Origin of the sequence: Acinetobacter rudis (genome assembly GCF_000829675.1) — a bacterium.
Classification (GTDB): domain Bacteria; phylum Pseudomonadota; class Gammaproteobacteria; order Pseudomonadales; family Moraxellaceae; genus Acinetobacter; species Acinetobacter rudis.
This window is the reverse complement of sequence record NZ_BBRX01000022.1, coordinates 57672-115342: the sequence shown is the minus strand read 5'-3', so window position 1 is coordinate 115342 and position 57671 is coordinate 57672. Positions and strand designations below refer to the sequence as shown.

The window sequence follows — 57671 nt, the reverse complement described above, 5'->3', positions numbered from 1 at the left end:
AAGGCCAATTCATTTGACTCTTGTACAGACATACCGTTAATGACGAAGTTAGAGCCGAGGACGTCTTTAATCGTTGCAGCACTAATCACTACAGATTCTGTATATGGTGTGCGGACTTCAACCATTTCACCTGTTTCAGGATCGGCAATAGAAGAAATCTTTTGCTTGCTCTCAATGAACAATACAGCCATACGTTTACCAATCGCAGTACGTGTAGCATCTGCCATTAGCTTACCGCCAGCACTGTCTAGATTGACAGAGACTTGTGGTTGACCGCTTTGTTGGTCGTAAGTCGTTGAAGCACCTTGAACACGTTCACCAGTAAGGATACGAGTACGGTTCAGTAAAATTTGTCTACCGCTATCTAAAGAATCTAAGGCAAATGCTTCAGTTCCAGCAGGGATAGTCCCAGAAGGTTGTCCTGTATACGGATCAATCACTTGATCGTTAAGATCCGAAACCATACGGAACTCAAGGTTAGCTGTACGCCCCAAGACACGTTTTGCTGCTGCTGTATCTTGTACACCAGGAAGTTCAACCACGATACGGTTGCTACCTTGTGTTTGTACCACAGCCTCAGAAACGCCGAGTTCATTAATACGGTTACGTAGGGTCATCAAGTTTTGGCTTAATGCGCCAGACTGGATTTCCTGAGTTTTTGTATCGCTATAGGTCAGTTTTAGGATAGGGCCATTTTCAGTTGCTAAGGCTTGCTGATTAAACTGGTTACCACCGTTACCGCGTAAAAAGTCTGCAGCCGCACTACGGTCTTCATTGTTGGCAAACTGTAGAGTAATAACATTGTTGCTAAGAATTAAGTTATTAAATTTTAGTTTGTTCTCACGCAATTGACGACGTAAATCAGTAGCTGAAGTTTCCATACGTTGTGAAACGGCTTTGTTCATATCAACTTCGAGGAGGAAATGTACCCCACCACGTAAGTCCAAGCCGAGTTTCATTGGTTTGGCACCAATTTTTTGCAACCACTCAGGTGTAGTTGGAGCCAAGTTGAGTGCAACAACGTAGGTGTCACCTAGTCCAACACGTAACGCTTCTTGTGCTTTAAGCTGATCAGTCGTAGAACTTAAGCGGAGTAAAGCGGCGTTATTGTTAAAACTATTGTCGTGAGTTACTATTTTCTCACTATTTAATATTTGCTCTGCCTTTTGTATCACGCTTTGGTCAATGGTAGTACCAGCTTTGGCACCAGAGATTTGAACCGCAGGCTCATCAGGATACAAACTAGGCAGTGCATATATTGTACTGATCACGAGAACAACCAAGATCAGTAAATATTTCCATGCCGGATAACGCATTTGCTTTCTTCTTAAAATTAAAAAAAAGCCGTGCTCTCACACGACTGATTTATGATTAGAGATTGTTGAGTGTACCTTCAGGTAAGACTGAAATTACACTAGCACGTTGGATTTTTACTTCATTACCGCGACTTAGTTCAATCACAGCAAAATCACCTTCAAGTTTAATGATGCGGCCCATTAATCCACCCGCAAAAACTACTTCACTGCCTTCACCTAAACTTTCGATCAGCGAACGATGCTCTTTGGCACGTTTAGATTGTGGACGCCAGATTAAAAAGTAGAAAATTGCAACAAAAACAGCAATCATCAACAAGTTGGCCATCATACCTGGACCTTGTGCTGTTGCATCTGCAGCATGGGCAGTTGAAATAAATAAACTCATGGTTATATCCTAAAGTTAAAAAGTGGTTGTCATTTCAGCTGACATTTAAATCAATTTGTTTTGCAATTTACCTTGTCTTGAGAGTCAGCGCAAATGCTGTCTCAGTCATCTTCTGGACAAGGTGGAACTTCTAATCCACGACGTTGATAAAAATCAGTTACGAAGTCATCAAAAGTCCCATTGTCTAAGGCATCACGAATTTGTTGAGTAAAACGTTGGTAATAACGTAAATTATGAATTGTCCCTAGCATCGAGCCTAACATTTCTCCACACTTCTCTAAATGAAATAAATAAGCGCGGGTAAAGTTTTTACAAGTATAGCAATCACAGTGTGGATCAAGCGGTTGTTGATCATGACGATACTGACTATTACGAATACGTACTAAGCCATCCGTAACAAAGTAATGACCGTTGCGCGCATTACGTGTAGGCATGACACAGTCAAACATATCGACACCACGACGAATCGCTTCAACGATATCTTCAGGTTTACCTACACCCATCAGATAACGTGGTTTGTCTGCTGGCATTTTAGCAGGTAAATAGTCTAAGACTTTGAGCATTTCTTCTTTAGGTTCACCTACGGATAATCCGCCAATGGCATAACCATCGAAGCCGACTTCAAGTAAACCCGTCAATGATTCATCACGTAAGTCTTCATACATCCCACCCTGAATGATACCGAATAGAGCATTCGGGTTACCATTTTCTTCATGAGCTGTTTTACAACGTTTAGCCCAACGTAAAGAAAGCTGGAGAGACTTCTGTGCTTCTTCATGTGTTGCAGGGTATGGGGTGCACTCATCAAAGATCATCACAATGTCTGAATTCAGTACACGTTGAATTTCCATTGAAATTTCAGGCGACAAAAATACTTTTGAACCATCAATAGGTGAACGGAAAGTTACACCTTCTTCTTTGATTTTACGCATAGCCCCTAAGCTAAATACTTGGAAGCCACCTGAGTCAGTGAGGATGGGTTTATCCCACTTGATGAACTCGTGTAAGCCACCATGTTCTTTAATCACTTCTAAGCCAGGGCGTAAGTAGAGGTGAAAGGTATTACCTAAAATGATTTGTGCTTGAATTTCTTCAATATCACGAGGCAGCATGCCCTTAACTGTACCGTAAGTACCGACAGGCATAAACACAGGCGTTTCAACCACACCATGTTCTAGGGTGAGGCGACCACGACGGGCACGACCTGACTGCGCTAATTTCTCAAACTTCATAAATGATCCGAATCAAGGCGAAAAAACAGTTCGCTGATAAATTGTTGCAAAAGGGGATTATTTTCACTGATTTTCTTTACGAAAGCCAGCAATGTTACTTATTTTAAACCACTAAAATTTGGATCGTTTTTTAGAATCGCGCAAATACGAAGCGTGTTGTCATGTTGCTTAAACTCAATTGTGTTTTGAGCATTAATTTGGTGTTATTGCCTCACATTTGGCTCAAAAACACGCTCTTCAATGAGGTACATGGGGGCAGCCAAAATACTTGAACCAAGCATCAAGGCCAACTTATTGGACTCTTCTATTGATATACTATTGATGCTGAAACTAGAACCCAATACCTCATTGATTTTTGCAGCGCTAATCACTACAGATTCAGTATATGGGATATATGTTGCGATCATTTCACCTGTTTTGGGGTCGGCAATAGACGTAATTCGTAGTTTATTTTCAATGAGTAATATGGCCATACGTTTACCAATGGCGCTACGTGTTGCATCAGCCATGAGTTTAGTGCCTGTACTGTCTAGGTTCACAGACACCAGTGCTAGTCCACTTAGTTGGTCATGGTTTGTTGAAATACTTTGAATATGTTCATTCGTTAAAAGACGAGTATGGTCGAGTAAAATTTGTTTTCCGCTATCTAATGAGTCGAGGGCAAATACTTCAGTTCCTGCAGCTAAAGTCCCTATCGCTTGGCCTGTGGATCGGTCGATTATCTGATCATTGAGATCTGAAACCATACGAAACTCAAGTGTTAGGGGGCGAGCTAAGATATATTTTATTAGCATCGGGTCTTGTACACCAAGAAGTTTAACCTCGATGCGGTTGTTTGCTTGGGGGCGTACCGTCGATTCAGAGATGCCAAGTGCTTTAATCCGGTTATGTAGGGACATCAGGTTTTGGCTGAGTATGCCAGATTGGATTTCCTGAATTTTTGTATCACTGTAAGTGAGTTTTAAAATCGGGCGATTTTCAGTGACTAAGGCCTGCTGGTTAAATTGCTTAGCTGTATTCGTAGCTAAAAAACTGGCTGCAATACTGCGATCTTGTTGATTGGCAAACTGTAGAGTAATCGCATCATTACTATAAGATAACTTATTAAATTTTAGTTTGTTTCCACGTAATTGACGGTCTAAATCAGTGACTACGGTTGCCATGCGTTGTGCAATGGCTTTATTCATATCAACTTCAAGGAGGAAGTATATTCCACCACGTAAAGCTGCTTGTGCTTGAAATTGATCCGTTGTTGATCCTATACGGAGTGGAGCCGTGTTATTGTTTAAATGCTTCGTATGCGTTACTGTTTTTTCACTTGTTAATATTGACTCTGCCTTAGGCGTCAAGCCTTGGTCAATGCTCGTCACTGCTTTGGTCGCAGGGATCTGTACTGCAGGTTGATCAGGATACAAACCTGGCCGTGCATCTACTTTATTGATGCTAAGGATTACCAAGAACGGTAAATATTTCCATGCTGAATGAGGCATTTGCTTTCTTCTTAAAATTTAAAAAAGTTGTGCTCTTACACGACTGATTTATGATTAGAAAATGTTGAGTTTACTTGCAGCTAAGACTTGAACATACACAAGCGTATTGGATTATTTACTTCAATACCACGACTAAGTCTAGGATTTACTGTTATGAATCAGCAACTTTATCTATAGGGGAAGGATTTAGTCTGCTCGATCTAATGGCTTTTGCTGAGTCGTCTCTGCCTGATAATAAGGCTTTTTCACTCTCACTTTTTTCAAAAAACGCAAAGGATTGAGTTTGCTGACAAGACTTTGTGGCATTGGGCAAGCTTCGCCCAAGACTAAGGCTGCTAGCACTTCACTACACAGTGGTGCAAATAAAAAGCCTTTGGAGCCTAAGCCAGCAAAGGTATAGATTGCTGGATTTGTTGCAGTGGCCTCAACCATTGTACCGAGTAATGGGAAATAATCTGGGCTTTGAGCGCGAACAGAGGCACGTCCTGACCATTCTTCAACAGGACTGAGCTGTTTAGCAAAATCTGCCGCCACACTGTTGATAAGTTCTAAGTTATGCACATGATCTTCGACAAGCACCTGATCATCTTCACGTCCAGGGTAAAATGAAGCCCCTAAAATCAATCGTTGTTCATCGAGCTGCATACAGTAGCCACCATAACTAAAAGCTTGGTTTTGTGGCAGGGTATGCGCAACATTGTTGAGCCAACTGACTTGACCTCGAATCGGTTTTAGCTCGGGATAGTGCTGAGATGTACTGGTATTAAAGAGTTCTGCACTGGCTTTTGCACAGCATATAATCACCTGATCATAGCCAGACCAAGTATCTAGTTGATTATGTAGTTGCCATGTTTGGGGTTGAGTGGGATCGGCTTGAATAGAGGTGATTTTTGCTTGGTGGAACTGAATATTTGGCTGTCCTAATATTTGTTCAGCCAGTTGCTTAGGCACAACTGCACCTGCTTCATTTAAACATAGGCTCGCATGCTGCTGTCCCAGTGGTGTTTGGCTCGCAGTATAAGCAGTTGCAACATTTTCAGGATATTGAGTTGCAAGTTCTAGCAAGCTTTCAGGATTTTTTTGTGCGAGCTGATAAATGCTTAAGCGGCGAAACCCTAAAAACTGTGGATAATGGCGCTGTGCATATTGCCAAGACAAAGTCATAAGATGTTCGCTACTTTGCTCAATAGGGCAAAGTTTGGGATTAAGCAAGGCAAGAGGATTACCTGAGGCACCTGCTATTGGAGCAGTTTGATCAAATAGTTCGACTTGGTGATGGCGCTGTGCAAATGCCCAAGCAACACTTAAACCTGCAATACCAGCACCAATCACCGCGATACGTTGCTGTTGTACAGCTTGACCTAAGCGTGGTGGCGTGATCTGTGCATCAGGGTTCGGATAAATGGCTTTGAGCATTTCACGTTTATGGCCGAAACCACGTGGTCGACTGATCTGAATACCATGTTTTTGAAGACCACGTTTAAGCACACCTGCCACACTAAATGAGGCAAAGGTTGTACCAACTGTGGAGAGCCTGACTATGTTATCCAGTACGTTCTCTTCCCATAGCTCAGGATTACAAGAGGGCGCAAAGCCATCTAAGAACCAAGCATCGACATAGTGTGTTGCTGCTAAATTGGGAAAGACTTGCTGTGCATCACCTAACCATAGATCTAGGCTAAAGCGTTGTTCTGGAAAGTGTAAGCGATGGCAACCTGCGATGGCCAAAGGGTACTGTGCGATAAGCTGGGTTGAAAACTCAGCAAGCTCAGGCCAAGCTGCAAGTGCACGACGCAGATCAGTTTGAGTAAGCGGATATTTTTCTACACTGATTGCATGTAAATGACTGTGATTATCTGGGCGAACCTGCTGCCATAATTGCATTAAGGCTAAAATATTGAGTCCAGTACCGAATCCTGTTTCTGCAACACAGAAATAGTCATGGTTGGTCAGGGCAGCAAGACGTGTTTCAAGTTCATTTCCTGCGAGAAAAACATGCCGAGTTTCAAGTAGGCCATTGTCTTTAGAAAAGTAAACATCACCAAACTGGGTGGAAATTGGAATATCAATCCCATCAATACGCTGCCAATCTAAAACTGCGGTTTGTATGCGATCTGACACCACACTGTCCTTCCAATGAATGATAAGAAATGAATGACTGGAGAAAATATCTGATCAAATCATAATTTGATCAGATTAATTGCTGTTTAACCCAAAATATGCGAATACTCAAATGTGATCAGGCTGATTACCATTGACGACGACGTTTGGTATAGATATATCCAGCAATGAAAAATCCAAGGATGACTCCACCAGCTAGGGTCGCAGCACCATATAGAAACATCTGTGCGCTACTTTCACTTTGCAAGACTTGAACTTGAACGGCCAAATTATCATTTTTGAGTTGTAACTCTTGATTTTGCGTTAACGCATCTAAATTGGCTTTTTCAAGTTGCTGTAAGCGAGATGCTTGGTCTTTGACTAAAGATTTTACTTTAGCTTCTTGCTGAGCTTTATCTTTTGCGATTTCTTCAGCTGTAGTCGGTTTTTTTGCCGCAGTTGTGGCTGCTGTGGTATCAGTAGCTGATGCAGGGTTTGCAGCCGGTGCTGCAGCGGCTGCAACAGCTGGTGTAGGCGTCTGAGCTGTAGCAGGATCTACTGCCCAAGCCGTGCTCTGTAAAGCAACAAATAAAGCTAAAGTTGAAATAAAAGCACGCATAAAATTATCCTTTAGGCAGCGCTTTATTGAATGGTTTGACTTCAACTGATGCATAAACACCTTCGATCAGGAAGGGTTCTTGTTTTAGCCATTCATCGAGTTCAGCACGACTATCGAAATCCACAATCATGGTACTGCCGTAAAATCCAGCTTGAGGATTGTCATGTTGCTTGGGCATTGCGCCTGCAACAATCAATCGACCTTGAGCAGCAAGTTGCTCAAGGCGTTCAAGATGGCGAGGACGCACTGCTAGGCGTTTTTCGGTTGAATTTTCACTGTCCGTGCATGTGATGAGAAATTGCGGCATGAGGCTACTCTTAATCTGTATTTTTAAAATTGCGACGCAAGAAAAATAGTATAGCAGCTAGATAGCTGAGCGATACGATAATATCACCGAAGGCTGTAAATTCGCCCCAATATTGACCATTTAAATAGAGGAAACCGAAGAAGTAGTGTAAAGCTGCAAGTAGAAAGAACTGACCACACCAAGCATAGTTCAATTTTCTCCAACCCGCTGGCGTGAGCTCTAACACAGAACCTAATAATTTTTGAATAATTGGTAGACGCTCTTTATTAAATAAAGGCGTAATTAAGAAACCAAAGCCGATGCCTAGATTGATGATAATGGCTTTGAGTTTAATATAGGTAATATCACTAAAGGCGAGCGTGATTCCACCAAAAACCACCGTCATAAAGACGATAAACCATTGCATTTTTTCAAGTTTGAATTTTTGTGCAAAAAATAAAACCCCATAGACAACCAAAGTTGAAATGAGTAAGGCACAAGTTGCAACTAAAATATGATTTTGATCAGTGTTGCCAGCACTGCCCACTAATTCTAATAAAGGGTGATGACTATCTTTAGGGTCAGTAGTTTTATAGAAATAAAAGAAAATAATAATCGGTAGATAATCAAACAGCGCTTTCATGCTAAAGTACAGTCATTGAATTGGTGAGATAGCATAATACAAACCATGATTGGTGTCGATTTACATACGCATAGTAATATTTCAGATGGCCGATTAAGCCCTGAAATGCTGGTAGATGCAGCCTTAGCAAAAGGCATTCATACACTGGCACTCACTGATCATGACAGTATGGATGGTGTTGCTCGCGCACAACTTGCAGCACAAAACCAAGCGATAGAAATCGTGCCTGGTGTTGAAATTTCGAGCCAATGGTCTAGGCCATCCACTAAAAAAAGTTATGCAGTACATATTGTTGCACTAAATATGCAAGCACCTGAACCACTAGAACAACTCCTCCTTGAACAAAAGCGTGTACGTGCAGCACGAGCTGAAGAAATCTGTCAACGCTTAACGACATGTATACAAAAAGATATCTATGCTGATGTGCTTGCTAAAGTAGAGCAGATGCCTGAGCGTATTACACGTTCGCATATTGCACAAACACTGTTGGAGCAGGGAGTCGTAAAGCGTTTACAGCAAGCATTTGATCTGTATTTGAAACAGGGCAAAAAGGCTTATGTGCCATTTGTTGGTCCAAGCATGGCTGAAACGATTGAGATTATTCATCAAAGTCAGGGATATGCAGTATTGGCCCATCCTACACGTTATGATTTGTCTGCAACCAATATTCGTTTTATGCTCGAACTCTTTGCACAATGCGGTGGAGATGCAGCTGAACTTCCACAACGTAGCGAGCCAGCAGGAACACGACAAATGATGGATTGTTTGATTGCCCAAAATCAGCTAAAGGTTTCTATTGGTAGTGATTTTCATGGTGAGCACATGCCTTGGCTACCCTTAGGTAATGTACCAGCAGTTAAAGACGACCAAGTCGGTATTTGGCAAAATTTTTAACTCTTAATCATCTTTTAACGCTGGTGTGTTTTATAACAGATTATTATCGTTGTCATTGGCCACGATCGGTGGTGGCGTAGGTTTCCCTAAAGTACTAAGTAATTCAATTTCGATTGTTCGAACCATAGAGTCTAAAGGTAAGTCATTACTTTGCGTACCAAAAGGCTCTTCAATTTCAGAACTTAAAGCATCTAAACCTAAAAAAGTATAAGCCAAAATTCCAACCAATAAGGGCGTCGCCAAACCTAGAAGTGAGCCCAAACTAAAAGGCAATAAAAAACAAAAGAAGTAAACAGTACGATTGAGTAATACCGAATAAGCATAAGGTAAAGGTGTTGTTGCAATACGGTCACAACCAGTTTGTACCAAGCTTAAGTCAGTGACATGTTGACTCATTTGCGTGTAGATAATATCTGAGATTTCACCTTCTTTGAGGGCTTGCATGAGTTCCCATTGGATTAGGCCAAGGGTGTATTGCGGCGCATTAATTTGTTGATAGAGCTGGGTAATCGCCTGTTGACTCATACCACTGGTTTCCATCAGTGCATCAGGATTTTTAGTTTGATGACGTAAACGGTCACGTAGTAAATTCGCAAAAACAATGACATGTTGAATAATACGTTCTCTACGGCCTTGTGGGAAAATACGACAGTTCCGATCAAAATGCCGTGCAGTAGCGATTAAACTTCCCCAAAGCTTGCGAGCTTCCCACCAACGGTCATAACAGGCGGTATTTTTAAATCCGAGAAAAATTGAGAGTACTACACCAATGAGGGTAAAGCCGACCAAAGGTAATTCTGGAAAACGGTAAATATTTGCATACTCAATACCACCAACGATGGCAGAAATTAGCATAACAATGCCTAATGGTGGCAAAACCTTGGGTAAAATCGTTCCACGCCATGAAAATAATAATTTTAGTGTGTCGTTTCGATTTTCTCTGACAATCATGTGATACGCATCATCAATTTTTTTGTTGATCTTGCGTACTTCATGACAGCTTGTCAATACGTTAAGTGGATGAATGTAAGTTTTTTGACTGATTGTCACATTGCGACAATCGACAGCTTAAATTCACCTTGATTTTAGGCAATTTCAAAGGTGATATCCGCAATAAATGATCAAGCTCAGTTGAGTGGTTTTAAATGTATTTTTCTCTAATCAATGGCTTGGGATGAAGATTATTTAATGCTATTGTGAGCGCCATTGTAATGGAAAAGTGAGCGGCTTGTGAGCTTCGATCTGAGTGTGATTTCAAGTAAAAATATTCTTCTTGCAGTAACTGGTGGTATTGCCGCGTATAAAAGTGCAATCCTTGTTCGTCGGTTAAAAGATTATGGCTTTAATGTTCGTGTTGTTATGACTCATGGCGCACAAGCTTTTATTCAACCTCTTACTTTTCAAGCACTCTCAGGTAATCCTGTCCATACAGAACTTTTAAATCCTGAAGCGGAAGCTGGCATGGGACATATTGAATTGGCTCGTTGGGCCGATTTATTGTTGGTCGCGCCAGCAAGCTGCGATAGTCTGGCTAAGTTTGCAGCTGGATTGGCCGATGATCTTTTAAGTACTTTATATTTAGCAACCAAAGCACCTGTTTGGGTTGCACCCGCGATGAATCAGCAAATGTGGGCAGCAAAAGCAACTCAACGTAACTTAAATACGCTGATTGAGGATGGTGTGCATGTCATTATGCCAGATGCTGGATCACAAGCCTGTGGTGATGTTGGGCTAGGGCGTATGCCAGAACCAGAAGAAATTGCTCAACAAGTCAAGTTGTATTTCCATCAGGCAGAGCGAGCTATTGCAGAAAAGTTTGGTTTACTAGCAGGGCAGCGTGTTGTGATTACCGCAGGACCAACGCGTGAAGCAATTGATCCAGTTCGCTATATTTCCAACCATAGTACAGGAAAAATGGGCTTTTCGATTGCAGCTGCTTGTTATGCCGCAGGTGCAACAGTGACTTTGATTGCAGGGCCTGTCAGTTTAGATACACCTAATGGTGTTTCAAGAATTAATGTTTCCTCAGCCAAGCACATGCTCGATGAAAGTTTGCAGAGTTTAGAGCGTGGCTGTGATGTATTTATTGCTACCGCCGCAGTAGCTGACTATCGTGTTGCTGAAGTTGCTGAACATAAAATTAAGAAAGCAGGTGATGAGCTTGCTGTTGCTTTAGTCAAAAACCCGGACATTGTTGCGACCATCGCAGGGCAAAGTAAGCGCCCATTTATGGTTGGCTTTGCCGCAGAAACACGCAATGTTGAAGCCTATGCCAGTGAAAAACTCGTGGTGAAAAAGTTAGATATGATTGCTTGTAACGATGTTTCGCGTGCTGATATTGGTTTTGCCTCAGATCAAAACGCGATGACGGTCTTTTTTGCTGAACGATATAAAATGGATAAACGTGAGTTAGAAAAAGCGTCTAAACAAGAAATTGCACAGCAATTGGTTGAAGCGATTCATGATGCACGTGTGAAATAAAGTCGTTGTAGCACATCCTTGTTGTTCATCAAGTCATTGAGGATGAGGTCAAATATATGGATTTATTTTCAGATGCATATGGGCCTGAACATAACTATTTACCTTGTGATGGAGAGGTAAATTATTTTGGTCCAGTGATGTCACTACAGCATGCTGAACAGTATTTTCAGCAGCTCTGGCAGGAAATTAACTGGCAAGCTGATCAGGCTATAATTTTTGGCCGTGCGATTCAAACAAAACGTAAAGTCGCTTGGTATGCGGATCATCCTTTTCAATATACCTATTCTAATGTCACCAAAACAGCAGGGCCTTGGACTGAAACCTTACTGGTTTTAAAAACCTTGGTTGAGCAGCTCAGTGGTGAGCAATTTAACTCTTGTTTACTCAACTTATATCATAGTGGTGAAGAGGGCATGGCTTGGCATAGTGATGCCGAACGTGATTTAAAACAGAATGCTTGTATTGCTTCACTGAGTTTAGGGGCACAGCGTAAGTTTGCGTTTAAGCATAAACGTAGCCAAGAAAAAGTTGAATTTGATTTGGTTTCAGGCAGTTTATTGCTAATGAAAGCTGAGACTCAGACACATTGGTTACATCGGTTGCCCCCAACTAAAAAAGTTACTGAGCCTCGGATTAATTTAACATTTCGAGTCATTGTCTCAAATTGAGATAAAACTGAGCATTCATCTTAATCGTTATACTTCTGACTAAGTCAGTATTATGCTGTTTAAAGTTTATTCAGCTGCGAACAGGGATATTATGCAACAGCTCCGTATCGATCGAGGCACCGATCATTTTAATCTGAGTTATTTCGAAGCGAAAGATAGCGATAAATTACTTCTCATTTCTCCTGCAACTGGGGTTAAAAAACGACTTTACACTCAATTTGCTGAATATATGCAGCAGAATGGTTATTCAGTGTTGACTTGGGATTGGACGGGTATTGGTGACAATCTACACGGTGATGTAAAAGACAGCCCTGTCAAGATGCGTGATTGGGCAGAAAAAGATCTTAATTCTGTGATTGAATATTGTCAGCAAAACTTTAGTGGTCAGCGTTTATATTTGCTTGGGCATAGTTTTGGTGGACAGGCCTTGGGTTTGGTCAAACAGATTGCTGCTATCCATGCAATTTGTACGGTTGCGACTCAACATGGTTACTGGAAAAACTGGCCGAAACTTAAGCAAGCAAAATTAGCAACCTTATGGTTTGGTTTGATTCCTGCTCTTACCCCCTTGTTTGGTTATTTTCCCTCTAAAAAAGTTGGTCTAGGGGAGAATTTACCTAAAGGTGTGGCTCTACAATGGGCAAGTTGGGGGCGTCACCCACACTACATTAATGACTATGATGGTCATCGAAAAATGACACAGCCTATTATGGCTTATTCAATCGAAGATGATTTTTTTGCACCACAAACAGCAGTGCGTGCACTACATCACGAATATAAAAATTGCACCGTGAAATATCGACATATTGTTCCAGCTGAACTGGATATGCGGGCAATTGGTCACTTTGGTTTTTTCCAGAAAATACAGTGCAAACCGTTATGGCAAGAGATTGTAGAGTTCTTTGATGTACAGGATGCTGCTTAAGATATGCTTTTTTAGCATTTAAGCTATAAAAAAAGGACTGAGAAATCAGTCCTTTTTAAAGCTAAGAGACTTAACTTATGCTTGACCTTCAACCGCAGTTTCTTGAGCGCGCTGTAGGTTTGCTTCAAACTCTGCATCAAAGTTAATTGGTGTGAGTAGTAATTGTGGGAAGCTGCCCTTAGTAACAAGGTCATTAACGGCTTCACGTAAGAATGGGAACAGGATATTCGGGCAGTAAGCACCGAAGATGTACGGTAGGCGATCTTCTTCAACGCCATCAACCAAGAAAATACCTGATTGAGTTACATCTACGATAAATGCAGTTTCGCCAGCATTTTTCGCTTCAACCACAACTTTTAGGGAAATTTCGTAGTGTGTTGGATCGATTTTTTCAGCTGCAGAACTTAAATTAATATTCAATTCTGGCTGCCATTCTTTAGTAAATACTGCAGCCCCCGGAACCTCAAAAGAAATATCTTTTGTATAAAGACGTTCTAAAGCTAATTGTGCTTGTTGTTCTTCACTCATTGTTTACATTCCTAAAAATTAAGATTGGATCGTGGTTGTGGTTTATATGAGTTGATCAAGCTTACCTTCACGATCAAGCTGATATAGCTGATCAAAACCGCCAATAAATTCATCATTGATGAAAATCTGTGGCACTGTACGGTGACGTGTCTTTTCCATCAGCTCAACACGCACTTCTGGTGCTTCATTGGATAAGTTGATTTCGGTATAGGCAATGCCTTTACGCTCTAATAGTTGTTTCGCTCGCACGCAGTAAGGGCATACAGAGGTAGAATATACTTTTACATTAGCTGACATCTTGCTTCCTTTAAGCTTTTTTGGCTTTAACCAATGGGAGACCTTGGGCTTTCCAGTTGCTGATTCCGCCATCTAAGCGGTAGCTGTCGGTATGTGAAACTTGTTGTAAGGCACTGCCTGCAACTTGGCCAAGATTACAAATAAAAACCAATGGACGATCTGCTGTTTTAAGCTCTTCTACATGGCTGTTGATTTGACTGTAAGGAATATTGCGGCTACCGCTAATATGGCCTTCACGGAAGTCTTTTGCATCACGTAAGTCAATCAACATTGCATTTTTAGCTTTAACTAAAATACCCAATGATTGCGGTGAAATCTTACGGCCATTACGTTGACCTTCAAATACGAAGAACAGCACAATGAGTACCGCCAACAGACCAAATAGGAATGGGTGATTACCCATAAATTCGAACCAACGTTCCACAATTCACCTAACTACAATTCAAAATTGTCCAAAGTATAGCGCATATATATGGTGATCAAAATCACTGCTTCAAGTGCATAGGCGCATAAAATTAATTTTTTTGTTGCTCAGCAATCTCTTCGAGCAATTTTAAATAGCTCTCCAAGCGTCGCGATAAAATTTTACCATCACTGACGGCTTGTTTTAACGCGCATTGTTTTTCATGTGTGTGAGTACAATTGCGATATTGGCAATAGCCCAAGTGAGCTGAAATTTCAGGAAAACCTTTCTCAATTTTATCGAGGGTTAAGTGCCAGAGCCCAAATTCACGAATACCAGGAGAATCAATCAAGGCACCATTTTCTCCAAAGGCAATTAAGCGTGTTGAAGTCGTGGTATGTTGACCAAGTGCAGAGTTTTCTGAGATCACATTGGTCTTTTGCAGTGCATTGGGTACGATATGATTGATGATCGAACTTTTACCAACACCAGACTGTCCAACAAAGGCAACAGTTTCTCCATCGAGTCGTTGTGATAATGCCGTTAAATCACCTGTCGATTGACACTGCATGATCTCATAGCCTAACTCTTGGTACTGCGCGATCAGTTGATAGATCGGATCAGCTTCTTTAAGTAAATCGACTTTGTTGAGCAATAGTAAGACTGGTATCTCTGCGTCTGCACAGGCCACTAAGTATCGATCAATCAAAGTCGGTGCTGGCTCTGGTAATGGTGCAAACACAATGACGATCAGGCTGATGTTTGCAGCTACAGGCTTAACCTTATGATAACGGTCTGGACGTGTCAGTAAGGACTGACGAGGATGGATCGCAGTAATAATTCCAAGCCCTGTATTGGGATCGGCCTGCCATTTTACACGATCACCCGTGATCAGCATTTCTAGATTGGTACGGGTATGACAGCGCCAAACACTACCTAACTCAATTTCCTTCCAAAAAGCCTCAGGTTCGCCAGCGGCAGTACTTGGGCGTATAGGAAGTTGTTCGGGGAGGGAAAGTGCTTGGATCTCGAGTTGGCGTCCGTAGTGTTGCACCACTAAACCTTCTAAGTCATGTGATGTATCAATATCTTCTTGACGTGCTTTTTGCTGTTTTTGAATACGGCGTTGCTGTTGTTCAGTCAGACGTCTTTTACGAATTAAAGCCATTCATATCCTAATCATACCAATGTATTGATACTGGCAAAATATCATGTAAGCGTGACTATTTACAGCGAATGACTAAGAAATTTGCTAGTATATTGGTTTTTTACTCTGATGAAGATTATAAGTTTATGAGTAGCACGCCTGATTCACGTTTGATTTGGATTGATCTGGAAATGACAGGTCTAGATACAGATAATGATTATATTATTGAAGTTGCTACAATTGTAACGGATGACCATCTCAATATTTTAGCTGAAGGCCCAGTATTGGCAATACATCAATCTGATGTTGTACTTAATGCAATGGATGAGTGGAATACGCGTCAACATGGCCAGTCTGGCTTGATTGAACGTGTACGTCGCAGTAAATTGACTGCTCAAGATGCAGAACAGCAAACGATTGAATTCCTTAAAAAATGGGTAAATCCAAAAGTTTCGCCTATGTGCGGTAACTCAATTTGCCAAGATCGCCGCTTTATGCACCGTTTAATGCCTGGGCTAGAACAGTATTTTCACTACCGTAACCTTGATGTTTCTTCTGTGAAAGAGTTAGCAAAGCGCTGGCGCCCAGAAATCATGAGTGGTTTAAAGAAAAATGCATCGCATTTAGCGATGGATGACATTCGTGATTCGATTGCTGAACTCAAATATTATCGCCAGTATTTTTTTATTACCAATAACGACAATTAAACACATAGCCTTTAATCTCAATACCGAACACATGATCAAATTATGGTCATGTGTTATATTGAGTAAAGTTTGACCTAGTTGCTGGTTGGTCACTGCTTATATTCTTCATATTCGTTTTTATAAAAATGGTCAGGGATTTATTCAGCATCATCTGCTGTCAGAATACCCAATTTATATGTTATAAAATTCAAAATATTTAACGAGTTAGATATGCAAAGTCAAAACCCTATTCTTAATCGTGTTGAAACTTATGCTGATATGAGTCAGCCCATGAGTGTTCAAGGCGCTATTCAAAAATCTGTCCTGTTGACGCTCATTGCGGCGGGCGTTGGGCTTGCTTTATTTGTTTATAGTTTCCTTACCCTCAATATTCAATTGGCATATGCAGGGGCAATTGTTGGTGCGATTGGTGGTTTCATCCTCGCGTTAATTGCTACATTTAAGCCGAATACTGCACGTACCTTAGCCATTCCTTATGCATTATTTGAGGGTGCATTTTTAGGTGGTATCTCTGTTATTTTCCAAGTGAAATTTCCAGGAATTCCACTACAAGCACTCTTAGCAACCTTTGTTACGACTTTGGTGATGTTTGCTTTGTATCGTATGCAAATCATCCGTGCAACTGAAAAATTTAAAGCTGTGGTTATGTCAGCTACGATTGCAATTGCACTGGTTTTTGTTGTGCAAATGGTTATGCGCTTAGCTTTTAGTTCAAGCATTCCTTATGTATTTGAAAGCAACTGGTTGGGGATTGGCTTTGCGGCGTTTGTTGCTGTAATTGCTGCACTTAACCTTATTCTTGATTTCGATATGATCGAAACAGCTGCTGCACAACGTGCTCCTAAAGCATTTGAGTGGTTATGTGGTATTGCACTGCTAGCAACTCTTGTTTGGATGTACTATTCATTTTTACGCTTATTGAGCTTGATTCAAGGCGATGACTAAGTTATTCGCTCAATAAAAAATGCGCTGTTTACAGCGCATTTTTTTTGTCTTTTTTTTTCAGTGTAAAAGTTGCTAGGGAGATTAAATTAATCAATAGCTTAACTTAAAAAATAAATACGTGAAATTAATCACAATAATGTGTGTAAAGATGTTATTTATCATATGAATATTAAGTTTAATTTAAACTTAATTTATATTAATAAATCAGGCGCTATGAATTAAATATTAAATTATTTTAAGCTAGATTATTTATAATTTAAGCTATACCTAGAATTAGGTATATTTAATATGTAAATTAAATATAAGTTATTGAAAAATAATTAAAAATACCAAGATCTTGGGATATTTATATAATATTAAAAAGCATTAAATATGTTCATACCTTGTCGGTATAAATATTCCAGATGATGTATCACAGGTCTGGTTAAATTAATGTTTGATTTCAATTTTTGAATTTCTACATGGAATGAGAATTGGGGTCTTTGATATCAAATGGTATTTAAAAATGAATAAACTTCTTGGTTCTTTATCATTGCTTTCACTATGTCTCTATGCCGGCTCAAGCTTTGCAGGTACTACAGGTAAAGTGAATTTCCATGGTTTCGTGTATGGTCAAACTTGCCAAGTAAAAAACACTTCTGAAAATCAGCATGTATTTTTACCATCAGTTCGTTCTTCATCTTTGATGACAGCTGGTGCAACATCGACTGAACAAGCAAACTTTAACATTGAATTTGTGAACTGTACTGCGGGTGTAACAGCTGGTGTTAAGTTCGACCAAATCAACGTGAACAGCACTTCAGGTACTTTGCAAAATACTTATAACGGTCCTTTTAGTGCGAATAACGTAAACATTCAAATCATGGCAAATGGTCAAACAATTGATCTTAGCCAACAAGATACAAGCCATTATAAAGAAGCTTTAGTTGATGATGCTGTTATCAGCTATCCATTTGTTGCACGTTACTATGCAACAGGTAAAGCAACTCAAGGTCTTGTAGAGTCATACGCTACATTTAAAGTTGATTATAAATAATCGTTTATATTTAAACTTTTGAAGGTGTGATATGTTTGCAAAATCAATGGGTTATAGTGGTATTCTGGCTATATTGTTAGGCTCTAGCATTATGACTCATGCCGCAATAGTAATTAGTGGTACGCGGGTTATTTATCCAAGTGATGAAAAAGTGGTAACGGTTCAGGTGAAGAATGAAGGTTCTACACCAGCTATGATGCAGGCTTGGATTGATGATGGTAATGCGGACATCACACCGGATCAAAGTGAGGTTCCTTTTGTATTAACTCCGCCTGTGAGCCGAGTTGATGCAAATACTGGACAAAGTATTCAAATTTCATTGATCGATGATCAACTGCCAAAAGACCGTGAATCTGTTTTCTGGCTCAATATATTAGATATTCCTGCTAAGCCAAAACCAAGTGAATTAGAAAAAGCAAAAGATCAAAGCTTACTCCAAATTGCGATTCGTAGCCGAATTAAATTATTTTATCGGCCAGCACAACTTGCTGACAAAGCGCTTTATGCACCGACTTATCTATCGTGGAAAAAGACAGGGAATGAAGTCGAAATTCATAATCCGACAGCGTATTTTGTCAATATTTCAAGTTTGAAAACTGTTTCTTCTACACAGCAGTCAACTGAGTTAGCACCTGAAGGAGTCATGATTGCACCTTTTCAGCAGCACAATATCTCCCTCACAGATCGTTCTGTAAAAAGCTTAGAAATGGAAAGTATCAATGATTATGGGGGCTTAAATCAGCACAAAATTGATTTAAAATAATAAGTTAGGGGCAGTCATGGATAAAATAAAATCCAGCTTTAAAATCAAGCTGTTGACCCGTTGTTGTCTACAGGTGGGTTTATTTGCTGCTGCATTTCCTATTTATATGATGGGAATGACTGCAAGTGCTACATCAGTATCGAATTATGCAGAATTTGATCAATCGATGTTATTTGGCACAGCAGAAGGAATTAAATTCTCTGACTATGCTTATGGTAACCCAATACATGAAGGTCGCTACTTACTCAATATCTATGTGAATGGTCAGTGGATGGGGAGAAAAGAGCTCGACTTTAAAGCAATCGAATCAAGCAAAGCTATAGATCACTGTTTTGATTTTGCTTCATTAACTCAACTTGGTATTGATTCAGAAAAAATACAACAACACAGCCAATGCCAAGCACTTTCAAGTTGGATTGACAGTGCGAGCACTCGTTTTAACTTTAATGAAATGCGTTATGATATTTCGATTCCTCAAGCTTATTTAAAACGAAATATTCGTGGGTATGTATCACCCGAAGCTTGGGATCGCGGTATTAATGCTGGTTTCTTAAGTTATAGTTTTAATACGCAGCAAACGTATTATGACCACGAAGATGTGGATCTACAATATTTATCCTTAAATGCTGGAATAAACCTAGCAGGGTGGCAGTTTCGCCACAATGCTGTTGCTACAAGGCAAAAAGGTATAGATTCTGAATATAACAATATTAATAGCTATGCACAGCGCGCTTTCCCAATGTTGAAAGCTGTCGTTACTCTGGGTGAAAGTTATACATCAGGTGAGCTATTTGATAGCTTTGCATTTACTGGTGCTCAGCTACGTAGTGATGATCGGATGTTACCTGAAACTCAAATGGGCTACGCACCAGTGATTCGTGGTGTTGCACAAACGCAAGCGATGGTTGAGGTTCGTCAAAATAATCAATTGATTTATCAATTGTCTGTTGCCCCTGGTGCATTTGTTATTGATGACTTGTATCCCACAGGTTATGGCGGTGAAATACAGGTCACTATTCGTGAAGCCAATGGTCAAATTCAACGTTTTAATGTGCCTTATGCTTCCGTGGCAAAAATGCTACGTCCTGGCAATGTGCGTTATGCAGTCACTGCTGGCCAAGTTCGCAATAAGAATCTACAACAAGAAGATTATTTTTTGCAGGGGAGTTACCAACACGGCATCAATAATACCGTTACGGCATATACAGGGACGCTTTTAACCGAAAACTATCGTGCTTTTCAGTTGGGGAGTGCATTTTCTACAGGCTTGGGAGCAATTTCATTTGATGTTACCCATGCATCGACTGATCTCCCCAATACAGATAAAAAAACCAGTCAAGGGCAGAGCTATAAGCTGGGTTATAGTAAAATGTGGCGACCGACAAATACCAATTTGAGTTTAGCCGCATCACATTATTCCACCTCTGGTTATTATAATTTCCAAGATGCCAACAACACACAAGATTATTTACGTCGAGGATTATCTGCTGATCAGCTTGGACGTTATAGAAGTCAGTATGAATTATCTTTAAATCAGAATTTTCCAGATGCATGGGGAAGTATGTATTTTCTCGGTTCGTGGCGTGAATATTGGGGACAATCACAAACTCAATCTGATTTTCAATTAGGATATAGCAATCATTACAAACAGTTAAATTATAGTTTATCTGTGCAAAAAGTATGGGATGGTCAAGGAAACAAAGACAATCATTATTTTTTAACTTTATCTTTACCTCTAGAATTTAAACGACGTAACTTAAACTTAAGCCATACAACCTCAGATTATGGTAATAACACCAATATCTCAGGCAGTTTTGATCGAAACAATGTATTTAGTTACGGTGTAACTGCCTCTGATGTAGGTTATAACCGTCGTGCTTTAAGTGCAAACCTACAATACCGTAGTCCTTATGCCACCGCAGTTGTTTCAGCTAGTAGTGGGCAAGACTATGATCAATGGGGTGCAAACTTGACAGGAGCTGTGGTTGCTCATGCAGAAGGGGTTAGTTTTAGTCCAGATATGGTTGATACCATGGTGTTGGTTAAGGCCGATCAAGCCACAGGAAGTTCAGTAAATAATACCACTGGATTGAAAATAGATCATCGCGGTTATGCTGTAATTCCGAATGTAACACCCTACCGTTTAAATGAAATTTCAATTGATCCTAAGGCCGCTTTATCTAAGGTTGAGTTATTGTCAAATAGTGTAGAACTTGCGCCATATGCAGGTGCAATTTCTCGGGTAGAGTTTAAAACGAAAGCTGGTTTTCCGCTGGTGATTAAAGCCAAACGTGTTTCTGGTGAACATTTGCCTTTTGCAGCCAATGTATATGATGCACAGAACAAACTTGTTGGGGTGGTAAGCCAAGCCAGTCAAATTATGTTACGGACAGAAGAGCTAAGTAATACTTTGTACGTTAAATGGGGTGAGTCTGAAGAACATCAATGTCAGGTGTCTTATACACTTACGGCACAGGCACTCAAAAAAGATGGCTATCAATTGGTTGAGGAACAGTGTCAATGAACTATAAACAAACTTTATTGACTGTCAGTTGTATTGGTTTATGCGGATTGAGCCAAAACCTATGGGCAGCATGTAGTCTCGCACCTGATGCAATGCTAGAGCAGACACTGAATTTAGATCTGGGAAATATTAGCATTGATCCTAAGCTGCCAGTGGGGGCTGTTTTACATACACGTGATTTTTCTTTAGCGAAAATGAATCAGGCTACTGTTCGTTGTGATTCATCAGGGGGATCGATAAGGGGGATTATTCAAGGGGGGCAACTTAGTCAATTCGCTAATGTGTATCGGAGTAATATTGCTGGGGTAGGTCTTCGTTTCTCTTTTGATCATGGTGAAGCCATTACATTTCCCTATCAAGCACTCGTTCATTCAGCGGAAAAAGCTCTTGGACAACAGTTGACGGTAGAGCTGGTTAAAACCGATATGCTTACTGGAGCTGGGCCCTTACAAACGGGGATGTCTACGTATTTCTATTTCGATGGTGATAGTCCAAACCGCCCTATTTTAAAGACTCAAATACAGGCAAACAGTATCGTCTTAAATAATCCAAGCTGTGGTTTTAATGAGCAAAGTATTTTACAAAATATTCATATGCAACCAATTAAAGCAACACAACTCACAGCGGTTGGGCAAACTGTTGGAAGACATGATTTTGTCGTAGGTTTTGTTTGTGCACCAGGACAGTCAGCACAATCCATTCAAGTGAGTTTCGATTATCAACGGGATCCTACAGCAATCGCAGCAAATGTATTGAAAAATAGACAGGCAATGGGCGATGCTCAAGGTGTAGGTATTGCCTTGTATTTAACAGATTTTAGTAATCATCCTGTAATACCCAAAACCTTTATAAACTTTAGAGGCATACAAACGCAATTGCCGCAGATTAAACTTGCGGCAAGCTATTATAAAACTGCTGAAAAGCTTACACCTGGGCAGGTATATGCCACTATGACCATGAATATGGTTTACCAATAATTTTTAGAATTGAGCCTCAAGCTGATTCGTTTTTGCCTTCCAATGTCTGTATTGGAAGGTTTTTTTTAATGTGGTTGAGATAGATCATGTTTTTGTCGACATAAAATTACCTCGATTTGGGTTCGCCCAGGTTGTGACTGGATCTTTAAAATACCGCCAATTCTTTGCACACGTATTTGCATACTATGTAAACCCACATGGAGGCCTGTTTGTACTTTGGTTGGATCAAAGCCAATACCATCATCCTCAATGTTTAAGACCATTTCTTGTGGATGATGACGATGACACACTAAGCTAATAAGAACATTTTTGGCTCGACTGTGTTTGAGCACATTCGTTAGTGTTTCTTCTGTAACTCGTGCCATGGTTAAGAACTCTAATGCAGTGGGTTGTACAGGCCATTGTTGCGGTATATCCCAATCTGAATGTATATCGAGCTCATCAAAAATTTCCACAAAGCGGCGACGCAAAGGGGCTGCCCAGATGATTGGAGACTCAGGGACAGTGACACCAATACTTGATCCTGAGTCGATGATTTGCCGTAAGTCATTACGTAATAATTTTAAAATAGACATAAATTGTTGCTTATCAAACTGTTCCGCTTTATCAACTAAGAACATGGAGCGGACTAATGAACCGCCCAATCCATCATGTAATTCATGAGAGAGGTGAATACGTTCTTGCAGGCGAATATTTTCTATTTCAAGTTGATGCTTATTGTCTAAGGATTGTTTTAATTCAAGTTTGGTTTGCTCAATATTATATTCTAGTTGTTGGTTGAAATTTTCTATATGGTTCATATTGCGCGCGATACGCCAAGCCAATATTAAGGAAATCGCCAAAGTCATCAAAGGTGCGCTAAACGGGGTGATGAAGATACCTGTTTGATGTTGTAGTAAAATTTTAGTGACATCATGTATACAGATCACAATGTAGAGTAAAAAGACTAAGGCTAAAAAACGGACTTCTGGTTGTTCTGACTTAAGAGCAATCCATTGGAACGCAATGCAATTGAGGAGAAATAGTGCAACGACATATAAAAAACCGATGAATAATGCGAGTTGCAAGGTGTTATTTGAAGCAACGGCAATATATAGCCATATCGCGATTGCAATACTCCACAATAAAATTTCAATTTTTTTAAATTTTCGATTAGCAAAACGCCAACTAAAGGTGATAAAGCATAAGCTATATAAAATCAGCAGGCACATATTGAATTTAGAATAAGCTATGGTGCTGCTAAATGGATAGATGTCAAAACTCAGTATGTTGTAGACAAAGAGCGCCCAAAAAAATGAAGTCAGCGCAAACCAGCCAAAGGTGGATTCTTTGGATCGAAGTAGCCAGATGATAAAAGTAATGGTGCTTAAGGTCAGAGAGGCAACTAAGTTAACGAAATATAAAGTACGGTTGAAAAGAGTATAGTGTTCATGTTTGGCGATGACGATGTCAGGTTGTCCCAAATGCATTTCGCCAAGACCGGGGGTTTGCGTGGCGACACCAACGACTTTGATATCAAGTTGGTTGAGACCTGTGTTGAAGTGTGCAGGTGACAGCATCCAATATCGAGGAGCATTCCAACTGCGACTCAAAGGCTCTACTAAAGCACGATCTTTCCAAATCAAATGTTGGTTTAGATACACTTCGCCCGCCATGCTAATACTATGTATGGCCAAAGCAATGGGGGTATTTTGAGTGTTATCACATTGCTGTGACCAGCGAATTTGATACCAGACAGGACCGCTATAACCTTTCCAACGGTTTTCCCATCGATCAGGTAAGTTGACATTGACCCAGTGTCGAGTGGTTAGCTCAGGAGCATCTCTGGTTGAACGGATTTGCTTCAGTTGAGCTTTACATTGATGATCATCAAAATGCAAGACTTCTGTAGGTGATGCATGTAAAGACATGCTCACCATACAGCATAAAAACACCCATAAGCGAATTAATCGAGTAAGCCTAAATTGCGTGCTGTATCGACAGCTTTGGTTCGGGTGCATACTGCAAGTTTCCGATAGATATGTTTAATATGCGACTCGACCGTATAGCGAGAAAGGTTAATATGGTCTGCAATTTCTTTATTACTTAAGCCAGTTGCAACCAGTTCTAAAATTTGTTGTTCACGATTGGTCAGTATCTTGGTTATAGCTTGTTGAGGGCTATCTTCACAAGCTTTTTTTTCTTCTAAATCAAGCTGTTTTAATATCTTCTGTGCCATAAATGGGTCAATGGGTGCGCCACCGCGTAATACACTGCGGATTGCCATAGCAACTTCTAAATCATCACGCTCTTTAAGGACATAGCCCGTTGCACCTGATTTGAGTGCTTCAAAAATTGCATCTTCAGTACTCCACGCCGAGATCACCAAAATACCAATAGAGGCATCGAATTGTTTAAGATAACGGATAAATTCATTGCCACTGCCATCGGGTAAACCTAAATCGATTAAAGCCAGTGATGCACTGTGTTGTTTAAATAATTCTTCTGCTTGTTGTAGTGTTTGTGCAAAAATAATATCTTCGGATTGATAACCGATAAATTCTAAAATTTCTTTTAAACGTGCCTGCATAAGGGGTTCATCCTCAACCACCAGTACCGGTACGGGAAAACTGAGCTCACTTTGTAGCATGATCATCTCTCTTTTGTTTACAGGACTAATTTGCCTGAAAAGTGCAGGGGTTTATATCCCTATAAATGGGGATGTTCGGCGCTTAAAGGCTGCTGCATCAAGATTGCCTGAGTTTTGACGAATTTTCATAAAAAAATCAGTTAATTTTTAAAAAAGATGCATTATGCAATTTCGAATCGTTTCTAAACTTGGCATGATGTGACAAAGTAAATTTGAGTGAAATAAATATGGCACAAGGACTTTTAGCGGGTAAACGTTTTCTGATCGCAGGTATTGCAAGCAAACTTTCTATTGCTTTTGGTATTGCACAGGCTCTACATCGTGAAGGCGCAGAGCTTGCTTTTACTTATCCAAATGAAAAATTAAAAAAACGTGTAGATGATTTTGCTGCACAATTCGGTTCAACTCTAGTTTTCCCTTGCGATGTTGCTGTTGATGCTGATATTGAACAAGCATTTACCTCGTTGGCTGAGCATTGGGATGGTTTGGATGGTGTTGTTCATTCAATTGGCTTTGCACCAGCGCATACGCTAGATGGTGACTTTACTCAAGTTACTGATCGTGAAGGTTTCCGTATTGCACACGACATCAGTGCTTATAGCTTTATTGCTATGGCACGCGCGGCAAAACCATTGTTGTTGGCTCGTCAAGGTTGTTTATTAACTCTGACTTATCAAGGTTCTGAGCGCGTATTGCCTAACTATAATGTGATGGGTCTAGCCAAAGCTTCACTTGAAGCTGGTGTTCGTTATTTAGCTTCAAGTTTGGGTGAAGAAGGTATTCGTGTAAATGCGATTTCTGCAGGTCCAATCCGTACTTTAGCTGCATCTGGTATTAAGTCTTTCCGTAAGATGCTTGATGCCAATGAGAAAACTGCACCGCTTAAACGCAACGTTACGATTGAAGATGTAGGTAATGCTGCATTGTTCTTATGTTCGCCGTGGGCAAATGGTATCACTGGTGAAATTTTGTATGTTGATGCAGGTTTTAATACTGTGGGTATGAGCCCTGAGTTAATGATGGGTGAATAATCCATTGTGTGGCAATAAAAAAATCAGCAAGTTGTGCTGATTTTTTTTGTTTTGAATGAAGCTTAAGAGACTGCTTGAGGAAGCTGAGTAATAGGACTACCACCGAGAGCTTGCATTAAGGTGACATAGGCACTGTACTGACTTTGTTTGAGTTCAACCAAAGACAAACGCACATTACGTGTAGTGGTCTGTGCATCTAATAAATTTTTCAGTGGTATCGCACCATTTTTATAACGAACCTCGGTGAGATATTCCGTTTTAACAGCCAAATCTAGATTGCGTTGTTGAGCTGCAACTTGTATGGCCAACTCATTTTGAGCGGAGAGTGCATTTTCTGTATCTGCAAAAGCCTGATAGAGTGTTTTACGGTACTGAACAATGGCTTTTTCATAGTCCAAGTTACTAATACTGATGTTTTTCTTCATATCATTGTATTGCAAGAAGGGCAGTGTTAAACCAGCACCTAAAGTTGCTACGGGGTTTTTAAGTACATTGGTTAAAGAAGTACTGCTCCCAATACCCACACCAGTACTTAAACTCCCTGTCAAACTTATTGAAGGATAATAGCTGGCTTTCACTGCATCTTTATTCGATAAAGCTTCTCTTAAACGCAGTTCAGCAGAACGTAGATCAGGGCGGCGAGAGAGAATTTCAGCAGGCAGTCCAGCTGCGATCACAGGTAAAGTGGCTTTAGGTAGTCGCTCTGGTTCTTGAATATTGAGCTGTTGTACAGGTATCTGTAACAACACCGCTAACGCTGTACGAGTTTGTACCAGTCGCTGTTGAATTTGGCTGAGGCTGGCTTTTTGACTCTGTACAGATTGTGCCGCTTGAGCTAAGTCTAGACCTGAAACAGCACCATTATTATATTGGTTTTTCACCAATTGATAGAGTCTCTCTGTGGTCGCTAGACTTTGTCGAGCTGTTGCATCACTTTCATGATAATAACCTAATTGCCAATACAGTGTTGCTGTGGTTGCAATCATGGTTTGAGCAGTTGCCTGTAGATCGGCCTCAGTGGCTATCGCTGACCATTTAGCGGCTTCTGTCTGATTGGCAAGTTTACCAAACAAATCAATTTCATAGCTTAGTTGGGGGTAGCCGATATTGATCCCTGTATCACGATGTCCTGATCCATCAAGTTCAAATTGATGACCAAGTCCAACACTGGCATTGCCAACGCGTATACCTTGCTTGTCAGTGGCTAAGCCCGCTCTTAGCCAAGCTTGTTGTAAATTGATCCCTGCAATGGCGAGGTCGGCATTACGATCGATAACTCGTTGTACCAACTGATTGAGTTGCTGATCTTGAAACAGCATCCACCATTGATCGGCATAAGCCGCGGCTTGTAGACCCCGATGATTTCGATTAGAGAACTCTGTCGGGACATCAAGTGTAGGGGCCTGATAAGGTGTTTTAACCATTGCGCTACAACCGAGCAGTAGCTGAGTCACGAGTGCGATACTTAGTAGAGGTTTTATATGACTTTGCATGCGTATTTCCTTTTTATTCTCTAGACAGTGCATCGACTGGATCTAACTGTGCCGCGTTACGTGCTGGAATAAAACCAAAAACAATACCAATCAACGTTGAGCAAACAAAGGCTGCGACGATGGATGTAGTTGAATACGCCATTTGTAATGTACCTTTGGCAAAGTGCTCAACCAATTGGCCAATACCCAGCGATAACAACACACCCAGCACACCCCCTAATAAACAGACCAAAATCGCTTCAATCAGGAACTGCTGTAAAATATCACTTTGTCTTGCACCAACAGCCATACGCACCCCAATTTCCTGAGTACGTTCTGTGACAGAAACCAACATAATATTCATTACACCGATACCACCCACCACCAGTGAAATGACAGCAATGGCTGATACCAAGAGCGTCATGGTTGCAGTGGTTTGTTCAACTGTTTCACGGATACTATCGGAGTTCTGAGTGAATACATCGAGTGTGCCATGACGTTGCTCTAATAAGCTTAAAATCGCATTTTCAGCAGCAGTACTCGAATATTGATCTTTAACGCGAACAATAATGCTGCGTACATTGGATTGACCCAACATACGGCTCAATACTGTTGAGTATGGTAGATAGACATTGAGACTATCTGAGTTAAACATCCCTTTTTGTACATCAATGACACCAATAATTCGACTCGGTACACTGCCCAGTAAAATCACTTGACCTAGTGGATCACTGCCATCAGGGAAAAATTTCTCTTTGGTATTGGAGTCGATCACAACATCTTGTGCCATGACACGTACACTTTGTTTATCAAAAGCTTGGCCTTCGCTAAATTGCATACCACGCACATAGAAAAAGTCTTCACTTACACCGTTTACAGTGGTCGCTGCTTCAACATCTTTAAAGCGGGCTGTGACATTGCTGTTCGATGAAGGACTAATTCCATCGACATAGGGTTGTAGTGCAAGTGCTTCTGCATCGGCAGGAATCAATGTTTTGGCTTGTGCTGTTTTAGAGTTATCACCAAAACCACGGCCTTGGAATACCGTGATGGTATTGGTTCCTAAGCTGCTAATATTTTCTAAGATTTGTTGTTGTGAACCTTTACCTAAGGCCACTACTGAGACCACAGAGGCGATCCCGATAATAATCCCCAGCATGGTTAAGAAGGTACGCATCCGATGTGCATTCATGGCCAATAAAGCCATACGGAAAGCTTCAGTAAAGCGATCAATCACAGAACGCCAAGCAGAGGCCTTCTTTTGCTGACGATGTGTTTTACTCTCGTGACCTAAAGGGGCGACCGCCTGCTGCTCTGGGACATTGGGCTGATCAGAAATGATGTGACCATCACTGATTTCAATAATACGTGTTGCATTTTTGGCGACGTTAATATCATGGGTAACCAAAATAATGGTATGTCCCAGTGCATTGAGTTCACGCAAAATTCGCATTACCTCAATACCACTGTTTTTGTCCAAGGCCCCAGTGGGTTCATCCGCTAAAATCACATCGCCGCCGTTAATGAGTGCGCGGGCAATGGAAACACGTTGTTGTTGACCACCTGAAAGTTGGCTTGGACGGTTTTGGGTTTTATCTCCGATACCCAGTTCAGTCAGTAGCTGCTTGGCACGTTGTTGGCGTACACTGGCTTCTACCCCTGCATAAATAGCAGGAACTTCGACGTTGCCAGCAGCACTGAGATCACCTAGAAGATGATAGCGCTGGAAAATAAAACCGAAATATTCACGGCGTAGCTTTGCTAATTCATCTGGTTCAAGTTCACGTGTCTCACGACCATTGACTTGATAACTGCCAGAACTTGGGCGGTCTAAGCAGCCCAAGATATTCATAAGTGTGGACTTACCAGAACCCGATTGACCGACAATGGCCACCAGTTCACCTGAATATATTTTGAGATCAATGCTTTTGAGGATCTGCACAGTGCTTTCACCAGCAGGGAACTCACGTGTCAGCTGTTTGACCTCGAGTAGTGCCTGTTGTTCACTCATGCTTAGATTCTCACTGATCCACCACGACGTTTAGCAGCATCATTTGAGCCATCTGAACCATCTGCGATGACGATTTTCTGACCCTCTTTTAAGCCACGTAAAATTTGTGCATTGATGCGGTTGTTGAGTCCAACCAGTACTTGTTGACGGCTGATTTCACCTTGTTCATTTAAAACACGAACCATCGCTAGAGAGGCTTTTTTCTGCTCAATTAATGCTTTCTCATCTGCAGTTAACTCAAGAAGCTTAGGTCGTTGAGCAGCAGCATCGCCACTTTTGTCTTTATTTCTGCTATTTGAGTCATCTGTCGCTTTTGCAGCAGAAGCAGCATTGTTGCGTCGAGCTGGACGATTAGATGCTTGCAAAGCTGCTGATGGAACAGTCAGTGCATTTTTAGCTTCAGCCAAAATAATGTATACCTGTGCTGTCATATCGATACGTAATTTGCCATCAGGGTTCGGTACATCAAATAAAGCGTTATAGTAAATTGCATTACTGGTTGAACTGCTGGTCGTTGTTGTTTTGGTTTCGTTATTAATCGAATCTGGAGCAGGCTCAATCTGACGCAATGTCGCATAACGTTTGTTTTCACTGTCACCTAAAGTAGTGAAATATACTTTTTGACCTTCTTGTACACGCATAACATCTGCTTCAGAAATCTGCGCTTTAATGGTCATGGTGTCGAGTTTAGCCAGTTTTACAATTGTAGGTGCTGTTTGGTTAGAGTTTACGGTCTGACCTTGTTCAGTCACGATCGCAACCACTGTTCCACTAATAGGCGCAACAATACTGGTATAGCCTAATTTTTCTTTAGTGGTTGCAAGGGTTAAGTAAGACTGTTCAATTTGTGCATTACTTGCAGCAATATCGGCCTGTGCCGTTTTAAATGCAGCAAGTGATGCTTCATATTCAGCACGTGAGGTTGCATCTTGGCTAAACATATTTTTTTGACGGTTATATTCAGCTTCAACTTTGGCTAGGTTTGCAATCTTAATCGAAAGCTGAGCTTTTTGATTTTTAATATTCGCTTCAGCTGTTTTAAACTCGTTTTGTTGAGGAACAGAGTCAATCTGTGCAATTAATTGGCCTTGTTGTACTTCATCGCCAAGTTTGACATACATCTTTTTCACCTGACCTGATACCTGAGCACCGACACTGACAATTTGTGCGGCTTGTAAGGTACCAGTGGCAAGAACCGAATCCTCTAAGTCAGTATGTGTGACTTCACTACTGATATAGTCAGGTTGTTTTTGTTTCGGTTTGAAATATGACCAAGCGAGAGCGGCAATGAGAGCAATACAGATCAAAATGATCAGTGCTTTGATCGGTTTTATTTTTGGCATAGGGATCTTGGGCCGAAATACATGAAAATTGACCAAATTATAGAGGTCAATTTAGGATAAAAGGTGAATTTTTACTGTAGATTGCGGTACTAAGCGATAAAAATGCGAAATATTATCATTTAAATAAGGTTTGGCCGCAGAGCTGCGCCACACAAAGTTGTAAAATATGCTCTGGATTTTCTGCACTCATGCCTTTTATAGCTGCATCGACACGTCTAAGCAGAGCTGGCCAAGTTAAAAATTGTTGTGGTTGTAAGCGGCGTAGAGCCTGTTGATAATGACCAACTTTATTTTTCCAAATGCCCAGTTGTAATGCATTCTGTGGCTGTTCAAACAACTGCATGAGTAGACGCATTTCTTTACTTACAGTCCATAAGATCAGGCTGGGTGCTTCACCCGACTCGAGTAGATACTGTAATATTTTGATTGATTGTGAAAAATTACCAGCAATGAGTGCATCGCTTAAATCAAAGCTACTATAGCGTGATTGATCCTGTAAACACTGCTGTAAATGCTCAATTTGAATCAGTTGCGTATCTGGAAAGGTGTCAGCTACACGCATCAAACTGTTTTTTGCAGCGAGTAAGTTATGTTCATGATGCTGCTCTAACCATTGCCACGCATCATGATCGAGTTGAATTTGCAGCTGTTCGGCTTCAACTTTTAAAATATTTAACCGATCTTTCGGATAATTTGCTGCAAGCGTGACTAAAACACCATTGGCTTCAACAGTTTGAATAAAGCTCGACTTTAGACTACTGGCATCCTGCTTTGGCATAGCGATCAGTAATAAGTTGTCTTGATTGTGCTGAATAAAGTGCTTGAGTTGTTTTAGAGATTGCGCATCAGGCTTAATGTTGCCGTGTACTTCAACTGCAAGTTGAGTAGAAAATAAAGACAAGCTATTTAAAGCAACGAAGACATTTTTCCAGTCACTGGCATTATTGAGGTCAAAACGCTGCCGCTCAATATTTTGAGCTTGCCAGTATTCACGGAACACACGCAATAAATTTTGCTCAAGTAGCGGTTCTTGTCCGTGGATGACCCAAGCACCTCGCGCTTCAGGTGCGCGTTTAAGTGCTTGTAAATAATCAATCTTCATAAGGTCTGTTGCATATTATTACTGTGACTGAGCAGGGGTGGTTTGCGCGACAGGTAATTTAGGTAAGCGGTTTGAAGACAGCTGACGAGTAATTTGCTGTGCAAGATCATCAACTAAGATTTGGCTTAAATAACGATTTTCTTGATCATCAGTATTTACTGTAGCAACGTCATACTGATAAGAGCGTGTAGCGGTCAATGTACGAGGTTCAGTCACTGGGCGACCTTGTTGATCTTCAATTTGGAAGGTGACAGTAAGACGCAGTAAAGTTTCAACTAATCTACCGTTCAGTTCTAAACGACGCGGCGTATAGTCTAAAACACGTAATACATAGGCATCGCTAGAGTTACTCATTTGTACGCCAGCGGCAGTTAAGTACATACCGAGTTTCTTTTCTAAGTCTTGAGTATTGCTATTGTTAGGCATTGCTAATTGTAATTTATTATAGGCAATAGGCGCGATGGCTGGATTGGTTCCTTTAAGATGAAAACCACAACCGACCAAGCCTGCACTTAAGCCGAGTGTTAACGTAATTGCAGCAATTCGTTTTATTAAGTGCATGCTTATGTCCTATGAAATTAAATCAAGTTAAAAGTCCCATCCGTAGATGAGACTTGAATTAGTTGATAACAGTTTAAAGTAGTTTAATTTGAATTAAACAACTAAGTTCACTAATTTATTAGGTACGACAATTTCTTTCTTCGTCGGGCCAGTGAGGAACTGTTGAACTTCAGGTAAAGTTTTCGCTAAATTCAATAAGTCTTCTTTGCTGATATCAACAGCGACATCAAGTTTAGCACGAAGTTTACCATTGACTTGTACCACAATCGTTTGTGTGTTTCGTGTCAAAGCCGTTTCATCTACAGCAGGGAGTAGCATTTGGGTTAAATCCAAACTGAACTCTGCTAAGAGTACTTGACTTAAGTGTGGTGCAAATGGAGCAAGCATGGTCAATAGACTCACAATAGCTTCACGTGCAACAGCTTGGTCATTTTCACTTTGAACTTCAAACTTGTTGATGCTGTTTAATAGTTCCATTTGTGCAGCAATGGCTGTATTAAATGCATAGCGACGTTCGATATCGTCACCCACTTTTTGAATGGTCTCGTGTGTTTTACGACGTAGGTCTTGAGCCGCAGTACTTAAACTATTACGGTCAACTTCAGTCGCTTTATAGCCATGCTCAAGATAGCCTGTGACCAAACGCCATACACGTTTTAAGAAACGGTGTGCACCTTCAACCCCAGCATCAGACCATTCAAGTGATTGATCTGGTGGTGCTGCAAACATCATAAAGACACGTGCAGTATCAGCGCCGTACTGTTCAACAATCGATTGTGGGTCAATACCGTTATTTTTCGATTTTGACATTTTCTCTTGGCCACCAATCACTACAGGCTCACCATCTGTCATTAGGCGTGCAGAGATACTACGACCTTTCTCATCACGTTCTAGTTCGACATCAGCAGGGTTAAACCATGTCTTTTTACCAGAAGCTTCTTCACGATAGAACGTATCAGCCAATACCATGCCTTGGGTGAGCAAGTTAGTGAAAGGCTCATTGCCTTCAACTACGCCTTCATCACGCATCAATTTATGGAAGAAACGTGCATAAAGTAAGTGCAAGATTGCGTGTTCTACACCACCGATGTATTGGTTGACGGGTAACCAGCTTTGTACAGATTCAGGTTTAACCAGACCGCCTGTAAAGTCAGGAGAGGCAAAACGTGCATAGTACCAAGATGATTCTACAAATGTATCTAAAGTATCTGTTTCACGACGAGCATCACCACCACAGCATGGGCAAGTCGTTTGATAGAACTCTGGCATTTTGTTCAATGGGTTACCTGAACCATCAGGCACCACATCAGTTGGCAAAATTACAGGTAACTGTTCTTCAGGTACTGGAACCTGACCACAGCTATCACAGTTAATCATTGGAATTGGACAACCCCAATAACGTTGGCGTGATACACCCCAGTCACGTAGACGGAACTGTACTTTGCTATTGCCTAGAGATTGTGCTTCAAGTTTAGCCAAGATCGCAGCATAGGCAGCATCAAAGTCTAAACCGTCAAACTCAGCAGAGTTAACCAATTTACCTTGTTTAGAACCATACCATTCTTGCCATTCAGTGCTGTTAAACTCAGCATCATCTGCTGTTTTCGCATCAATGACTTGCTGAATAGGTAAGTTGTATTTATTGGCAAATTCAAAATCGCGTTCGTCATGTGCAGGTACGGCCATCACCGCGCCAGAACCATAAGACATCAATACATAGTTCGCGATCCAAACTGGAAGTTCAGCACCTGTAAGTGGATGCTTAACAAAAAGACCTGTAGCCATGCCTTTTTTCTCGGCTACAGCTAGATCTGCTTCAGCAACAGAACCCATACGGCATTCTTCAATAAATGCTTGAAGCTCAGGATTGTTTTCAGCAGCTTTGAGTGCCAAAGGATGTTCTGCCGCAACAGCTACATAGCTTGCACCCATTAAGGTATCGCCACGTGTAGTGTAAACGGTCAGTTTGTCTGCATAAACGTCAGGTTGAGCAGAAGGGAATTGAATTTCCATGCCTTGAGAACGACCAATCCAGTTGCGTTGCATGGTCAACACTTGTTGTGGCCAGCCAGCTTGCAATTGATCAAGATCATCAAGAAGTTCTTGTGCATAATCGGTAATGCGGAAGTAGTACATTGGAATATCACGTTTTTCTACCAATGCACCCGAACGCCAGCCACGACCATTTTCTACTTGTTCGTTGGCCAATACTGTTTGATCTACAGGGTCCCAGTTTACTGTAGACAATTTACGATAGATCAAACCTTTTTTATAAAGTTGTACAAATAACCATTGTTCCCAGTGGTAATACTCAGGTGTACATGTTGCGAACTCACGATCCCAATCTACAGAGAGACCTAGACGTTTGAGTTGATCGCGCATATAGGCAATATTTTCAAAGGTCCATTTCGCAGGCGCGACTTGATGGGCAATCGCAGCATTTTCAGCAGGTAAACCAAAAGCATCCCAACCCATAGGTTGTAACACTGTTTCGCCTTTTAGACGATGGAAACGGCTGATGACATCGCCAATAGTATAGTTGCGCACATGACCCATATGCAGTCGACCGCTTGGATAAGGGAACATCGACAGGATATAGCGATGCGGCCCAGTTACAGTATCGGCAACTTTAAATACCTTGCGTTGTTCCCAATCCATTTGGACATTGGGTTCAATCGCACTGGCTTGATATTCAGGGTCAATGTGATTTGTAGTCATAAACGTCGTATCAGAACAATAGTCAAAAGAAAGTGTGTCGCACAGCATAGCGCATAATGACCTGAAATGTGAATGTTCACTGGGCTTTTTTTCATTTATAGCGACTATGGCTATTTTGTATTTAAACGTGAAACTTAGACGCGTAACTTGAAAAGTAGCTAAAGCGAGTAGCAGATTATCATTGGTCTGATTTTGCTAAAAATATTAAGTCAGCTCTGCCAGAAGTGGCTGTATGAAATGTCGCCTGAATTGATTTTCTAAAAAGTCAATAAAACTCAATTAGAATGCTTGACTTTGTCTGGCAAAACATCAAAAATGGCTGCTTGAGTTTTATATGGCTTGGTTCGATCACCCTTCGAATCCATGACATCGCACACAATACATTGCACCTAATCTGGTGTGGTGAAATCAGCAAGATATGTTTATCCCAACATGTCTTACATAACAGCCTTGCTTAAACAGCAACGACGTTATAAAAAATTTATTATTGTTGCAAAAACTGAGAATTATGTGTGCTATAACTAGGTGCACAAATGAATCAATGAATCATCATCTATGTCTCCCATAGGTGTATGGAATAAAGATTAGGGTGAATCACGTTGGAACTTCTATCTGGTGGTGAAATGCTCGTTCGCGCTTTGGCGGACGAGGGCGTTGAGCACGTTTTTGGTTATCCAGGCGGTGCTGTATTACATATTTATGACGCGCTATTTCAGCAAGACAAAATTAATCACTATCTCGTGCGCCATGAGCAAGCTGCTGGTCATATGGCAGATGCTTACTCGCGTGTTACTGGTAAGACAGGCGTTGTCCTGGTTACCTCAGGTCCTGGTGCGACAAATACGGTGACACCGATTGCAACAGCTTATATGGATTCCATTCCGATGGTGATCCTGTCTGGTCAGGTTGCAACACACTTGATTGGTGAAGATGCATTCCAAGAAACCGACATGGTCGGTATTTCACGCCCAATCGTTAAACACAGTTTCCAAGTCCGTCATGCAAGTGAAATTCCTGCGATGATCAAAAAGGCATTTTATATTGCTGCAAGTGGTCGTCCTGGTCCGGTGGTTATCGACATTCCTAAAAATGCGACAGCTCCTGATGAGAAGTTTGCCTATCACTATCCTGAAAAAGTGAAAATGCGTTCTTATCAGCCACCGACACGTGGTCATAGCGGGCAAATCCGTAAAGCAGTAGAAGAATTATTACATGCGAAGCGTCCAATCATCTATACAGGTGGTGGCGTGGTACAAGGTAATGCATCTGCTTTATTGACTGAATTGGCGCACTTGTTGAATTTCCCTGTAACCAACACCCTAATGGGCTTAGGTGGTTTCCCTGGTGATGATCCGCAATTTGTGGGGATGCTTGGGATGCACGGAACTTATGAAGCCAATATGACGATGCATAATGCAGATGTGATCTTGGCTATCGGTGCACGTTTTGATGATCGGGTAACAAATAATCCAGCCAAGTTCTGTCAAAACGCTAAAGTCATTCATATTGATGTTGACCCAGCGACTATTTCGAAGACAATCATGGCACATATCCCAATCGTGGGTGCAGTTGAGCCAGTATTGCAAGAAATGTTGACACAGCTTAAGCAGTTGGGTGTGTCTAAACCTAATCCTGAAGAAATTGGGAATTGGTGGGCACAGATCAATGAATGGCGTAAAGTTCATGGTCTACGTTATCAACCTGCAGCTGATGGTGGCATGAAACCACAGCAAGTGGTTGAAGCACTTTATAACGCAACTAATGGTGAAGCCATCATTACCTCTGACGTTGGACAACATCAGATGTTTGGTGCGATGTATTACAAATACAAGCGTCCGCGCCAATGGATTAACTCTGGTGGCTTAGGCACGATGGGTGTAGGTTTACCTTATGCAATGGCTGCTAAATTGGCTTGTCCAGAACAGCAAGTTGTTTGTATTACGGGTGAAGCTTCGATCCAAATGTGTATTCAAGAGCTATCGACTTGTAAGCAATATGGTTTGAACGTCAAAATCTTGTGCTTAAACAACCGTGCATTAGGTATGGTGAAACAGTGGCAAGACATGAACTACGAAGGCCGTCACTCAAGTTCATATGTAGAGTCTTTACCTGATTTCCCTAAACTCATGGAAGCTTATGGTCATGTGGGTATTCAGATTGATCACGCAGATGAGTTAGAGTCAAAATTGGCACAAGCGATGGCGATTAACGATAAATGTGTATTTATTAACGTCATGGTTGATCGTACTGAACACGTATATCCAATGTTGATTGCTGGCCAATCGATGTGTGATATGTGGTTAGCAAAAGGGGAGCGCACTGAATGAGACATATAATTTCTGTACTCGTTGAAAACGAAGCGGGTGCGCTTTCACGATTAGTGGGTTTATTTTCACAACGTGGTTATAACATTGAGACACTCAATGTTGCGCCAACTGAAGATGCGACACTATCACGTTTGACGCTCACAACTTATGGTGATGACCATAAGATCGAACAAATCACTAAGCAATTGAACAAACTTGTAGAAGTTGTAAAAGTTGTAGACTTGTCTGAGGGCGCACATATCGAACGTGAGTTGATGCTTATTAAAGTGAAAGCATCAGGGATCGCACGTGATGAAATTAAGCGCACATCTGATATATTCCGTGGTCAAGTTGTTGATGTAACACCAACGACTTACACGATACAAATCGCAGGGACAACTGAAAAAATAGATGCGTTTATTGATGCACTTGCTGAAAACACCATTCTCGAAGTTGTTCGATCAGGTGTTTCGGGTATAGCCCGCGGCGAGAAAGTACTCACCATCTAGTTTTATATTCAACGCAATTAAACGCATTTTAGTGGAGATAGCAATGCAAATTTTTTATGATAAAGACTGTGACTTATCAATCGTTCAAGGCAAAAAAGTAGCAATCATTGGTTACGGTTCACAAGGTCATGCACATGCATTAAACCTTAAAGATTCTGGTGTAGATGTAACTGTAGGTCTGCGTGCTGGTTCTACTTCTTGGAAAAAAGCTGAAAATTCAGGTCTTAAAGTTGCTGAAGTTCCTGCTGCTGTAGCTCAAGCTGATCTTGTTATGATCTTGACTCCAGATGAATTCCAAGCACAACTTTACCGTGATGTTATTGAGCCGAACATTAAAGAAGGCGCAACTTTAGCATTTGCTCATGGTTTCTCTGTACTTTATAACCAAGTTGTTCCACGTAAAGATCTAGACGTAATCATGGTTGCACCTAAAGCACCTGGTCACACTGTACGTTCTGAATTCCAACGTGGTTCAGGTGTTCCTGACCTTATCGCGATTCATCAAGATGCTTCTGGTAATGCACGTAATGTTGCTTTGTCATATGCTTCTGGCGTTGGTGGCGGTCGTACAGGTATTATCGAAACTTCTTTCCGTGAAGAAACTGAAACTGACTTGTTCGGTGAGCAAGCAGTACTTTGTGGTGGTGCTGTTGAATTGGTTAAAATGGGCTTCGAGACTTTGGTTGAAGCTGGTTATTCTCCAGAAATGGCATACTTCGAATGTTTGCATGAGCTAAAACTTATTGTTGACTTGATGTTCGAAGGCGGTATCGCTGACATGAACTACTCTGTATCAAACAACGCTGAATACGGCGAATATGTAACTGGTACTGAAGTAATCAACGAACAGTCTCGTGAAGCAATGCGTAATGCATTGAAACGTATTCAATCTGGTGAATATGCGAAAATGTTTATCCAAGAAGGTGCTCTAAACTATCCTTCAATGACTGCTCGTCGCCGTCAAAATGCTGAACATGGTATCGAAGTAACAGGTTCTAAGTTACGTGCAATGATGCCTTGGATCCAAGCAAACAAAATTGTAGACAAAGAAAAGAACTAAGTTCTGATCTAAATCTAAAAAACCCGTTCAGTTGAGCGGGTTTTTTTATTGCCTTTTTGCTGAGTATTGAAGTTGTATTTGGGCTAAGTGAGTCAGATTTTAGGAAAATCATCACGAAATTGTTTGCGAGAAAATCATAAGGTTTTATTTAATATAAGTAATCAATGAATATTTTTCATAAGTTGGTCTTATAAGTTTAAAAATATTTATGTAACAGGAATTAATTATTTTTTCTTAATAAAAAAATTTATGTACTACATAGCATATTAAAAATAATTTTAATGATATCTCTCTCTATGTGCCGAATATCGGTGCTTGTTCTTGTTTTTTTATCTCTTATCTGAATAAACAAATGGTCATTTTTTGTTGGCTAAATTAAATTTCAGAGCGGTTTACTTTGAATTAAACTGTTGTTTTTGAATGGTAACTTATAATTATTTGGTTGCTGGTGTGTAAAAAACTGCCTATGATTTAAACAAAGCACATGATTAATACAAAACTTTAAATCAGTGTTTTTAAAGGTTGCGGTGCAACAAAATTAAAAATTGAGTCGTGTCCGGAACTGAAATAAAACTTAGCAATGAACCAGTAAATACTAAATATTAATTGAGGTTTGTATGAAAAAACTAATGTCTACTCTCGCATTAACAACAATTTCTTCATTATTTGCAGCTTCAGCATTTGCCGATGTTACAGCAGTTGCAACTGCAAAATGGGATGCAAGCGCGACTAAAGACACTAAGAGTGCTCTAGTAGTTACACCTTTGAAATCACTTGTATTCCAGTACGCTGAAGGGATTAAAGGGTTCAACACTCAAGTTGGTGCATTCGATGTCACGATTCAAGGTCAAAGTGGTGCAACAGACTTTACTCTATCTTCAAAGTTGATGGGTAATACATTAACGCGTAGTGGTGGTGATGGTTCTACTTTAGATGTAGGTGTTGCATGGAATGGTCAACCATTAAATAAAACAACAGCAGTAACGATGATTGATACTAAAAACAATATCAGTGCTGGCTTAGATAGCATTGCATTGAAAAATGCATATTCAGGTACTGGTCGTTCATCTGCACAAAGTAACTTCATGTTTACTGTTGCATCTGCAAAAGATAAAACAGGTGCTGATATTGCTGATCTCTCAACTTTGACTGATGGTCGTTGGGATGGTGAGGTTGCAGTTCAGTTCACAGCACTTTGGACAGCCCCATAATATTTAATCAAAACAGTTAAATATTGAAATAAATTTTGATCAACAACAAGGGAGTATTTTCCCTTGTTGTTTCATAAGGGGTATATAAGTGAACTTAAAAATAACAATATTGATCAGTAGTTTAGCAATCTCTATGCAAAGTTTAGCCATTAATGTGGGTGATGTAACATCGATTATTGAAGCCAAACAATCCTTGATTGCAAAAGAAATTGAAAATCCATCAGAAACTGCGCGTTTTGTCGGTTTAAAAGTACAACGTTTAAGTAGCCCCATGGAAGGTGGTGAAATTATTCCAATGGAATCCGCTGCTGAAATTTTATCTACACCATCTGGTTTGGTTCTTCCTGGAACTGCAAAAGATATATTCAAAATTATTTATCAAGGCCCAGCGGATGATCAAGAACGTTACTACCGTTTGTCTTGGTTAGATGCACCTGTAGGAAGTTCAGAAGATTCAACTGCTCCCAAAACTGCTCAAGCCTCAGCCGTTGCTCAGATTAATACCATATTGGTCGTCGCACCGCGCAAACAAAAATTTGATTACACCTATAAAGATGGCCAAGTCACCAATACCGGCAATGTCAGCTTTCGAATCGTCGCTGCTGGAGCATGTAAAGACGTCACCAAAGATATCGATGGTAAAGGATGTCGCGAACGTTATTACGTGATGCCAAATAAAAGCTTAACGCTGAAATATACGCAAACCGCAGATCCTAAAACAAATATCGGTATTTGGCACGATAGTGAATATATCAATGTCCCACGGTAGGTGATCATGAACAGGCTAATGGTTGTTGGAGTCATGGGTATCTTACTCGCGAGTATGCAAAACGTACGTGCAGAAGAAAAAACAAGTGTGATTCATATTGGTAAATATACATTTCCAGCAGCACTTTCTAGTATGTTAGCCCAAGGTTTTACGGTTCCAGTTTATTTAAAATTCGAAGAAGATTTAGTTGTTGGTGATAACAAGAGCCAGCAAAAAGTTGCCGATGCTGTTGTTGAATACCAAAATAATCAACTTTATGTAAAAAAAATTATTTTTGATGAAAGTAATCAAACAACAGAATTATCAGCAGAAGTAAAAGAAAGTATTCAATCACTCGATCAAGCTTTTGGACCAGATATGCAGTTATCGATTGGTCCTGATGCAGCACTGACTTTTGATTTAAAATCACTTTATATGGAGCTTAAGGTAAATAAATCGGCCTTAGGAACAAAGTTAATCAAGCGCTCTGATGTATTAGGCGACTCGACAACTGAAAATTTCTCATCGGTATTGAATTATCGTCTGGGAGCCTCCTATAGTGATTTTGATAATCGTAGTACGTCATCCACCTATATCAATTTAGATAGTGTAAGTTCAATTGAAGAACATCACTTTATCGCTAATGGTTCCTTTTATAGTAGTGACTCTGATACGAGTTTTGACTTGTACCGTGCTTTATATGAGCGTGATTTTGAGGGTAATCGTTTAGCTGTCGGGATGATGGATACTTGGAGTATGCAATCTATTGCCAGTTTAAATGCATTGAACTCAAGTAAAATTTATGGTGTAACCTACGGTAATAAAAGTAGCACCGTTATAGAAGATAAAAAGCAGACCCTTGTGCCAATTTTGGTGTTTTTACCAAGTGCAGGAACCATTCAGGTTTATCGCGACGGGCGTTTACTCAGTATTCAAAACTTTTCTATGGGTAGCCACGAACTCGATACTTCAACCTTCCCGATGGGGGTGTATAACGTTGAGGTTAAAACAGTAATTAATGGACAAGAAACCAGTAGTACGATTGCTCAAGTCAATAAAACCAATGGACGCCAATCTAGTGTCACAGGCCAATTAAGCTGGCAAGCTTTTGGTGGGATGTTGGAATACAGTAAACGACATAATTATGGTCAAATTGATAATAATGAAAAAACTTGGTTAATGGGTGTCGCAGCCGCGAAAAACTATGCTTATTTGTCAGGCGTAGGTTTGACATCGACATTATATGGTTTTGACACGAACTTCGTTGCGGAGTTTGAAGGTAATGTCGCAGTTACCTCAAATACCAACTTTAACCTACAGACCATGTTTGCCACAGATCGCTCTTATCGGGCAGCAACATCGATTAATTATAGTTTGCCCAAAGGTTATGCTAGTGTTTGGGGAGCATTTGATATCAGTGAGATCGGCGATGATTTATATTTTACTGACTCTAAAAACTATAGCTTAGGTTTCTCTGTCAACTTTAATCAGTTCTATCGAAAGTTAGGAATGCTGACTTTTAACTATTCTGACGATTTAAAGCGCAGTAATAGTGTGATGAACGTTGAATATTTCCAAAATATTTTTAGCAATCGATATGTCGATATGCAAGTTCGAACCGGCTTACAGCGTTCAGATTATGACACTCAAAAAAGTTATAACGACAAATATATTTATTTTGATTTACGACTACCGTTTTCCAGATGGTTTAGTGCAGGGGTAAATACTCGAAATCGTAACGTCTTTGCCAACGCTAGTTATAAACAGAATTTTAATGATCAAGTCATTAATAGTGTTGGTGTTGATATCTCACAAATGTTAAATCGTAGAAATAACGAAGATATTGTAGATAACTTTACTGCGTCTGGTTATGTAGGTTATGCCGCAAAATATAATAGTGGGAATTTATCTGTCAGCGCCTCTCGCAATAGCTATTCTGCAAACTACAGCAGTGAAGGCTCTATGGCGACTTCAGGGAATAACTGGGTTCTTGGAAACCATAACTTAAGTTCAGGGGTAATCATTGAAACAGGACTCAAAGATAAAGGCAGTATGGCCGCGCAGATCAACGGGCAAAGTTATACCTTAACAGGTAAAAACAACTTTATCCCTTTGGCACCATATGCTGAGTATGTCATTGAATTGATGAATGATAAGAAATCGGTTGATAGTGTGAGTATTGCTGAAGGGCGTAAGAGTCGTGTCACGCTGTATCCGGGTAACGTTGCATTATTACAACCAGAAGTGAAGCAGATGGTGACGATCTTTGGTCGCGTCTATTATCCAAACGGTGAGCCTGCAGCCAATGCCAATATTCATAATCATATTGGTAAAACCAAGACCGATGCCAAAGGAGAGTTCTCACTTGATGTCGACAAGCGTTATCCAGTATTGACCTTGATTGAAGCTAACGGTGATGTTTGTGAATCTACACTGCAACTTGAACATGCACGTGGTGCAGCATGGCTCGGTGATGTCCGTTGCCAATATAAACCAACAAGTAGTAATAAAAATAGTTTAGAGGCGGCACGCCATGATTAAAATTGTAAGAAAAGTAAGTGTATTGTGTGCAGTAGTGTTTTTTACATCAACTCATCTACATGCACTTAAACAACCCACGATGCAAACTTTAGCGCCTAAGGATTATATCTTTATCGAAAACAATGTTGATAAAGAGTACTTTATTGCTCCAGATGCACTGGATCCACGCTTTACAGGTTCCAATGTTTGGAATAAACATAAAAGTAATCAGACCTCTATTGGCTATATGGGAACCAATCATGCACTTGCCGTTAATGGTTATGTCGATTATTGGACTGAAGGAACTTCAATTAACCAACCCTATGTAGGTTCTCGTTGTTTAATGTTAGCAGGTACAACACGTTGTCCTGCCTCAGGTTATCTGCCTGCTGCGAAGATAGATAACCGTGGTGCTTATAAAATTGCAGTATCAGCTGGTGAGGATGGAGGTTCATATGCACGTGCAGCTTTTGGACCAAATGCTTATGAGCATTTTAGAAAAATGCCTATAGGAAGTCAGGAGCATATTGTATTGAATGCTTGTGGAACAAGGGAAGAGTATTCACCAGCGAATGGTACCTATTGTAAAGATGCAAAGGTGGGAAATTGGTATTCTTATCTTTTTACATTGAACAAATATGCCCATATTAAGTTATTAGACACGAAGGCATTCCAAGAAGTTTGGTATGGAACAGATGGAACACCCTATCTGACGCCTAATAGTACCTACTGTCAATATGGTTCAGTGCCTACAGGTGGCACAGCTGATCAGAAAACTGGAATTATGTGTAAGATGCTTAAATATAATATCGAAGGCTCACCAACCACATTCTCACTTTATTACTATTTATATATGGTTACAGATAATGCATCATTTGGTTTTACCCCAAATACATATGATTTACGTATTCATGGTGGTACAGGGGATTGGAAGCGTTACGATCAAGCCAATGCGCTAAACCGTATGAAAGATATGATGACCTCAGGGGACAATTATATTTCAGTGTTTTTTAGTAATTCATTTTTTCAAAAGTTGGCTAAAGCCAAAGTCAACATTCGTAATATTGATAATTTATTTACATTCGCTGTTGATAATAGTGTTGCACCTCAGTCAGGCTTTTATCAATTTTCAGTCTCTACAAAGGTTGAACTCATTCCACGTGAGTATAGTGTCAGTATTCAACCTAAGGGCTTGCCTGAAGGTAGTACGCCTGTTAAAACAGGGAAAATTGGTGATCCCAATCCGATTACTTTTGAATATATGGTGAAGCAGTCTGCACCCCGTCAAGCAGATACCATAGAGGCTTATGTGAGTGCTCCTAGTGTAAGAAAAGAAAATGAATCTTATTGTTTATTTACTTCTGATGATAATAAAACAAAGGTTCCAATTCCGGCGTGGTTAAGTATGCAAAATATCGCCAATCAGGAAGTTAAGACCTATAGTGGTTGTGATATAACTAAAAAATTAAATATGAAAAACGCCATGTGGCAAGCTGAACCTTGGGATAGTTTTGGGTCAGGGTATTTTTATACAACCGATCTTAAGTTGATATTTCCAATGAGTGACCCAGTTTCAGGGGTTTCTATGGAAGGTTTGGATTGGATGGGTAAAGTTCGTGCCGAAGGTGAGATTAAAGTTGTAGCAAAATGGATTGGTGTAAATTTCCCATAATTGATTAACGGATTGTTGAACGCGATATGATAAATACGTTTTTTTGCAGAGTTGTACTGCTCCTGACTGGAATGGGGCTCAGCCATATCGCCTCAGCGGCCTATTTTTCTTCTTATATCTATGAGATGGGTTCCGATGAAAGTTTTATTTCTAAACCTGTGCAAAATGATACCAGTACTTTAAACCTCTATACGGTACAGTCTTTTAAGATCGATAAACCGGGAGAAAATGGTGAAAATATGGTTTATGCAAAGGAGCGTGAACTGATCTTTACACCGTTAAGTTTGCAGATTAATCCTAAAAGTACAGACTTTTTTAAGTTGCTTTATATTGGTCCTAAAGATGATCAAGAACGTTATTATCGAGTGGTCTTTTCTGAGGTGCCATTTTCTGCTTTTGAAGAGGGTGTGACACCTCAAGCCACGACATTTGTACCGAAAGTATCCATGAGTACCATTATGGTGGTACGGCCTCGAAAACAAAAACTTCAATATGTTATAGATGAAAAAGAAGGCGTAATTAAAAATACAGGGAATACTTTTTTTCGGGTCATTATTCATAAAAGCTGTAAACTGGATGATGAAAGTTCGACACAGTTTTATATGTTACCTGATGAAGAATTTAGACATGACATCGTAAAGCAAAAAAACCAAAAATTTATCGTGGCTAATAAAAGCTACACCATGATTAGTCAGCAGTGTGAGCAAGAAAATAACAAAGCACTACTGGCAACTACTGAGGAAACTCAAGAAACAAAACAGTCCGTTGAAGAGCAGAAACATAGCGTGGAGTAGGAGGTTGGTGATCAATAATAAGAGGCGAAAAGGCCTTGTATTGGATTAGGCTGCTCAGTATTAAAATTCAAAGTGATAAATAATGTACAAATGAAATTCAGTGGATTTTAATTTTGTACTTATAAAAAAAGCGCTAATTTTTAGAAGCTATTCAAGAGTGACTTATTTAGATCGCATACACTTTTTGTCTTCAGCTTTTCTAGATAATTGTATGTTAAATTAGCCATAATTTAATCTCGATTGATGAGTGTAATAGGTACAATGAAATTTAGCCGAACTTTAGTCAGTGGTTTGTTTGGTGTTGTATTGGCAGGATCTACGGTTGCACACGCGGAAATTGTACAAAAAACTTCAGCAGCTACAACAACATCTACTCAAGGACAATTTAAGAACTTGAACGATGTCAAAATTAATATGCAGCGTATGTTACGCTCAACAGACGGTCAGTATTTTTTAGATCTATATGCTGGTGTGTGGAATCCACGCGCGACCCTCACTGATTTAAAGACAGATAAAAGCATCCGTTTTGAGGGATTACAAAAAGGTCATCAACTTAATTTGGCTTCTTTGATTTCTCCTGCTGATGCAAGTCTTGAGGCAGGCGATTACCAGTTAAATGGCCAACTCAATGCCATTACAGGAAGTTTTACTGCAAAACTGGTTCAAAAAAATCAGCTTCAAACTAAAGAGCTTAAGTTTGAGCCAGCATTTAAAGTGGCAGATAAACCAGCATTCTTTTTTAAATTCTATACTCCAAATAATGCTGCAACCTTAAATAATTTTATTGAACGTATTGATGTGATTGATCAAAAAACTAAAAAAGTAGTTCAGCAACTGACAGGTTTTAAAGCCTATAATCAGTCGGTTGACTATAAAGATATTAACTTTGATGGTCATTATGATTTGATTTTATCTGATGCATCAAATGGTCGTTGGGCAGAAGATCAACACCATATTTATTGGATGTATAACCCGAAAACCAATAAATTCCAGCGTTCAAACCAATTGGAAAAAATCCAAGGCTATCCACATCTTGATGGTATTAAACAGCAAATCAATTTTGCCAATGGCTCAATTTATCAGGTAGAAAATGGTCTATTAAATAAAATTCAATGATCTAAACCGTATTTTAGACTTGCCCCTTAACTGGGTATAGGAATCTACAGATTGAATAGCTGATGACTAGCAAAAATATTTGTGTAAAAACTTATGCTTAGTGTGGAGTGAGTTAAAAGTCGTGGGTTAAACCTCTCCTGATTAAGGAGAGGTTTGGAGAGTATAAGAACTACTGATTTTCTCGAATATAATCTTCTGTACGCTGCATCGCTGCCTGAATATTTTCAATTGCAGCTTTGACATCATTTAAGCTTTTCGCATTGCCACCGCTGAGCGACTGACGCCATTTACGTGCACCAGGTAGATTTTGAAATAAACCCAGAATGTGACGAGTTAAAATAGAAATTGGCGCACCTTCAGCCATACGCTGTTCAAAGTAGGGAATCATCTGCTGCATAATATCGAAACGATTCGGCAGTGTATCTAAGCCATATAACTCACCCAATTCAGCAAGTAGATAGGGGTTGTGATAAGCCTCACGCCCAATCATGACACCATCAACATGTTGTAGATGCGTTTTGGTTTCTTCAAATGTTTTGATACCACCATTAATTTCTATATATAAGTCAGGACGTTCCTGCTTGAGACGATAAACATCTTCATAACGTAGTGGTGGAACGTCACGATTTTCTTTAGGTGAAAGTCCTTGTAGTAAAGCAATACGTGCGTGGACGACAAAATGTTTACAACCTGTTGCTGCAACGGTATCGACGAAGTGCAACATCTCCTCATAACTTTGCATGTCATCGATACCGATTCTATGCTTGATCGTCACGGGGATGTGGGTTGCCTGTTGCATTGCAGCAATACATTCTGCGACCAGATCGGCTTCTGCCATAAGGCAAGCACCAATTTTATTGTTTTGTACGCGGTCACTTGGACAGCCAACATTAAGATTTACTTCATCGTAGCCCCAGTCCTCAGCCATTTTGCTGCAAGTCGCGAGATCTTGTGGATTAGAGCCACCCAGTTGTAATACGATCGGATGTTCTTGTTGATTATAATTGAGATGACGTGCAGCATCGCCGTAAATAATCGCACCTGTCGTAACCATCTCTGTATAGAGCGTAATATGTGGATTAAATAAACGAGCAAAATAACGATAATCTTTGGTTGTCCAATCCATCATCGGAGCAACACTGATTCTGAAATTCTTATTAATCACTGAATCTTTATTGATTTCAGGCATGTGTGTTGGTTCCTTGATATGGATAGGCGGTGCATTTTAGCATAGGGTTTAAATTGAAAGTGTTACAGCAACTGAGCTTAATTACACCCACAGCCCAAACTCTATATAGCGTTTGATGTAGTCTCATGGAGATGACGCGAATTATAGCGAATCGAAAAAATTTAGCAAAAAATCACATGCAAAAATTTGGTCGAAGAATTAAAACGCTATCCACTTTTTGTTGAGCACAAGGCTTAGTGTTACTCATTTTTATCGAGGTTCGTTGAGCTTTCTCCTTGTAATAGAGCACTCCATACACGATGGCCAACTTTGTCGTATTCGATTAAAGTTTGACGAAACTCTAGTCTCGATTCAACTGAAACTAAAGGAGCAGGGAGTAGAGGGTCAAAGATTATTTTTTTAATCGCATGATCACCCAACGAATATGTTTCTCGCGCTGCATCTTTAAGCTGCATATTTTTAATATTAATTAATGATTCATTCAGAATGTGTATTTGCTCAAGATAGCTCTTTTGCATTTGTACGGTATCCCAAAGTTGGGTGGCCTTTTGTGTATAGAGTTCATCAAAGTCTTGTGCATTAAAGAGTACGATATTTGGATCACATTCAAGAGAAAGAAGTTTTTTCTTGATGCTGTTAACACCATTTTTAATATTATTTGGTCTGATATATAAACCTGCATGTAATTCTTGCATGCCCACTAAGCCAAAAGCACGATTGGTATTACGTGAGAGGGTTCGATTGCTTTTATTCACAGTTGTGGTCAGTGCAGCAATCCAACTGCCATCCCATGTTTGAGTAAAATGTTCTGCTGTTCGCCACAAACTGATTTCATCGCGCAGTACTCGACCTTTAATCGAAAGTTGATAAGCACCTCGAGTTATGGGTTCAATCAGTCCTGAACTCTGCAATCTGTTAATGGCAACACGGATATTATTTGGTGATAGGTCAAAAACTGCCCCAGCTCGAATAGCAGCTGTAATGTCGAGTGCATCATTATCTACAACCCCCAGTATTTTTAATAAGAAGTCTTTTGCAATAGGTTGGATTGTTTCCATATCAACTTTTATGAACATGAGAATGACCGAATAATTTTAACAAACCTCTCAATATTACACCAATTGACATAAATATTATTTGTATGTAATTTTCATGAGAGAATAAATCATTTATGCATAAATAAAGTTATTGAGGTGAGTGATGAATAATGCCTTTCAAACCCATGAGGTGATGAATCAGCCAGAGCCATTGCCAGCATACAATCTTTGGTCAACTGATCAGGCTTTACAGGAAATCGTACATGCAATGGCAGGGACATGGGCCGATCAACAATTGCTGGATTTAGGACAGCTTGCTGGCTCAAAACAGATGGAACACGGTGAGTTAGCAAATAAAAATAAACCCGTATTGCACGCTTTTGATCGTTATGGTCATCGTATTGATCATGTTGAATTTCACCCGTCATACCATGAGATTATGAAAAACTCTATGGAAAATGAGGTACATAGTTTCTCTTGGAATCATGCCGATCAGACAGGTGCACATGTGGTGAGATGTGCATTGATGTATATCAATAGCCAAGCAGATTCAGGTACTGCATGCCCACTTACCATGACTCATGCAAGCATACCCACACTGAGACACGCACCCGAGCTCGCCAAAGTTTGGTTAGCGAAGATTTTAAATGCAGCTTATGATCCTCGCTCTTTACCCATCGAACAGAAATTTTCGTGCACCATTGGTATGGGAATGACTGAAAAACAAGGTGGGTCCGATGTCCGTAGTAATACCAGTCAAGCAATTCGACAAGACGAAGGTTATTACCATATTGTTGGACATAAATTCTTTTTTTCTGCGCCGATGTGTGATGCACATTTGGTACTCGCCAAAACAGAACTTGGTATAAGTTGCTTTTTAGTACCTCGCATTTTATCTGATGGTTCTTTAAATCGTGTTCGAATTCAACGATTGAAAGATAAACTGGGTGATTGGAGCAACGCATCTTCAGAAGTGGAGTTTCATAATGCTGTCGCCTATCTCGTGGGTGAGGAAGGGCGTGGTATCGTTAATATTTTAGAAATGGTTGCATTCACTCGACTAGACTGTGCGATTGGTTCAGCTGCCATCATGCGTCAAGCTTTAGTTCAGGTACTGCATCATACTGCGCAACGTCGTGCTTTCGGGAAACTCCTGATTGATCAACCTTTGATGCGTAATGTTCTGGCAGACTTAAGTTTGGAAAGCGAAGCGGCATTGGTATTGAGTATGCGTGTTGCTCAAGCAGTCGATTTGTCAAAATCAGATCCTACAGAAGCAGCATTTGCTCGTATAGCGACTGCAATAGCGAAGTTCTGGATTTGCAAAAGAACTCCAGCTTTTGTCAATGAAGCACAAGAGTGTTTGGGCGGAATAGGATATGTCGAAGAGAATATCTTGCCTCGTTTATATCGCCAAGCACCGCTGAACTCAATTTGGGAAGGCAGTGGTAATGTGCAGTGTTTAGATGTACTTAGAGCTTTAAATAAAGATCCTCGGGTAAAAGAGGCTTTATTTCATGAGTTTTCTAAAGTTAGCGGTTTAAATGCTTCATTGGATCTTTTTGTTCATGAATTGACTCAAGAATTCTCTGATATGACAAATTTGGAAGTACGAAGTCGACTAATTGTTGAACGCACCGCAATCGCCTTACAAGCAGCGCTTCTTTTACAATATAGCCCTAGTGCAGTGGCAGAAGCCTTTTGTGCTAGTCGACTAAGTCGTGACCATGGTTTCACGTTTGGCAGTGCTGATTTCTCTAAAAGTAGTTCTATCCTGATTCAGCGAGCAGTGGTAATCCACTAGTCCTTATACAAAGATGATTAGGGCTGCAGCAATTTTACAGAAAAGTGCGATTGTTGCGGTTCATCATTAATTGAAGTATTCGTTTCAATTTCTTCTGCTTTAAACACTAACTTTAGACTCTCTCTGTGTTGTTCAAGCACGACTATACCTATCCGCACTATTCGACTTTTCTAAGCCGCTCATTTTTTACTTTCTGGCGAAATATGATGAGAGAACTCGGCGTGTTCAACGCTTTAAGTGTTTACTCAGTTGCTCAGCACTGATCCCTGATTTGCATTGTTGGGGTCGAAGTGCTTTATGACGCTACTTTCGCTCTAACTTATCCATAATGTACTTGCAAAAATTTAGCTTTTTTCTAAATTCGACTGATAAAATAAAAAACCAGTCTTAGTAGACTTTGTTTCTTATATTTTATATGTGATTTTTTACATGGTTATATATTTTTATTTAGTAAGTTAATTTTTAATATTAATTTTTTTGGTATTTTTTAATTAAGTAGTTTATTATTAATTGTTAACAACTTAATTGTTATCTATTGGTTTTTTGGTATTTTGAATTATTTTTCCTATTTTTCCTATTTTTATTGGTTTTAATACTTTTGTTTTTTTAATGTTTTTCCTTGTGATTGCTGGTTTTTGAGTCTTTTAAGTTAATCTTGTGTATGTGTTTTTGGGTTGATCAATCTTCAAGGAATTTGAAGAGCACATGAATTTATAAAAATCTAAACAAATTTGTAAATATTGGTCTTTTTTTAGCTTTAATTACGATTTTATCACATTAAATTGTAACTAATAGTAATAATAATTAATTAAAGTTAAGAAATTTAGCATACATTTTTGTGATTTTGTGAATCACCACGCTTTTTTTATAGTGTTGAATTTGAAAGTTTTACTGAACAATGTGCCCAAAAAAGTGCTTTAAATATAATTTTTTCAATTTGATTTTATATTAATAATTAAAATGTGAATTAATATTTTTGGTCTATTGTTTGTTTATTTTGTGTTGATTAAATATAAATAAATTATATTATGTGCGCAGGGTAAATATTTATTTGTGGCTCTATTAATATTTTTATTTATTACCTGAGTTATAAACTTTTGGGGTTTTGTTCAGTAATTTAAGTAAAGGTTTAAAAAATTAATCGATACAAAAAATTAATTGAGGTTTGTATGAAAAAGTTAATTTCAACACTAGCACTTGCATCTGTTTCTACTTTATTTGCTGCAACGGCATTTGCTGATGTAACCGCAGTAGCTACTGCAAAATGGGATGCAAGCGCAACCAAAGATACGAAGAGTGCACTTGTTGTGACTCCAATGAAATCACTGGTATTTCAATATGCTGAAGGCGTTAAAGCCTTTAATACTCAAGTAGGTGCATTCGATGTAACGATTGCGGGTCAAAGTGGCGCGACTGACTTTACCCTGACTTCAAAATTGATGGGCAATACCTTAACGCGTAGTGGTGGTGATGCCTCTACGTTAGACGTCGGTGTCAGTTGGAATGGTCAAGCATTAAGCAAAACCACGCCAATCACTTTGATTGATACAGCGAATAGCGTCAGTGCTGGTTTAGATAATTTGGCTTTAGCAAGTGCTTATGCGGGTACTGGTCGTTCGTCTGCTCAAGGAAGTTTCTTATTTAACATCGCTTCTGCAAAAGACCAATCTGGTGCTGCTGTTTCTGATTTTTCAACTTTGGCTGATGGCCGTTGGGATGGTGAAGTCGCAGTGCAATTTACAGCAGTTTGGAAAAAGTAATTTCTGGATTTAACTGGAAATTATTGTTGGTGAATAACAAGGGAGTGAAATCCCTTGTTGTTTCATAAGGGGAATAAAAATGAACTTGAAAGTAAAGATATTGGTGAGTGGTTTAGCAATTTCCATGCAATGTTCAGCAATTAATGTTGGTGATATCACTTCGATTATTGAAGCTAAGCAGTCTTTGGTTGCAAAAGAAATTGAAAATCCATCGGATACGGCACGTTTTGTTGGTTTAAAAGTACATCGTATAAGTACACCAATGGAAGGTGGTGAAATTATTCCAATGGAGTCTGCAGCTGAAATCTTATCAACACCATCAGGTTTAGTTCTCCCAGGTTCTGCAAAAGATATATTTAAAATTATTTATCAGGGACCTGCTGATGAGCAGGAACGTTACTATCGCTTGTCTTGGTTAGATGCGCCGGTAGGAAGTTCAGAAGATACAACAGCAACAAAAAGTGCTCAGGCTTCTGCAGTCGCGCAAATTAATACCATCTTAGTTGTCGCTCCAAGAAAACAAAAATTTGATTACAGCTATAAAGACGGCGCAGTAACCAATACAGGCAATGTGAGCTTTCGAATCGTTGCAGCCGGAGCGTGTAAGGACAGATCTAAAGATGTTGAAGGTAAAGGTTGCCGTGAACGTTATTACGTTATGCCTGATACAACGATACAACTTAAATATACAGAGTTTAGCGACGCTAAAACAAATATCGGTATTTGGCACGATAGCGAATATATAAATATCCAACGGTAGATCAATATGAAAAGTCGAATACTTTTTTGTGTGGCTTTACTTGTGGGTCTACAAAATACCTATGCAGATGAACCTACTCAAATTCAAATTGGTCAGTATGTCTTTCCTGTAATGCTTTCAAGTATGTTATCGCAAGGATTTACGGTCCCTATTTATTTGAAATTTGAAGAAGATTCGACGATTGAGGCCACTAAGAGTAAGCAAAAAATTGCAGATGCAGTTGTGGAATATCGCAATAATCAACTTTTCGCTCGAAAAATTATATTCGATGAAACTCATCAAAGCACAGAATTAGCACCTGAAGTTAAAGCTCAAATTGCAACATTGAATAAAGCTTTTGAAGAAGATATGACGCTGTCTATTACAGATGATGCGGTATTGTCATTTGATTTACAGTCACTTTATCTTGAATTAAAAGTAGAGAAGTCAGCACTGGGTACAAAGTTGATCAAGCGCTCTGATGTATTGGGTCAATCCACCACAGAGAATTTTTCTTCAATTTTAAATTATCGACTCGGGGCTTCTCAGAGTGATTTTAATGAACGCAAGACATCATCCACGTATATCAACTTAGACAGTATTAGTGCATTAGAAGAACATCATTTTTTAGTCAATGGTTCATTTTATAGCAATGACTCAAATACCAGTTTTGATTTGTATCGTGCGTTATATGAACATGATTTTGAAGGTAATCGATTAGCTGCAGGGATGATGGATACATGGAGTATGCAGTCAGTTGCCAGCTTAAACGCCCTAAACTCAAGTAAAGTTTATGGTGTGACTTATGGTAATAAAAGTAGCACCATCATTGAAGACCAAAAACAGTCTTTGGTACCGATTTTGGTGTTTTTGCCAAGTGCAGGAACGATTCAGGTTTATCGTGATGGCCGCTTACTCAGTATTCAAAACTTCTCTATGGGGAGTCATGAGCTTGATACTTCGACTTTTCCAAATGGTGTCTACAACGTTGAAGTAAAGACGATTGTGAATGGTCAAGAAACCAGTACGACTTCGGCGCAAGTCAATAAAACCTTTGGTCGCCAATCAAGTGTAACGGATAAATTAAGCTGGCAGGCTTTTGGCGGGATGCTTGAGTATAGTAAACGATATGACCAAGATGCTATTCATACAGATGAACGAACTTGGTTAATGGGAATTGCTGCTGCAAAAAACTATGCCTATTTGTCTGGTGTACGTTTAGCTTCGACTTTCTATGTATTTGATAAAAATGCTGTTGTCGAAGCTGAAAGTAATATTACTTTCACGCCAAACTCAAGTTTAAGCTTTCAAACCATGTTAGCTACAGATCGTTCTTACCGAGCAACAACGGCATTAAGTTATAGCCTACCCAAAGGATATGCCAGTTTCTGGGGAGCTTTTGATATCAGTGAAATAGGCGATCGCTTATATTTTACAGATAACAAAAGTTATAGCCTAGGTTTGTCCATGAATTTAAACCAGCTATATAACAAATTAGGTTTATTAACAGTAAGTTATTCAGATGATTTAAAACGCGATAACCGACTAATGAATGTCGAATATTTCCAGACGATTTATAACAATCGTTATGTAGATATGCAAGTTCGTACAGGTTTACAGCGTTCGCAATATGACACTCAACAAAACACTCAAGATAAATATATCTACTTTGATTTACGACTTCCTTTTTCAAAATGGTTTAGTGCGGGTGTAAATTCACGTAATAGTAATGTGTATGCCAATGCCAGTTATAAGCAAAACTTTAATCATCAAGTGATTGAGAATGTTGGATTAGATTTCTCTCAAATGGTGAATCGTAAGAATAACGATGTGGATTCAGACAACTTCACTGCATCTGGTTATGTGGGTTACAAGACAAAATATAATAGCGGCAACTTATCTATGAGTGGATCTCGCAATAGTTATTCATTGAATTATACCAGTCAGGGTTCAATTGCAACTTCGGGTAAAAACTTTGTATTGGGCAATGACAATCTAAGTTCTGGTGTAATTATTGAAACGGGATTGAATGACAAAGGCAGTATGGCTGCTGAAATTAATGGTCAAAGTTATACATTAACAGGTCAAAAAAACTTTATCCCACTCGCGCCTTATGCTGAATATGTCATTGAATTGATGAATGATAAAAGTTCTGTAGACAGTGTAAGTATTGCAGAAGGACGTAAGAGTCGAGTCACTTTATATCCGGGTAACGTCGCATTGTTACAACCTGAGATCAAGCAAATGGTGACAGTTTTTGGACGCGTTTATTATCCAAATGGTGAGCTCGCGGCCAATGCCAATATTCACAATCATATTGGTAAAACCACCACGGATGCCAATGGAGAATTCTCTCTTGATGTTGATAAGCGCTATCCGATGCTCACACTAATTGAGAGAAATGGTGATATTTGTGAATCGACTTTACAGCTTAGTGATGCTCGTGGAGCTGCATGGTTGGGTGACGTAAGTTGTCAATATAAACCAGTCAGTCGCAATAAAAACAGTTTAGAGGCCACTCGATATGATTAAGCTTGTGCAAAAACTCAGTGTGCTATGTGCAGTTGTATTATTTACATCAACTCAGGCTTATGCACTCAAGCGACCTAATGTACAAAATTTAGCAGCGAAAGATTACCTCTTTATTGAAAACAATGTCGATAAAGAATATTTCATTGCTTCTTATTTGCTGGATCCTCGTTTTACTGGATCTAACGTTTGGAATAAATTTAGAACACGTCAGACTTCTATTGGTTATATGGGAACCAATCATGCCCTTGCTGTAAATGGCTATGTGGATTATTGGATTGAAGGAGGTGCAATTGATCGGCCTTATGTTGGCTCGCGTTGTTTGATGTCAAATGGAACACGTCGATGTCCTGCTTCAGGTTATTTACCTGCTGAAAAAATAGATAGCCAAGGTGCTTATAAAATTGCTGTATCGGCAGGGGAAGATGGCGGGGCCTATGCTCGTGCAGCATTTGGATCTGGAGCTTATGAGCATTTTAGAAAAATGGCTGTGGGCAGCACAGAAAACATTGTGATGAATGCTTGTGGAACAAATGAAGAATACTCACCCTCGCAAGGTCGATATTGTAAAGATGCACAGCGAGGCAATTGGTATATTTATAATTTTACATTGAATAAAAAAGCACATGTCACTTTACTCGACACCAAAGCTTTTCAAGAAATTTGGTATGGCACAGATGGTACCCCTTATCTTACAGCCAATAGTAACCATTGCCAGTATTCGATTGTAGATGGTCAAAGTGGCGTGTCGTGTAAAATGCTTAAATATAATATGAGGGGTAATCCAAGTGCTTCTTCACCACATTTCTTTATATATATGGTGACAGACAATTCCGCATTTGGTTTTACACCTGCTGCAAAGGATTTATTGATCCATGGCGGTACAGGGAAATGGCACAATTATAGTGAAGCGTATCGTGCCTATAACAAATTAAAAGATATGATGGTGTCAGGAGATGGCTACATCTCAGTATTTTTTAGCAATACTTTTTTCCAAAAGTTAGCGAAGGCTAAAGTTAATATCCGTAATATCGACAACCTATTTACTTTTGCAATTGAGAATAACGTCGCACCACAGTCCGGTTTTTACCAATTTTCAGTATCCACCAAGGTAGAGCTTATTCCGCGTGAATATAGTGTCAGTATTCAACCTAGAGGTCTGGCTGAAGGTTCAACTCCTGTTTTGACTGGAAAAATTGGGGACTCTAATCCGATTACCTTTAACTATACAGTTCGCCAGTCTGCACCAAGACAAGCTGATACGATTGAAGCTTACGTGAGTGGACCTCAGATCATCAAAAATGGGGAGAGTTACTGTTCTTTTAAATCTGCCGATAAAAAAACAGAAGTTGCGATCCCTGCTTGGTTAAGTATGCAGAATAACTTTAACCAAGAAGTTAAAACTTATAGTGGTTGTGACAGTAGGAAATCCTTAAACATGAGA

At 39.8% G+C, this 57671-nt stretch carries 48 protein-coding genes (2 of these 48 cut by a window edge); 25 read left to right on the top strand and 23 right to left on the bottom strand.

The window, feature by feature from the left end; all coding sequences use genetic code 11:
* The 8 genes from secD to Aru01_RS05995 form a co-directional block, all read right to left on the bottom strand.
* Positions 1–1316 carry the 5' portion of a protein translocase subunit SecD gene (gene secD, locus Aru01_RS06030; protein ID WP_016657514.1) on the bottom strand. Its footprint begins 583 nt before the window's first position, so only the first 1316 of its 1899 coding nucleotides appear in the window; it begins with the start codon at positions 1314–1316; its stop codon lies beyond the left edge, outside the window.
* A gap of 55 nt (positions 1317–1371) precedes the next feature.
* Complete coding sequence (gene yajC, locus Aru01_RS06025; RefSeq protein WP_016657513.1) at positions 1372–1701, bottom strand: preprotein translocase subunit YajC; 330 nt, start codon at positions 1699–1701, stop codon at positions 1372–1374.
* Between the two features lie 101 nt (positions 1702–1802).
* Positions 1803–2933: a tRNA guanosine(34) transglycosylase Tgt gene (gene tgt, locus Aru01_RS06020; RefSeq protein WP_016657512.1), complete on the bottom strand. Its 1131-nt coding sequence runs from the start codon at positions 2931–2933 to the stop codon at positions 1803–1805.
* A gap of 203 nt (positions 2934–3136) precedes the next feature.
* Complete coding sequence (locus Aru01_RS06015) at positions 3137–4423, bottom strand: SecDF P1 head subdomain-containing protein (protein ID WP_016657511.1); 1287 nt, start codon at positions 4421–4423, stop codon at positions 3137–3139.
* A 186-nt stretch (positions 4424–4609) separates the two neighbouring features.
* Positions 4610–6544, bottom strand: a complete 1935-nt coding sequence (locus Aru01_RS06010; RefSeq protein ID WP_016657510.1) for a bifunctional tRNA (5-methylaminomethyl-2-thiouridine)(34)-methyltransferase MnmD/FAD-dependent 5-carboxymethylaminomethyl-2-thiouridine(34) oxidoreductase MnmC — start codon at positions 6542–6544, stop codon at positions 4610–4612.
* Between the two features lie 127 nt (positions 6545–6671).
* Positions 6672–7142 (bottom strand): SH3 domain-containing protein, encoded by a 471-nt coding sequence (locus tag Aru01_RS06005; protein ID WP_016657509.1) that lies wholly within the window; start codon positions 7140–7142, stop codon positions 6672–6674.
* Positions 7143–7146: 4 nt separating this feature from the next.
* Complete coding sequence (locus Aru01_RS06000) at positions 7147–7449, bottom strand: YciI family protein (protein WP_016657508.1); 303 nt, start codon at positions 7447–7449, stop codon at positions 7147–7149.
* A gap of 10 nt (positions 7450–7459) precedes the next feature.
* Entirely contained in the window at positions 7460–8071 is a 612-nt protein-coding gene (locus Aru01_RS05995; RefSeq protein WP_016657507.1) for an inner membrane-spanning protein YciB, read from the bottom strand.
* A gap of 45 nt (positions 8072–8116) precedes the next feature.
* Here Aru01_RS05995 and Aru01_RS05990 point away from each other — a divergent pair, with 45 nt between their 5' ends.
* Entirely contained in the window at positions 8117–8965 is an 849-nt protein-coding gene (locus Aru01_RS05990) for a PHP domain-containing protein (protein ID WP_016657506.1), read from the top strand.
* Positions 8966–8995: 30 nt separating this feature from the next.
* On the opposite strand, the gene Aru01_RS05985 is transcribed toward Aru01_RS05990, so the two are convergent.
* Positions 8996–9916 (bottom strand): bestrophin family protein, encoded by a 921-nt coding sequence (locus tag Aru01_RS05985; RefSeq protein WP_016657505.1) that lies wholly within the window; start codon positions 9914–9916, stop codon positions 8996–8998.
* 279 nt (positions 9917–10195) lie between these two features.
* Between Aru01_RS05985 and coaBC the strand changes: the two genes are divergently transcribed.
* The 3 genes from coaBC to Aru01_RS05970 all read left to right on the top strand — a co-directional run bounded on the left by coaBC (position 10196) and on the right by Aru01_RS05970 (position 13039).
* Positions 10196–11446 carry a bifunctional phosphopantothenoylcysteine decarboxylase/phosphopantothenate--cysteine ligase CoaBC gene (gene coaBC, locus Aru01_RS05980; protein ID WP_016657504.1) on the top strand — a complete coding sequence of 417 codons (1251 nt, stop codon included), beginning with the start codon at positions 10196–10198 and terminating at the stop codon, positions 11444–11446.
* 56 nt (positions 11447–11502) lie between these two features.
* Positions 11503–12114, top strand: a complete 612-nt coding sequence (locus tag Aru01_RS05975; RefSeq protein WP_016657503.1) for an alpha-ketoglutarate-dependent dioxygenase AlkB family protein — start codon at positions 11503–11505, stop codon at positions 12112–12114.
* Between the two features lie 91 nt (positions 12115–12205).
* Positions 12206–13039, top strand: a complete 834-nt coding sequence (locus Aru01_RS05970) for an alpha/beta hydrolase family protein (RefSeq protein ID WP_016657502.1) — start codon at positions 12206–12208, stop codon at positions 13037–13039.
* Between the two features lie 75 nt (positions 13040–13114).
* On the opposite strand, the gene secB is transcribed toward Aru01_RS05970, so the two are convergent.
* The 4 genes from secB to rsgA all read right to left on the bottom strand — a co-directional run bounded on the left by secB (position 13115) and on the right by rsgA (position 15435).
* Positions 13115–13567, bottom strand: a complete 453-nt coding sequence (secB, locus tag Aru01_RS05965; RefSeq protein WP_016657501.1) for a protein-export chaperone SecB — start codon at positions 13565–13567, stop codon at positions 13115–13117.
* Between the two features lie 42 nt (positions 13568–13609).
* A complete protein-coding gene (grxC, locus tag Aru01_RS05960; RefSeq protein ID WP_016657500.1) occupies positions 13610–13864 on the bottom strand; it encodes a glutaredoxin 3 in 255 nt (84 codons plus the stop codon).
* Positions 13865–13874: 10 nt separating this feature from the next.
* Complete coding sequence (locus tag Aru01_RS05955) at positions 13875–14288, bottom strand: rhodanese-like domain-containing protein (protein ID WP_016657499.1); 414 nt, start codon at positions 14286–14288, stop codon at positions 13875–13877.
* 91 nt (positions 14289–14379) lie between these two features.
* Positions 14380–15435 carry a ribosome small subunit-dependent GTPase A gene (gene rsgA, locus Aru01_RS05950; protein WP_016657498.1) on the bottom strand — a complete coding sequence of 352 codons (1056 nt, stop codon included), beginning with the start codon at positions 15433–15435 and terminating at the stop codon, positions 14380–14382.
* Between the two features lie 125 nt (positions 15436–15560).
* Here rsgA and orn point away from each other — a divergent pair, with 125 nt between their 5' ends.
* The 6 genes from orn (at position 15561) to Aru01_RS05920 (ending at position 22366) form a co-directional block, all read left to right on the top strand.
* Entirely contained in the window at positions 15561–16121 is a 561-nt protein-coding gene (gene orn / locus Aru01_RS05945; protein WP_040331443.1) for an oligoribonuclease, read from the top strand.
* Between the two features lie 210 nt (positions 16122–16331).
* On the top strand, positions 16332–17066 hold the full coding sequence (locus Aru01_RS05940; protein WP_016657496.1) for a Bax inhibitor-1/YccA family protein: 735 nt from the start codon (positions 16332–16334) through the stop codon (positions 17064–17066).
* Between the two features lie 505 nt (positions 17067–17571).
* Positions 17572–18102 (top strand): fimbrial protein, encoded by a 531-nt coding sequence (locus tag Aru01_RS05935; RefSeq protein ID WP_162183601.1) that lies wholly within the window; start codon positions 17572–17574, stop codon positions 18100–18102.
* A 31-nt stretch (positions 18103–18133) separates the two neighbouring features.
* Positions 18134–18865 (top strand): fimbrial biogenesis chaperone, encoded by a 732-nt coding sequence (locus tag Aru01_RS05930; RefSeq protein ID WP_016657494.1) that lies wholly within the window; start codon positions 18134–18136, stop codon positions 18863–18865.
* A 16-nt stretch (positions 18866–18881) separates the two neighbouring features.
* A complete protein-coding gene (locus Aru01_RS05925; RefSeq protein ID WP_016657493.1) occupies positions 18882–21389 on the top strand; it encodes a fimbria/pilus outer membrane usher protein in 2508 nt (835 codons plus the stop codon).
* Positions 21386–22366, top strand: a complete 981-nt coding sequence (locus Aru01_RS05920) for a fimbrial protein (RefSeq protein ID WP_016657492.1) — start codon at positions 21386–21388, stop codon at positions 22364–22366. Before Aru01_RS05925 ends, Aru01_RS05920 begins: the two co-directional genes overlap by 4 nt.
* A gap of 65 nt (positions 22367–22431) precedes the next feature.
* On the opposite strand, the gene Aru01_RS05915 is transcribed toward Aru01_RS05920, so the two are convergent.
* Both Aru01_RS05915 and Aru01_RS05910 read right to left on the bottom strand, forming a co-directional pair.
* Positions 22432–24276 carry a sensor histidine kinase gene (locus Aru01_RS05915; protein WP_228128757.1) on the bottom strand — a complete coding sequence of 615 codons (1845 nt, stop codon included), beginning with the start codon at positions 24274–24276 and terminating at the stop codon, positions 22432–22434.
* 35 nt (positions 24277–24311) lie between these two features.
* Positions 24312–24995: a response regulator transcription factor gene (locus Aru01_RS05910; RefSeq protein WP_016657490.1), complete on the bottom strand. Its 684-nt coding sequence runs from the start codon at positions 24993–24995 to the stop codon at positions 24312–24314.
* A gap of 227 nt (positions 24996–25222) precedes the next feature.
* On the opposite strand from Aru01_RS05910, the gene Aru01_RS05905 reads away from it, so the two are divergent.
* The gene (locus Aru01_RS05905) at positions 25223–26026 is read left to right on the top strand and encodes an enoyl-ACP reductase FabI (RefSeq protein WP_016657489.1); all 804 of its coding nucleotides are present in this window, start codon (positions 25223–25225) and stop codon (positions 26024–26026) included.
* Between the two features lie 62 nt (positions 26027–26088).
* Here Aru01_RS05905 and Aru01_RS05900 read toward each other — a convergent pair whose 3' ends face one another.
* The 6 genes from Aru01_RS05900 to leuS all read right to left on the bottom strand — a co-directional run bounded on the left by Aru01_RS05900 (position 26089) and on the right by leuS (position 35233).
* Positions 26089–27519, bottom strand: coding sequence for an efflux transporter outer membrane subunit (locus Aru01_RS05900; protein ID WP_016657488.1), 1431 nt, complete (start codon positions 27517–27519; stop codon positions 26089–26091).
* 13 nt (positions 27520–27532) lie between these two features.
* A complete protein-coding gene (locus Aru01_RS05895; RefSeq protein ID WP_016657487.1) occupies positions 27533–29509 on the bottom strand; it encodes a MacB family efflux pump subunit in 1977 nt (658 codons plus the stop codon).
* A gap of 2 nt (positions 29510–29511) precedes the next feature.
* Positions 29512–30852 carry an efflux RND transporter periplasmic adaptor subunit gene (locus Aru01_RS05890; protein WP_016657486.1) on the bottom strand — a complete coding sequence of 447 codons (1341 nt, stop codon included), beginning with the start codon at positions 30850–30852 and terminating at the stop codon, positions 29512–29514.
* Positions 30853–30967: 115 nt separating this feature from the next.
* A complete protein-coding gene (holA, locus tag Aru01_RS05885) occupies positions 30968–31954 on the bottom strand; it encodes a DNA polymerase III subunit delta (protein WP_016657485.1) in 987 nt (328 codons plus the stop codon).
* An 18-nt stretch (positions 31955–31972) separates the two neighbouring features.
* Positions 31973–32515, bottom strand: a complete 543-nt coding sequence (locus Aru01_RS05880) for an LPS-assembly lipoprotein LptE (RefSeq protein ID WP_016657484.1) — start codon at positions 32513–32515, stop codon at positions 31973–31975.
* Positions 32516–32608: 93 nt separating this feature from the next.
* On the bottom strand, positions 32609–35233 hold the full coding sequence (gene leuS, locus Aru01_RS05875) for a leucine--tRNA ligase (protein ID WP_040331409.1): 2625 nt from the start codon (positions 35231–35233) through the stop codon (positions 32609–32611).
* A gap of 599 nt (positions 35234–35832) precedes the next feature.
* Between leuS and Aru01_RS05870 the strand changes: the two genes are divergently transcribed.
* The 9 genes from Aru01_RS05870 to Aru01_RS05830 all read left to right on the top strand — a co-directional run bounded on the left by Aru01_RS05870 (position 35833) and on the right by Aru01_RS05830 (position 47169).
* Positions 35833–37560 (top strand): acetolactate synthase 3 large subunit, encoded by a 1728-nt coding sequence (locus Aru01_RS05870; protein WP_016657482.1) that lies wholly within the window; start codon positions 35833–35835, stop codon positions 37558–37560.
* Entirely contained in the window at positions 37557–38048 is a 492-nt protein-coding gene (gene ilvN / locus Aru01_RS05865; protein WP_016657481.1) for an acetolactate synthase small subunit, read from the top strand. The genes Aru01_RS05870 and ilvN overlap by 4 nt, the downstream gene beginning before the upstream one ends.
* 43 nt (positions 38049–38091) lie before the next feature.
* Positions 38092–39108: a ketol-acid reductoisomerase gene (ilvC, locus tag Aru01_RS05860; protein WP_016657480.1), complete on the top strand. Its 1017-nt coding sequence runs from the start codon at positions 38092–38094 to the stop codon at positions 39106–39108.
* A 617-nt stretch (positions 39109–39725) separates the two neighbouring features.
* Positions 39726–40319 (top strand): common pilus major fimbrillin subunit EcpA, encoded by a 594-nt coding sequence (gene ecpA / locus Aru01_RS05855; protein WP_016657479.1) that lies wholly within the window; start codon positions 39726–39728, stop codon positions 40317–40319.
* An 88-nt stretch (positions 40320–40407) separates the two neighbouring features.
* Complete coding sequence (locus Aru01_RS05850) at positions 40408–41088, top strand: EcpB family pilus assembly chaperone (RefSeq protein ID WP_016657478.1); 681 nt, start codon at positions 40408–40410, stop codon at positions 41086–41088.
* 6 nt (positions 41089–41094) lie between these two features.
* Positions 41095–43608, top strand: a complete 2514-nt coding sequence (locus Aru01_RS05845) for a CS1-pili formation C-terminal domain-containing protein (protein WP_016657477.1) — start codon at positions 41095–41097, stop codon at positions 43606–43608.
* A complete protein-coding gene (locus tag Aru01_RS05840; RefSeq protein ID WP_016657476.1) occupies positions 43601–45259 on the top strand; it encodes a fimbrial adhesin EcpD family protein in 1659 nt (552 codons plus the stop codon). The genes Aru01_RS05845 and Aru01_RS05840 overlap by 8 nt, the downstream gene beginning before the upstream one ends.
* 26 nt (positions 45260–45285) lie before the next feature.
* Positions 45286–46053, top strand: coding sequence for a fimbrial biogenesis chaperone (locus Aru01_RS05835; protein ID WP_155757999.1), 768 nt, complete (start codon positions 45286–45288; stop codon positions 46051–46053).
* A gap of 261 nt (positions 46054–46314) precedes the next feature.
* On the top strand, positions 46315–47169 hold the full coding sequence (locus tag Aru01_RS05830) for an XAC2610-related protein (RefSeq protein ID WP_040331408.1): 855 nt from the start codon (positions 46315–46317) through the stop codon (positions 47167–47169).
* A gap of 169 nt (positions 47170–47338) precedes the next feature.
* Here the strand turns inward: Aru01_RS05830 and dusA are convergent, their stop codons facing one another.
* On the bottom strand, positions 47339–48358 hold the full coding sequence (gene dusA / locus Aru01_RS05825; RefSeq protein ID WP_016657473.1) for a tRNA dihydrouridine(20/20a) synthase DusA: 1020 nt from the start codon (positions 48356–48358) through the stop codon (positions 47339–47341).
* Between the two features lie 239 nt (positions 48359–48597).
* On the bottom strand, positions 48598–49434 hold the full coding sequence (locus Aru01_RS05820) for a hypothetical protein (RefSeq protein ID WP_016657472.1): 837 nt from the start codon (positions 49432–49434) through the stop codon (positions 48598–48600).
* Between the two features lie 124 nt (positions 49435–49558).
* Between Aru01_RS05820 and Aru01_RS05815 the strand changes: the two genes are divergently transcribed.
* The 5 genes from Aru01_RS05815 to Aru01_RS05795 all read left to right on the top strand — a co-directional run.
* The gene (locus Aru01_RS05815; RefSeq protein WP_016657471.1) at positions 49559–51199 is read left to right on the top strand and encodes an isovaleryl-CoA dehydrogenase; all 1641 of its coding nucleotides are present in this window, start codon (positions 49559–49561) and stop codon (positions 51197–51199) included.
* A gap of 1169 nt (positions 51200–52368) precedes the next feature.
* Positions 52369–52959 (top strand): common pilus major fimbrillin subunit EcpA, encoded by a 591-nt coding sequence (gene ecpA / locus Aru01_RS05810; RefSeq protein ID WP_016657470.1) that lies wholly within the window; start codon positions 52369–52371, stop codon positions 52957–52959.
* 79 nt (positions 52960–53038) lie between these two features.
* Positions 53039–53719, top strand: coding sequence for an EcpB family pilus assembly chaperone (locus Aru01_RS05805; protein ID WP_016657469.1), 681 nt, complete (start codon positions 53039–53041; stop codon positions 53717–53719).
* 6 nt (positions 53720–53725) lie between these two features.
* The gene (locus tag Aru01_RS05800; protein ID WP_016657468.1) at positions 53726–56230 is read left to right on the top strand and encodes a CS1-pili formation C-terminal domain-containing protein; all 2505 of its coding nucleotides are present in this window, start codon (positions 53726–53728) and stop codon (positions 56228–56230) included.
* Positions 56223–57671, top strand: partial view of a fimbrial adhesin EcpD family protein gene (locus tag Aru01_RS05795; protein ID WP_016657467.1) — the 5' portion only. It continues 195 nt past the right edge of the window; 1449 of the gene's 1644 nt are visible here — the first part of the coding sequence; it begins with the start codon at positions 56223–56225; its stop codon lies off the right edge, out of view. The genes Aru01_RS05800 and Aru01_RS05795 overlap by 8 nt, the downstream gene beginning before the upstream one ends.

Bases quoted from the DNA above. Each gene is read 5' to 3' on its own strand.
- Aru01_RS05920 (WP_016657492.1), top strand. From the start codon at position 21,386: ATGAACTATAAACAAACTTTATTGACTGTCAGTTGTATTGGTTTATGC.
- Aru01_RS05840 (WP_016657476.1), top strand. From the start codon at position 43,601: ATGATTAAAATTGTAAGAAAAGTAAGTGTATTGTGTGCAGTAGTGTTT.
- ecpA (WP_016657479.1), top strand. From the start codon at position 39,726: ATGAAAAAACTAATGTCTACTCTCGCATTAACAACAATTTCTTCATTA.
- Aru01_RS05925 (WP_016657493.1), top strand. From the start codon at position 18,882: ATGGATAAAATAAAATCCAGCTTTAAAATCAAGCTGTTGACCCGTTGT.
- ilvN (WP_016657481.1), top strand. From the start codon at position 37,557: ATGAGACATATAATTTCTGTACTCGTTGAAAACGAAGCGGGTGCGCTT.
- rsgA (WP_016657498.1), bottom strand. From the start codon at position 15,435: ATGGCTTTAATTCGTAAAAGACGTCTGACTGAACAACAGCAACGCCGT.
- Aru01_RS05830 (WP_040331408.1), top strand. From the start codon at position 46,315: ATGAAATTTAGCCGAACTTTAGTCAGTGGTTTGTTTGGTGTTGTATTG.
- tgt (WP_016657512.1), bottom strand. From the start codon at position 2,933: ATGAAGTTTGAGAAATTAGCGCAGTCAGGTCGTGCCCGTCGTGGTCGC.
- Aru01_RS05915 (WP_228128757.1), bottom strand. From the start codon at position 24,276: ATGTCTTTACATGCATCACCTACAGAAGTCTTGCATTTTGATGATCAT.
- Aru01_RS05935 (WP_162183601.1), top strand. From the start codon at position 17,572: ATGAATAAACTTCTTGGTTCTTTATCATTGCTTTCACTATGTCTCTAT.
- Aru01_RS06005 (WP_016657509.1), bottom strand. From the start codon at position 7,142: ATGCGTGCTTTTATTTCAACTTTAGCTTTATTTGTTGCTTTACAGAGC.
- leuS (WP_040331409.1), bottom strand. From the start codon at position 35,233: ATGACTACAAATCACATTGACCCTGAATATCAAGCCAGTGCGATTGAA.
- Aru01_RS05995 (WP_016657507.1), bottom strand. From the start codon at position 8,071: ATGAAAGCGCTGTTTGATTATCTACCGATTATTATTTTCTTTTATTTC.
- ecpA (WP_016657470.1), top strand. From the start codon at position 52,369: ATGAAAAAGTTAATTTCAACACTAGCACTTGCATCTGTTTCTACTTTA.
- Aru01_RS05820 (WP_016657472.1), bottom strand. From the start codon at position 49,434: ATGTTCATAAAAGTTGATATGGAAACAATCCAACCTATTGCAAAAGAC.
- secB (WP_016657501.1), bottom strand. From the start codon at position 13,567: ATGAGTGAAGAACAACAAGCACAATTAGCTTTAGAACGTCTTTATACA.
- Aru01_RS05800 (WP_016657468.1), top strand. From the start codon at position 53,726: ATGAAAAGTCGAATACTTTTTTGTGTGGCTTTACTTGTGGGTCTACAA.
- Aru01_RS05990 (WP_016657506.1), top strand. From the start codon at position 8,117: ATGATTGGTGTCGATTTACATACGCATAGTAATATTTCAGATGGCCGA.
- Aru01_RS05805 (WP_016657469.1), top strand. From the start codon at position 53,039: ATGAACTTGAAAGTAAAGATATTGGTGAGTGGTTTAGCAATTTCCATG.
- Aru01_RS05835 (WP_155757999.1), top strand. From the start codon at position 45,286: ATGATAAATACGTTTTTTTGCAGAGTTGTACTGCTCCTGACTGGAATG.
- Aru01_RS05985 (WP_016657505.1), bottom strand. From the start codon at position 9,916: ATGATTGTCAGAGAAAATCGAAACGACACACTAAAATTATTATTTTCA.
- Aru01_RS05815 (WP_016657471.1), top strand. From the start codon at position 49,559: ATGAATAATGCCTTTCAAACCCATGAGGTGATGAATCAGCCAGAGCCA.
- Aru01_RS05845 (WP_016657477.1), top strand. From the start codon at position 41,095: ATGAACAGGCTAATGGTTGTTGGAGTCATGGGTATCTTACTCGCGAGT.
- dusA (WP_016657473.1), bottom strand. From the start codon at position 48,358: ATGCCTGAAATCAATAAAGATTCAGTGATTAATAAGAATTTCAGAATC.
- Aru01_RS05900 (WP_016657488.1), bottom strand. From the start codon at position 27,519: ATGCAAAGTCATATAAAACCTCTACTAAGTATCGCACTCGTGACTCAG.
- grxC (WP_016657500.1), bottom strand. From the start codon at position 13,864: ATGTCAGCTAATGTAAAAGTATATTCTACCTCTGTATGCCCTTACTGC.
- Aru01_RS05975 (WP_016657503.1), top strand. From the start codon at position 11,503: ATGGATTTATTTTCAGATGCATATGGGCCTGAACATAACTATTTACCT.
- Aru01_RS05930 (WP_016657494.1), top strand. From the start codon at position 18,134: ATGTTTGCAAAATCAATGGGTTATAGTGGTATTCTGGCTATATTGTTA.
- Aru01_RS05890 (WP_016657486.1), bottom strand. From the start codon at position 30,852: ATGCCAAAAATAAAACCGATCAAAGCACTGATCATTTTGATCTGTATT.
- holA (WP_016657485.1), bottom strand. From the start codon at position 31,954: ATGAAGATTGATTATTTACAAGCACTTAAACGCGCACCTGAAGCGCGA.
- Aru01_RS05880 (WP_016657484.1), bottom strand. From the start codon at position 32,515: ATGCACTTAATAAAACGAATTGCTGCAATTACGTTAACACTCGGCTTA.
- Aru01_RS05970 (WP_016657502.1), top strand. From the start codon at position 12,206: ATGCAACAGCTCCGTATCGATCGAGGCACCGATCATTTTAATCTGAGT.
- yajC (WP_016657513.1), bottom strand. From the start codon at position 1,701: ATGAGTTTATTTATTTCAACTGCCCATGCTGCAGATGCAACAGCACAA.
- Aru01_RS05910 (WP_016657490.1), bottom strand. From the start codon at position 24,995: ATGCTACAAAGTGAGCTCAGTTTTCCCGTACCGGTACTGGTGGTTGAG.
- Aru01_RS06015 (WP_016657511.1), bottom strand. From the start codon at position 4,423: ATGCCTCATTCAGCATGGAAATATTTACCGTTCTTGGTAATCCTTAGC.
- Aru01_RS06000 (WP_016657508.1), bottom strand. From the start codon at position 7,449: ATGCCGCAATTTCTCATCACATGCACGGACAGTGAAAATTCAACCGAA.
- Aru01_RS05895 (WP_016657487.1), bottom strand. From the start codon at position 29,509: ATGAGTGAACAACAGGCACTACTCGAGGTCAAACAGCTGACACGTGAG.
- ilvC (WP_016657480.1), top strand. From the start codon at position 38,092: ATGCAAATTTTTTATGATAAAGACTGTGACTTATCAATCGTTCAAGGC.
- Aru01_RS05940 (WP_016657496.1), top strand. From the start codon at position 16,332: ATGCAAAGTCAAAACCCTATTCTTAATCGTGTTGAAACTTATGCTGAT.
- Aru01_RS05905 (WP_016657489.1), top strand. From the start codon at position 25,223: ATGGCACAAGGACTTTTAGCGGGTAAACGTTTTCTGATCGCAGGTATT.
- orn (WP_040331443.1), top strand. From the start codon at position 15,561: ATGAGTAGCACGCCTGATTCACGTTTGATTTGGATTGATCTGGAAATG.